49 protein-coding genes, 7 tRNA genes and 3 pseudogenes (1 of these 59 cut by a window edge) are annotated in these 56,646 nt (G+C 71.3%); 14 read left to right on the forward strand and 45 right to left on the reverse strand.

All coding sequences use genetic code 11. From position 1 onward, the window contains the following. Nucleotides 1-135: 135 nt before the first annotated feature. The 5 genes from rpsD to DIZ27_RS18140 all read right to left on the reverse strand — a co-directional run bounded on the left by rpsD (nt 136) and on the right by DIZ27_RS18140 (nt 5,446). On the reverse strand, nt 136-750 hold the full coding sequence (gene rpsD / locus DIZ27_RS18120) for a 30S ribosomal protein S4 (RefSeq protein WP_109379468.1): 615 nt from the start codon (nt 748-750) through the stop codon (nt 136-138). Nucleotides 751-1,087: 337 nt separating this feature from the next. Then, nucleotides 1,088-2,443, reverse strand: a complete 1,356-nt coding sequence (locus DIZ27_RS18125) for a replication-associated recombination protein A (RefSeq protein WP_109379469.1) — start codon at nt 2,441-2,443, stop codon at nt 1,088-1,090. A gap of 43 nt (nt 2,444-2,486) precedes the next feature. Then, nucleotides 2,487-3,146 carry a vitamin K epoxide reductase family protein gene (locus DIZ27_RS18130; protein ID WP_181383570.1) on the reverse strand — a complete coding sequence of 220 codons (660 nt, stop codon included), beginning with the start codon at nt 3,144-3,146 and terminating at the stop codon, nt 2,487-2,489. Nucleotides 3,147-3,455: 309 nt separating this feature from the next. Further along, the gene (hisS, locus tag DIZ27_RS18135; protein WP_109379471.1) at nt 3,456-4,718 is read right to left on the reverse strand and encodes a histidine--tRNA ligase; all 1,263 of its coding nucleotides are present in this window, start codon (nt 4,716-4,718) and stop codon (nt 3,456-3,458) included. An 11-nt stretch (nt 4,719-4,729) separates the two neighbouring features. After that, complete coding sequence (locus DIZ27_RS18140; protein WP_109379472.1) at nt 4,730-5,446, reverse strand: MBL fold metallo-hydrolase; 717 nt, start codon at nt 5,444-5,446, stop codon at nt 4,730-4,732. Nucleotides 5,447-5,650: 204 nt separating this feature from the next. Here DIZ27_RS18140 and DIZ27_RS18145 point away from each other — a divergent pair, with 204 nt between their 5' ends. Further along, nucleotides 5,651-6,472 (forward strand): peptidylprolyl isomerase, encoded by an 822-nt coding sequence (locus tag DIZ27_RS18145; RefSeq protein WP_109379473.1) that lies wholly within the window; start codon nt 5,651-5,653, stop codon nt 6,470-6,472. Between the two features lie 137 nt (nt 6,473-6,609). After that, entirely contained in the window at nt 6,610-7,839 is a 1,230-nt protein-coding gene (locus DIZ27_RS18150; protein ID WP_109379474.1) for a DUF349 domain-containing protein, read from the forward strand. A gap of 105 nt (nt 7,840-7,944) precedes the next feature. Here DIZ27_RS18150 and DIZ27_RS18155 read toward each other — a convergent pair whose 3' ends face one another. The 15 genes from DIZ27_RS18155 to pgsA all read right to left on the reverse strand — a co-directional run bounded on the left by DIZ27_RS18155 (nt 7,945) and on the right by pgsA (nt 23,472). Next, nucleotides 7,945-10,509: a bifunctional (p)ppGpp synthetase/guanosine-3',5'-bis(diphosphate) 3'-pyrophosphohydrolase gene (locus DIZ27_RS18155; RefSeq protein ID WP_109379475.1), complete on the reverse strand. Its 2,565-nt coding sequence runs from the start codon at nt 10,507-10,509 to the stop codon at nt 7,945-7,947. A gap of 195 nt (nt 10,510-10,704) precedes the next feature. Continuing rightward, complete coding sequence (locus DIZ27_RS18160) at nt 10,705-11,253, reverse strand: adenine phosphoribosyltransferase (protein WP_109379476.1); 549 nt, start codon at nt 11,251-11,253, stop codon at nt 10,705-10,707. Next, nucleotides 11,250-12,368: a protein translocase subunit SecF gene (gene secF, locus DIZ27_RS18165; protein ID WP_109379477.1), complete on the reverse strand. Its 1,119-nt coding sequence runs from the start codon at nt 12,366-12,368 to the stop codon at nt 11,250-11,252. Before secF ends, DIZ27_RS18160 begins: the two co-directional genes overlap by 4 nt. Before the next feature lie 3 nt (nt 12,369-12,371). Then, nucleotides 12,372-14,162 carry a protein translocase subunit SecD gene (secD, locus tag DIZ27_RS18170; RefSeq protein ID WP_109379478.1) on the reverse strand — a complete coding sequence of 597 codons (1,791 nt, stop codon included), beginning with the start codon at nt 14,160-14,162 and terminating at the stop codon, nt 12,372-12,374. A 128-nt stretch (nt 14,163-14,290) separates the two neighbouring features. Continuing rightward, nucleotides 14,291-14,800, reverse strand: coding sequence for a preprotein translocase subunit YajC (gene yajC / locus DIZ27_RS18175; RefSeq protein ID WP_109379479.1), 510 nt, complete (start codon nt 14,798-14,800; stop codon nt 14,291-14,293). Nucleotides 14,801-14,965: 165 nt separating this feature from the next. Further along, entirely contained in the window at nt 14,966-16,036 is a 1,071-nt protein-coding gene (ruvB, locus tag DIZ27_RS18180; protein ID WP_109379480.1) for a Holliday junction branch migration DNA helicase RuvB, read from the reverse strand. A 104-nt stretch (nt 16,037-16,140) separates the two neighbouring features. Continuing rightward, complete coding sequence (gene ruvA / locus DIZ27_RS18185) at nt 16,141-16,749, reverse strand: Holliday junction branch migration protein RuvA (protein WP_109379481.1); 609 nt, start codon at nt 16,747-16,749, stop codon at nt 16,141-16,143. Continuing rightward, nucleotides 16,746-17,303, reverse strand: coding sequence for a crossover junction endodeoxyribonuclease RuvC (gene ruvC / locus DIZ27_RS18190; RefSeq protein WP_109379482.1), 558 nt, complete (start codon nt 17,301-17,303; stop codon nt 16,746-16,748). The genes ruvA and ruvC overlap by 4 nt, the downstream gene beginning before the upstream one ends. Before the next feature lie 203 nt (nt 17,304-17,506). Beyond that, a complete protein-coding gene (locus DIZ27_RS18195; RefSeq protein ID WP_109379483.1) occupies nt 17,507-18,259 on the reverse strand; it encodes a YebC/PmpR family DNA-binding transcriptional regulator in 753 nt (250 codons plus the stop codon). A 78-nt stretch (nt 18,260-18,337) separates the two neighbouring features. Beyond that, complete coding sequence (gene pdxT, locus DIZ27_RS18200; RefSeq protein WP_109379484.1) at nt 18,338-18,943, reverse strand: pyridoxal 5'-phosphate synthase glutaminase subunit PdxT; 606 nt, start codon at nt 18,941-18,943, stop codon at nt 18,338-18,340. 2 nt (nt 18,944-18,945) lie between these two features. Then, nucleotides 18,946-19,857 (reverse strand): pyridoxal 5'-phosphate synthase lyase subunit PdxS, encoded by a 912-nt coding sequence (gene pdxS / locus DIZ27_RS18205; RefSeq protein ID WP_109379485.1) that lies wholly within the window; start codon nt 19,855-19,857, stop codon nt 18,946-18,948. A 189-nt stretch (nt 19,858-20,046) separates the two neighbouring features. Beyond that, a complete protein-coding gene (locus tag DIZ27_RS18210; RefSeq protein WP_109379486.1) occupies nt 20,047-20,589 on the reverse strand; it encodes a hypothetical protein in 543 nt (180 codons plus the stop codon). 83 nt (nt 20,590-20,672) lie between these two features. Further along, a complete protein-coding gene (locus DIZ27_RS18215) occupies nt 20,673-21,836 on the reverse strand; it encodes a glycosyltransferase family 4 protein (protein ID WP_109379487.1) in 1,164 nt (387 codons plus the stop codon). Further along, complete coding sequence (locus DIZ27_RS18220) at nt 21,833-22,744, reverse strand: phosphatidylinositol mannoside acyltransferase (protein WP_109379488.1); 912 nt, start codon at nt 22,742-22,744, stop codon at nt 21,833-21,835. The genes DIZ27_RS18215 and DIZ27_RS18220 overlap by 4 nt, the downstream gene beginning before the upstream one ends. Continuing rightward, entirely contained in the window at nt 22,741-23,472 is a 732-nt protein-coding gene (gene pgsA, locus DIZ27_RS18225) for a phosphatidylinositol phosphate synthase (protein ID WP_258308429.1), read from the reverse strand. Before pgsA ends, DIZ27_RS18220 begins: the two co-directional genes overlap by 4 nt. Before the next feature lie 311 nt (nt 23,473-23,783). Between pgsA and DIZ27_RS18230 the strand changes: the two genes are divergently transcribed. Both DIZ27_RS18230 and DIZ27_RS18235 read left to right on the forward strand, forming a co-directional pair. Then, nucleotides 23,784-25,979 carry an elongation factor G-like protein EF-G2 gene (locus DIZ27_RS18230; RefSeq protein ID WP_109379489.1) on the forward strand — a complete coding sequence of 732 codons (2,196 nt, stop codon included), beginning with the start codon at nt 23,784-23,786 and terminating at the stop codon, nt 25,977-25,979. 256 nt (nt 25,980-26,235) lie between these two features. Beyond that, the gene (locus tag DIZ27_RS18235) at nt 26,236-27,891 is read left to right on the forward strand and encodes a hypothetical protein (RefSeq protein WP_109379490.1); all 1,656 of its coding nucleotides are present in this window, start codon (nt 26,236-26,238) and stop codon (nt 27,889-27,891) included. 58 nt (nt 27,892-27,949) lie between these two features. On the opposite strand, the gene DIZ27_RS18240 is transcribed toward DIZ27_RS18235, so the two are convergent. Both DIZ27_RS18240 and thrS read right to left on the reverse strand, forming a co-directional pair. Then, a complete protein-coding gene (locus tag DIZ27_RS18240; protein WP_109379491.1) occupies nt 27,950-28,498 on the reverse strand; it encodes an HIT domain-containing protein in 549 nt (182 codons plus the stop codon). A gap of 89 nt (nt 28,499-28,587) precedes the next feature. Next, nucleotides 28,588-30,564, reverse strand: a complete 1,977-nt coding sequence (gene thrS / locus DIZ27_RS18245; RefSeq protein WP_109379492.1) for a threonine--tRNA ligase — start codon at nt 30,562-30,564, stop codon at nt 28,588-28,590. A 349-nt stretch (nt 30,565-30,913) separates the two neighbouring features. Between thrS and DIZ27_RS18250 the strand changes: the two genes are divergently transcribed. Beyond that, the gene (locus DIZ27_RS18250) at nt 30,914-31,639 is read left to right on the forward strand and encodes an exonuclease domain-containing protein (RefSeq protein ID WP_109379565.1); all 726 of its coding nucleotides are present in this window, start codon (nt 30,914-30,916) and stop codon (nt 31,637-31,639) included. Nucleotides 31,640-31,717: 78 nt separating this feature from the next. Here the strand turns inward: DIZ27_RS18250 and DIZ27_RS18255 are convergent. The 9 genes and pseudogenes from DIZ27_RS18255 to DIZ27_RS18295 form a co-directional block, all read right to left on the reverse strand. Beyond that, nucleotides 31,718-31,789, reverse strand: a tRNA-Val gene (locus DIZ27_RS18255). A 39-nt stretch (nt 31,790-31,828) separates the two neighbouring features. Next, nucleotides 31,829-32,290: an SRPBCC family protein gene (locus DIZ27_RS18260; protein WP_109379493.1), complete on the reverse strand. Its 462-nt coding sequence runs from the start codon at nt 32,288-32,290 to the stop codon at nt 31,829-31,831. A 41-nt stretch (nt 32,291-32,331) separates the two neighbouring features. Further along, nucleotides 32,332-32,777: pseudogene (locus tag DIZ27_RS18265) on the reverse strand (Tat pathway signal sequence domain protein); the annotation flags it as partial. A gap of 22 nt (nt 32,778-32,799) precedes the next feature. Next, nucleotides 32,800-32,943: pseudogene (locus DIZ27_RS47140) on the reverse strand (ABC transporter permease); the annotation flags it as partial. Nucleotides 32,944-32,960: 17 nt separating this feature from the next. Further along, nucleotides 32,961-34,250, reverse strand: a complete 1,290-nt coding sequence (locus DIZ27_RS18275; RefSeq protein ID WP_109379494.1) for an RNA-guided endonuclease TnpB family protein — start codon at nt 34,248-34,250, stop codon at nt 32,961-32,963. Nucleotides 34,251-34,491: 241 nt separating this feature from the next. Further along, nucleotides 34,492-35,253: pseudogene (locus DIZ27_RS18280) on the reverse strand (carbohydrate ABC transporter permease); the annotation flags it as partial. After that, entirely contained in the window at nt 35,253-36,596 is a 1,344-nt protein-coding gene (locus DIZ27_RS18285) for an ABC transporter substrate-binding protein (RefSeq protein ID WP_375231980.1), read from the reverse strand. The pseudogene DIZ27_RS18280 and the gene DIZ27_RS18285, both read right to left, overlap by 1 nt. A gap of 365 nt (nt 36,597-36,961) precedes the next feature. Continuing rightward, nucleotides 36,962-37,033, reverse strand: a tRNA-Val gene (locus DIZ27_RS18290). Nucleotides 37,034-37,111: 78 nt separating this feature from the next. Next, nucleotides 37,112-37,573: a TIGR02611 family protein gene (locus DIZ27_RS18295; RefSeq protein ID WP_109379495.1), complete on the reverse strand. Its 462-nt coding sequence runs from the start codon at nt 37,571-37,573 to the stop codon at nt 37,112-37,114. Between the two features lie 191 nt (nt 37,574-37,764). Between DIZ27_RS18295 and DIZ27_RS18300 the strand changes: the two genes are divergently transcribed. Continuing rightward, complete coding sequence (locus DIZ27_RS18300) at nt 37,765-38,178, forward strand: SsgA family sporulation/cell division regulator (protein WP_004002642.1); 414 nt, start codon at nt 37,765-37,767, stop codon at nt 38,176-38,178. 286 nt (nt 38,179-38,464) lie between these two features. Beyond that, nucleotides 38,465-39,025 carry a CGNR zinc finger domain-containing protein gene (locus DIZ27_RS18305; RefSeq protein WP_109379496.1) on the forward strand — a complete coding sequence of 187 codons (561 nt, stop codon included), beginning with the start codon at nt 38,465-38,467 and terminating at the stop codon, nt 39,023-39,025. A gap of 147 nt (nt 39,026-39,172) precedes the next feature. Here the strand turns inward: DIZ27_RS18305 and DIZ27_RS45755 are convergent, their stop codons facing one another. Further along, a complete protein-coding gene (locus tag DIZ27_RS45755) occupies nt 39,173-39,325 on the reverse strand; it encodes a hypothetical protein (protein WP_181383571.1) in 153 nt (50 codons plus the stop codon). Nucleotides 39,326-39,517: 192 nt separating this feature from the next. After that, nucleotides 39,518-39,967, reverse strand: a complete 450-nt coding sequence (locus tag DIZ27_RS18310; RefSeq protein ID WP_109379497.1) for a hypothetical protein — start codon at nt 39,965-39,967, stop codon at nt 39,518-39,520. 239 nt (nt 39,968-40,206) lie between these two features. Here DIZ27_RS18310 and DIZ27_RS18315 point away from each other — a divergent pair, with 239 nt between their 5' ends. Continuing rightward, on the forward strand, nt 40,207-40,725 hold the full coding sequence (locus DIZ27_RS18315) for a DsbA family protein (protein WP_109379498.1): 519 nt from the start codon (nt 40,207-40,209) through the stop codon (nt 40,723-40,725). Between the two features lie 60 nt (nt 40,726-40,785). Here the strand turns inward: DIZ27_RS18315 and DIZ27_RS18320 are convergent, their stop codons facing one another. Genes DIZ27_RS18320 through DIZ27_RS18330 form a run of 3 tightly spaced genes read right to left on the reverse strand, consistent with a single transcriptional unit; the run spans nt 40,786 to nt 43,539 of the window. Next, complete coding sequence (locus tag DIZ27_RS18320) at nt 40,786-41,616, reverse strand: GNAT family N-acetyltransferase (protein ID WP_109379499.1); 831 nt, start codon at nt 41,614-41,616, stop codon at nt 40,786-40,788. A 52-nt stretch (nt 41,617-41,668) separates the two neighbouring features. Beyond that, the gene (locus tag DIZ27_RS18325) at nt 41,669-42,490 is read right to left on the reverse strand and encodes an aminotransferase class IV (RefSeq protein WP_109379500.1); all 822 of its coding nucleotides are present in this window, start codon (nt 42,488-42,490) and stop codon (nt 41,669-41,671) included. Nucleotides 42,491-42,492: 2 nt separating this feature from the next. After that, entirely contained in the window at nt 42,493-43,539 is a 1,047-nt protein-coding gene (locus DIZ27_RS18330; RefSeq protein ID WP_109379501.1) for a chorismate-binding protein, read from the reverse strand. Between the two features lie 155 nt (nt 43,540-43,694). Between DIZ27_RS18330 and DIZ27_RS18335 the strand changes: the two genes are divergently transcribed. The 5 genes from DIZ27_RS18335 to DIZ27_RS18355 all read left to right on the forward strand — a co-directional run bounded on the left by DIZ27_RS18335 (nt 43,695) and on the right by DIZ27_RS18355 (nt 44,159). After that, nucleotides 43,695-43,767, forward strand: a tRNA-Gly gene (locus DIZ27_RS18335). Between the two features lie 36 nt (nt 43,768-43,803). After that, a tRNA-Cys gene (locus tag DIZ27_RS18340) sits at nt 43,804-43,877 on the forward strand. A gap of 1 nt (nt 43,878) precedes the next feature. Further along, nucleotides 43,879-43,950: transfer RNA gene (locus tag DIZ27_RS18345), tRNA-Val, on the forward strand. Between the two features lie 19 nt (nt 43,951-43,969). Further along, nucleotides 43,970-44,041: transfer RNA gene (locus tag DIZ27_RS18350), tRNA-Val, on the forward strand. 43 nt (nt 44,042-44,084) lie between these two features. After that, nucleotides 44,085-44,159, forward strand: a tRNA-Val gene (locus tag DIZ27_RS18355). A 55-nt stretch (nt 44,160-44,214) separates the two neighbouring features. Here the strand turns inward: DIZ27_RS18355 and DIZ27_RS18360 are convergent. From DIZ27_RS18360 to DIZ27_RS18375, 4 genes are all read right to left on the reverse strand, one after another. Next, nucleotides 44,215-44,496 (reverse strand): zf-TFIIB domain-containing protein, encoded by a 282-nt coding sequence (locus tag DIZ27_RS18360; protein ID WP_109379502.1) that lies wholly within the window; start codon nt 44,494-44,496, stop codon nt 44,215-44,217. Between the two features lie 79 nt (nt 44,497-44,575). Beyond that, nucleotides 44,576-45,508, reverse strand: a complete 933-nt coding sequence (locus DIZ27_RS18365; RefSeq protein ID WP_181383572.1) for an aminoglycoside phosphotransferase family protein — start codon at nt 45,506-45,508, stop codon at nt 44,576-44,578. A 259-nt stretch (nt 45,509-45,767) separates the two neighbouring features. Continuing rightward, a complete protein-coding gene (locus tag DIZ27_RS18370) occupies nt 45,768-45,977 on the reverse strand; it encodes a hypothetical protein (protein ID WP_109379504.1) in 210 nt (69 codons plus the stop codon). Between the two features lie 271 nt (nt 45,978-46,248). Then, nucleotides 46,249-46,479 (reverse strand): hypothetical protein, encoded by a 231-nt coding sequence (locus DIZ27_RS18375; RefSeq protein ID WP_109379505.1) that lies wholly within the window; start codon nt 46,477-46,479, stop codon nt 46,249-46,251. 196 nt (nt 46,480-46,675) lie between these two features. On the opposite strand from DIZ27_RS18375, the gene DIZ27_RS18380 reads away from it, so the two are divergent. After that, the gene (locus DIZ27_RS18380) at nt 46,676-48,064 is read left to right on the forward strand and encodes a serine/threonine protein kinase (protein ID WP_109379506.1); all 1,389 of its coding nucleotides are present in this window, start codon (nt 46,676-46,678) and stop codon (nt 48,062-48,064) included. A gap of 142 nt (nt 48,065-48,206) precedes the next feature. Here the strand turns inward: DIZ27_RS18380 and DIZ27_RS18385 are convergent, their stop codons facing one another. The 5 genes from DIZ27_RS18385 to DIZ27_RS18405 form a co-directional block, all read right to left on the reverse strand. Further along, nucleotides 48,207-49,025 carry an RNA methyltransferase gene (locus tag DIZ27_RS18385; protein WP_109379507.1) on the reverse strand — a complete coding sequence of 273 codons (819 nt, stop codon included), beginning with the start codon at nt 49,023-49,025 and terminating at the stop codon, nt 48,207-48,209. 89 nt (nt 49,026-49,114) lie between these two features. Continuing rightward, nucleotides 49,115-50,374 (reverse strand): uroporphyrinogen-III C-methyltransferase, encoded by a 1,260-nt coding sequence (cobA, locus tag DIZ27_RS18390; protein WP_109379508.1) that lies wholly within the window; start codon nt 50,372-50,374, stop codon nt 49,115-49,117. A gap of 141 nt (nt 50,375-50,515) precedes the next feature. Then, nucleotides 50,516-54,322, reverse strand: coding sequence for a nicotinate-nucleotide--dimethylbenzimidazole phosphoribosyltransferase (cobT, locus tag DIZ27_RS18395; RefSeq protein ID WP_109379509.1), 3,807 nt, complete (start codon nt 54,320-54,322; stop codon nt 50,516-50,518). 381 nt (nt 54,323-54,703) lie between these two features. Continuing rightward, nucleotides 54,704-55,915, reverse strand: coding sequence for a precorrin-6y C5,15-methyltransferase (decarboxylating) subunit CbiE (gene cbiE, locus DIZ27_RS18400; protein WP_109379510.1), 1,212 nt, complete (start codon nt 55,913-55,915; stop codon nt 54,704-54,706). A 155-nt stretch (nt 55,916-56,070) separates the two neighbouring features. Then, nucleotides 56,071-56,646 carry the 3' portion of a GNAT family N-acetyltransferase gene (locus DIZ27_RS18405; protein WP_109379511.1) on the reverse strand. The gene runs 66 nt beyond the window's last position, so the window shows 576 of its 642 coding nt (coding positions 67-642); its start codon lies off the right edge, out of view; its stop codon occupies nt 56,071-56,073.

The raw sequence follows: 56,646 nt of genomic DNA on the forward strand, positions 1-56,646 counted from the left end.
GGCGGGACTCCGCACCGGATTACCGTCCGGCGGGGTCGGCACGTCGCGGCCGGGGCGCCCATGCAGCAGCCCGCCGCCCCGCCCACCCTGAGGGGCGGGGAGACGGCGGGCTGAGGTACCGCCTGCCTGCTGGGGTCAGCGGGCGTAGAACTCGACGACGAGCTGCTCGTCGCAGATCACCGGGATCTCCTTGCGGTTCGGCTCACGGTCCAGGCGGAACGCCAGGGCCTTGAGGTTCACCTGAAGGTAGCGCGGGGTCTCGCCGTCGGGGGCGAAGCCACCCTCGCGGGCGATCGTGAAGAGCGTCTTGTCCTTGCTGCGCTCACGGACCTGCACGACGTCGTCCGGGCGCAGGAGGAAGGAGGGCTTGTCGACCTTCTTGCCGTTGACCTGGATGTGGCCGTGGGTGACCATCTGACGGGCCTGGTAGATCGTGCGGGCGATGCCCGAACGCAGGACCAGGGCGTCGAGACGGCGCTCGAGCTCGATGACGAGGGCGTCACCGGTCTTGATCGTCGTCTTGGCGGCACGCTCGTACGCGCGGACGAGCTGGCGCTCGCTGATGTCGTACTGGGCGCGCAGGCGCTGCTTCTCCAGCAGACGGACCTTGTAGTCCGAGTTCTGCTTGCGGCCGCGGCCGTGCTCACCCGGGGGGTAGGGGCGGGCCTCGAAGTACTTGACGGCCTTCGGGGTCAGCGCGATACCCAGGGCACGCGACTTCTTGACCTTGGGACGGGACTGGTTCGCCATGAACCAAACACCTCGTGTTCTCTGTGCGAATACGGCTTCACCAGGGTTAAGGGAGGTCGCATCCGCAGCCGGGGAAACCCCGCGGGTCCGTGTCGGACCTGCCGGGCAGCCGCTCCCCTGATCTGGGCACATACGTGCAGCACGCGAGTGGCCCACCGACCGCTCCCGGGATTCCGGGTGGTGGTGGGCTGCCCGCGACACCGTTCGACGGTGCGCGACGCTCCTGGAGATCCCTGCCCGGGGGCAGACCCTCCTGCCGGATGTCCCGCTCTGGTGGCGCCGGTTTCCCTTGCGGGGCCGGACACGGGACTCAGCTCCGGAGAATTCTACAGGGTGCTCACGGCTGCTTCCTACCGAGGTGCTTCCTGGTCCACTCCACCGCGTCGGCGTACCGTGCCTCGGCTCCGTGCCGGGTGGGCTCGTAGTACGCGCGGTCCTTCAGGGCGTCCGGGGCGTACTGCTGCCGCGCGATGCCCTCGGGCAGGTCGTGCGGGTACACGTACCCCTGCGCGTGGCCCAGTTTGGCCGCGCCCTTGTAGTGCCCGTCGCGCAGATGCGGCGGCACGGGCCCGGCCAGCCCCTTGCGCACGTCGTCCAGGGCGGCGCCGATCGCGGTGGTGGCCGCGTTGGACTTGGGGGCCAGGGCGAGGGCGATGGTGGCGTGGCTCAGAGTGAGGGCCGCCTCGGGGAAGCCGATCATGGCGACGGCCTGGGCGGCGGCGACCGCGATCGGCAGCGCGTTCGGGTCGGCGAGGCCGATGTCCTCGCTGGCGGAGATCATCAGGCGGCGGGCGATGAAGCGGGGGTCCTCGCCGGCCTCGATCATCCGGGCCAGGTAGTGCAGGGCGGCGTCGACGTCGGAGCCGCGGATGGACTTGATCAGGGCGCTGGCGACGTCGTAGTGCTGGTCGCCGGAGCGGTCGTACTTCACGGCGGCCCGGTCGACCGTCTCCTCCAGGGTGGCCAGGGAGATCGCCGCCTCGCCCTTGTCCAGCGCGGCCCCCGCGGCGGCCTCCAGGGCGGTCAGGGCGCGGCGGGCGTCCCCGCCGGCGATGCGCACCAGATGGTCCCCGGTGTCCTCGGGGAGGGTGACGGCGCCCTTCAGGCCCCGTTCGTCGCCGAGCGCGCGGTGCATCAGGCCGCGGACGTCGTCGTCGGTGAGGGGTTCGAGGGTGAGCAGGAGGGAGCGGGAGAGCAGGGGGGAGATGACCGAGAAGTAGGGGTTCTCGGTGGTCGCGGCGATCAGCGTGACCCAGCGGTTCTCGACCGCGGGGAGCAGGGAGTCCTGCTGGGCCTTGCTGAAACGGTGGATCTCGTCGAGGAAGAGGACGGTCTCCGTGCCGTACCCGCCGGAGGCGCGGCGGGCGCCGTCGATGACCGCGCGGACCTCCTTGACGCCCGCGGTGATCGCCGACAGCTCGACGAAACGCTTGTTGGTGGCCTTGGAGACGACGTAGGCCAGGGTCGTCTTGCCGGTGCCGGGAGGCCCCCACAGGAACACCGAGGACGGGCCCGCGGGGCCCGAGGCACCCTCGCCGACCAGCCGGCGCAGGGGGGAGCCCGGCTTCAGCAGATGCTGCTGGCCCACCACCTCGTCGAGCGTGCGCGGGCGCATCCGCACGGCGAGGGGGCTGCCGGTCGGGTCCTTCTGCTGGCGTTCTTCTGCTGCGGCGGTGAACAGGTCGGGCTCCACGTCGGCAACCCTAAAGGACCGCACCGACAACGCGGCGGGCCCGTCAGCTGGTCCAGAAATGCCACCAGCGGGTCAGGATCAGCATGCCGATGACGCCGATGTGCAGCACCGGCATGACCCAGGTGAACTCGCCGAAGAAGCTCTTCAGCCAGCCGGGGGCGGGCAGGAAGCCCTTGCGGACGTTGAACGACGTCACGTACCAGAACATGATGATCGTGGCGACCCAGGCCAGGCAGCACCACAGGCACAGGGCGTTGATCCGGTACAGGGACTGGAACATCAGCCAGGCGCAGAAGCCGGTGCCGAACAGGGTGCCCGCGTTGAGAGTGAGCCAGTACCAGCGGGGGAAGCGGGCCCCGGCGAGCAGGCTCATGCCGACGCAGACGACGATGCCGTAGGTGACCAGGCCCAGCATCGGGTTGGGGAACCCGAAGACGGACGCCTGGTCGCTCTCCATCACGCTGCCGCAGGAGACCACCGGGTTGAGACTGCATCCGGGGACGAACGTCTCGCCCTTGACCTTGGCCTCGAGCAGCTTGAACTTGTCCAGCGTGATGACCCACGCGGCGAGTACGCCGGCCGCGCCGGTGATGACCAGGAGCAGGGCGAACGCACGGCCGGCGCCTTCGCGGGGCGGCCCGGCGGCGGGTCCCGGCGAAGGCTCGGGCACGGTGGACACGTCCTTCACAGTCGTCTTGCTCATCACGCCGATTCCGTCGCTGGGGAGGGTGGACCTGCTTCGGGCAGGGCCATTGTGCCGCACGCACCTGTGCACCCACCGCCCACTGGCCACAAGAACGTACGAGTCACCCCCGTGAGGGCTCGGTTTCGGCCGCCGTCTGTGCCATGACCGCACACACGCCCCAGCCGGGTCCCCCGTTCGGACGAATCGGCGTCCCCCGGGTTCCCGGAGTCCCCGGGGTTCCCGGCATCGACGACGGAGGCGCCGGGTGCCGCAGGGGCACACCGGCGCCTCCGTGGCGCGTGGTCCGCGCGTGGCCGCGTACGGGGATCAGCCGAGCCGTGCCTCCAGCTCGGCCACGATCTCGTTCACGCCGACCGCGGTCTGCTCGCCGGACCCCATGTCCTTGAGCTGGACGACGCCCTCGGCGAGGTCGCGCTCGCCGAGCACCAGGGCGTAGCGCGCGCCCGAGCGGTTGGCCGCCTTCATCGCCGCCTTCAGGCCCTTGCCGCCGTAGGCGAAGTCGGCGGCGACGCCGTTCTTGCGCAGTTCGGTGACCTTGGCGAACAGCACCCGGCGGGCCTCGTCGCCGAGCGGGACGGCGAACACGCTGGTGGTGGCGGGGAGCTCGAGTTCGACGCCCTCCGCCTCCAGGGCCAGCACGGTGCGGTCGACACCGAGCGCCCAGCCGACGGACGGCAGCGCGGGGCCGCCGATCATCTCGGAGAGACCGTCGTAGCGGCCCCCGCCGCCCACCGCGGACTGGGAGCCCAGACCGTCGTGGACGAACTCGAAGGTGGTGCGCGTGTAGTAGTCCAGGCCGCGCACCAGCCTCGGGTCGTCCTCGAACGAGACGCCCGCGGCCGTGATCAGCTCGCGGACCTCCTCGTGGTACGTCTTGCAGGTGTCGCACAGGTAGTCGCGCAGCAGGGGGGCGCCGGTCAGCTGCTTCTGGACCGACTCGCGCTTGTCGTCCAGGACGCGCAGCGGGTTGATCTCCGCGCGGCGCAGGGTGTCCTCGTCCAGGTCCAGGCCGCGCAGGAAGTCCTGCAGTGCGGACCGGTAGACGGGGCGGCACTCCTTGTCCCCCAGGGAGTTCAGCAGGATGCGGAAGCCGCTGAGCCCCAGGGAGCGGTACGCCTGGTCCGCCAGGATGATCAGTTCGGCGTCCAGCGCCGGGTCCTCGGCGCCGATCGCCTCCGCGCCCACCTGGGAGAAGTGGCGGTACCGGCCCTTCTGGGGGCGCTCGTAGCGGTAGTACGAGCCGGAGTACCAGAGCTTGACCGGGAGGTTGCCGGCCTTGTGCAGGTTGGCCTCCAGGGCCGCGCGCAGCACGGAGGCCGTGCCTTCGGGCCGCAGGGCGAGGCGGTCGCCGCCCTTGGTCTCGAAGGCGTACATCTCCTTGGTGACGATGTCGGTGGACTCGCCGACACCGCGCGCGAACAGCTCGACGTTCTCGAAGCCGGGTGTCTCGATGTAGCCGTAACCGGAGTCGCGCAGCGGGGCGGCGATGGCCTCGCGGACGGCGAGGTACTTGGCGCTGTCCGGAGGGATCAGGTCGTAGGTGCCCTTGGGGGCCTTGAAGGTGCTCACGGAAGGTCTTGTCACATTCCTCGTCGGGGAGCGTCGGCGGCGCCGCGTCCTTGGCGGTCTGCCGCCACCTGCCGCAGATACGGGTTGGTGGCGCGCTCCTGGCCGATGGTCGTCTGGGGTCCGTGTCCGGACAGCACCACGGTCGAGTCGTCGAGCGGCAGGCACACACGCGCCAGCGAGTCGAGCAGGTCGGCCATGTCACCGCCGGGCAGGTCGGTGCGTCCGATGGAGCCGGCGAACAGCAGGTCGCCCGAGAAGAAGACCGGCGGGATGTCCGCCGCCTCGGGCAGGCCGAAGGTCACCGACCCCTTGGTATGCCCCGGCGCGTGCGCGACCGTCAGCTCCAGTCCGGCCAGTTCGAGTTTCACGCCGTCGGCCAGCTCCTTGACGTCGTCCGGCTCCCCCACGGTCAGCTCGCCCATCAGCGGCATCCCGATGGAGCGGCCCAGGGCCTTCTCGGGGTCGCTCATCATGTACCGGTCGTCGGGGTGGATCCAGGCCGGTACGTCGTGCGCCCCGCACACGGGGACGACGGAGGCCACGTGGTCGATGTGGCCGTGGGTGAGGACGACGGCGACGGGCTTCAGCCGATGCTTGCGGACCGCCTCCTCCACTCCCGGGGCGGCCTGATGGCCGGGGTCGATGATCACGCACTCCTCACCGGCGGCGGGGGCGACGAGATAACAGTTCGTCCCCCAGGCCCCGGCGGGGAACCCGGCAATGAGCACGATCGTCCTTCGTTGTGTCGAGGGTCGTGTCGACGGTTGTGTCGATACGGGAGGCTTGCGACGGGGCTCGCGCCCGTCGTCAGAGCCTACCGGCGCTGCCGATTCCACAGCGAACCCATATACGGTACGGGGCACACGCAGACGGTCGGTCCGCCGCAGGCACGCGTACCGGTCGGCACACGAGACGCATGAGGAGTAAACCCGGTGGTCAGCCAGGAACAGCGGCGGCGTCAGCTCGCGCGGGAGAAGTTCTTGCGGCAGCAGCAGCGGCGCACCCAGGCACGACGCAAGGCGCGGACCCGCAACTCGGTGATCGCTTCCGCGCTCGGCGTGGTCCTGATCGGCAGCCTCGCGCTGTACACGGCCGGGGCGTTCGAATCGGATGGGGACAAGGCCAACGCGAGCGCGGAGGTCACGCCGAGCGCCGAGGCGACCGGCAAGGCGCCCGACCCGTGCGAGAAGCCGGCCGGGGGCGAGGTCGCGTCGAAGACCTGGAAGAAGGAGCCGGCGATCTCCATCGACGAGTCGGCGAAGTACACGATGACGCTCGAGACGACCTGCGGCACGATCGACATGGCGCTCAAGGCGTCGGCGGCCCCGCACACCGTCAACTCGTTCAACTTCCTCGCCGACAAGGGCTACTTCGACCACAGCAAGTGCCACCGGCTCACCACCAACGGCATCTACGTGCTGCAGTGCGGTGATCCGACGGGCACCGGCACCGGCGGTCCCGGCTACACGATCCCGGACGAGAACCTGAAGGACGAAAGCCTGAAGGACAACACGTACCCGGCGGGCACCGTCGCGATGGCGAACACCGGGCAGAAGGACAGCGGCGGCAGCCAGTTCTTCCTGGTGTACGAGGACAGCCCGCTCCCGCCGAGCTACACGCCGTTCGGCACCGTCTCGGAGGCCGGCATGAAGGTCCTGAAGAAGATCGCCGCCGCCGGTGACGGCACCGGAGCGGGTGACGGCCCGCCCAACGCGACGGTCGTGATCGACAAGGCGACCGTCACCGAATCCTGACCGCCCAGCTGCGGAATTTCGGTCGCGCGGGATGCGGACAGGTGTCCCGTCGGTCGCCTATGTTGGCCGTGACGAAAACTGTGGACGATGCCCGGGGGTAGCAAAGCCCTCTGCAGGCATCATGTGGAGGAGGCGCTGTGAGCAGCGACCCGTGGGGCCGCGTCGACGAGACGGGCACCGTGTACGTGCGTACGGCCGACGGAGAGCAGGTCGTCGGTTCCTGGCAGGCGGGCTCCCCCGAGGAGGCACTGGCCTACTTCGAACGCAAGTACGAGGGCCTGGTTGTCGAGATCGGCCTCCTCGAGAAGCGCGTGAAGACCACCGACCTGTCCTCGAAGGACGCCATGACGGCGGTCGAGCACCTGCGGGAGCAGGTCGACGCCCATCACGCGGTCGGTGATCTGGCCGCCCTGCGCGTGCGTCTGGACAAGCTCGTGGAGCTGGTGGACAAGCGGCGCGAGGAGCGCAGGGCGCAGCGGGCGAAACAGTCCGACGAGGCCCGTCAGGCCAAGGAGGCGCTGGTCGCCGAGGCGGAGGAGCTGGCGGGCTCGGACCAGTGGCGGGCGGCCGGTGAGCGGCTGCGGGCGCTGGTGGACACCTGGAAGGGGCTGCCCCGGCTGGACCGCAAGTCCGACGACGAGCTGTGGCACCGCTTCTCGCACGCCCGGTCGGCGTTCTCCAAGCGGCGCAAGCAGCACTTCGCGCACTTGGACGCGCAGCGCGAGGAGGCCCGCAAGACCAAGGAGCGTCTGGTCACCGAGGCGGAGGCGCTGTCGGACTCGACGGACTGGGGCGCGACGGCGGCACGCTACCGGGACCTGATGGCGGAGTGGAAGGCCGCGGGCCGCGCCCAGCGCGAGCACGAGGAGGACCTGTGGAACCGCTTCCGCGGCGCCCAGGACGTCTTCTTCGCCGCCCGCGGCTCGGTCTTCGCCGAGCGTGACGCGGAGCAGGCGGAGAACCTCAAGCTCAAGGAGGAGCTGGCCGAGGAGGCCGAGAAACTCCTGCCGATCACGGATCTGAAGGCCGCCCGTGCCGCGTTCCGCGCGCTCAACGAGCGCTGGGAGGCCATCGGCCATGTGCCGCGGGACGCCCGGCCGAAGGTCGAGGGCCGGATGCAGACCGTGGAGCGGGCCATGCAGGAGGTCGAGGAGGCCGAGTGGCGCCGGACCAACCCGGAGGCGCGCGCGCGTGCCGAGGGCCTGACCGGTCAGCTCCAGGCCGCCGTGGACAAGCTGAGGGGCCAGATCGAGCAGGCGCGGACGCAGGGCAACGAGGCCAGGGCCCAGAAGCTCGAGCGGGAGCTGGAGGGCCGCCAGGCGCTGCTGGACCAGGCGCTGAAGGGGCTGCAGGAGTTCGGCGGCTGACGACGGTCGCCGCGCGCTGAGTGGGGCTCCCGTACCGGGTGTACGGGAGCCCCTCTTCCGTGTGCTTCGTGCTCCGTGGCCTGCGTGCCGTGCACGGCGGCGGGGCTACCGGTTGCGGGCCGAGGTCACCCGGTACACGTCGTAGACGCCCTCCACGCCCCGTACCGCCTTCAGGACGTGCCCGAGGTGCTTCGGGTCGCCCATCTCGAAGGTGAAGCGGGAGGTGGCGACACGGTCGCGGGAGGTCTGGACGGCCGCGGAGAGGATGTTGACGTGCTGGTCGGACAGCACGCGCGTGACGTCCGACAGCAGCCTGGAGCGGTCCAGCGCCTCGACCTGGATGGCGACCAGGAAGACCGAGGACTGGGTGGGCGCCCACTCCACCTCGAGGATGCGCTCGGGCTCCCGGGACAGCGAGTCGACGTTCACGCAGTCGCTGCGGTGGACCGAGACACCGCTGCCGCGGGTCACGAAACCGATGATCGGGTCACCGGGGACCGGCGTACAACAGCGGGCCAGCTTGACCCAGACGTCGTCGACGCCCTTGACGACGACTCCGGGATCGGCGCTGGTGCGGCGCTTGCGACCGCGGCCGCGGGCCGGCGGCACCGACTCGTCGATCTCCTCGGTGGCCGCCTCCTCCCCGCCGAGGGCCTGCACCAGCTTCTGGACGATGTTCTGCGCGGCGACATGGCCCTCGCCGATCGCCGCGTAGAGCGCGGAGATGTCCGAGTAACGCATCTCGTGCGCCAGCGTGACCAGCGAGTCGCCGGTGAGGATGCGCTGGATCGGCAGGTTCTGCTTGCGCATCGCACGGACGATGGAGTCCTTGCCCTGCTCGATGGCCTCGTCGCGGCGCTCCTTGGAGAACCAGGCGCGGATCTTGTTGCGGGCGCGCGGCGACTTCACGAAGCCGAGCCAGTCCCGGGAGGGGCCCGCGCCGGCCGCCTTGGAGGTGAAGACCTCCACCAGGTCACCGTTGTCCAGGGTCGACTCGAGCGGTACGAGACGGCCGTTGACCCGCGCCCCGATGGTGCGGTGGCCGACCTCGGTGTGGACCGCGTACGCGAAGTCCACCGGGGTGGCACCGGCGGGGAGCGCTATGACGTCGCCCTTGGGCGTGAAGACGAAGACCTCGTTGCGGGACAGGTCGAAGCGCAGCGACTCCAGGAACTCCCCGGGGTCCTCGGTCTCCTTCTGCCAGTCGAGGAGCTGCCGCAGCCACGCCATGTCGTTGACGGCGGCGGAGTCCTTGCCGGCCTTGCCCGCTGCCTTGGGCACGTCCGTGCGGACCTTGGAGGCGCCGGCGACGGCCTCCTGCTTGTACTTCCAGTGCGCGGCGATGCCGTACTCGGCTCGGCGGTGCATGTCGAAGGTGCGGATCTGGAGCTCGACGGGCTTGCCGCCGGGGCCGATGACCGTCGTGTGCAGCGACTGGTACATGTTGAACTTGGGCATCGCGATGTAGTCCTTGAACCGGCCGGGGACCGGGTTCCATCGCGCGTGCACCGTGCCGAGGGCCGCGTAGCAGTCGCGGACGGTGTCCACGAGGACGCGGATGCCCACCAGGTCGTAGATCTCCGCGAAGTCCCGGCCGCGGACGATCATCTTCTGGTAGACGCTGTAGTAGTGCTTGGGGCGGCCGGTGACGGTGGCCTTGATGCGTGCGGCCCGCAGGTCCTGCTGCACCTCGTCGGTGACGACGGCGAGGTACTCGTCGCGCTTGGGGGCGCGCTCGGCGACCAGGCGGACGATCTCGTCGTACATCTTGGGGTAGAGGATCGCGAAGGCGAGGTCCTCCAGCTCCCACTTGATGGTGTTCATGCCCAGCCGGTGGGCGAGCGGCGCGTAGATCTCCAGGGTCTCGCGCGCCTTCTTCTCCTGCTTCTCGCGCTTGAGGTAGCGCATGGTGCGCATGTTGTGCAGGCGGTCGGCGAGCTTGATGACCAGGACGCGGGGATCCTTGGCCATGGCGACGACCATCTTGCGCACGGTCTCGGCCTGCGCGGCCTCGCCGAACTTGACCTTGTCCAGCTTGGTGACGCCGTCGACCAGCAGGGCGACGGTGTCGTCGAAGTCGCGGCGGAGCTGCTCCAGGCCGTACTCGGTGTCCTCCACCGTGTCGTGCAGCAGGCCGGCCATCAGGGTGGCCGGGTCCATGCCCAGTTCGGCGAGGATCGTGGTCACGGCGAGCGGATGCGTGATGTACGGGTCGCCGCTCTTGCGCTTCTGGCCGCGGTGCCAGCGCTCGGCGACCTGGTAGGCGCTCTCGATCTGGCGGAGCGTGGCGTTCTCGATCTTGGGGTCGTTGCTGCGGACTATCCGCAGCAACGGTTCCAGCACCGGGTTGTACGGGTTGGCGCGCTGCACACCGAGTCGGGCCAGCCGGGCGCGGACGCGGTTGGAGGAGCCGGAGCGGGCGGGCTGTCCGGTGTTCGGGCGGACCATGGGGGCGGAGCGCTCGGGCGGTCCCCCCGCTCGAGCGGAGTCGAGAGGGGGGGCGGGCTTGGGACGCGGCTGCTCGGGCTTGTCCGCGGCAAAGGCCTGGGCGTGCTGGACCGGCCCGCGCGTGTCGTTCTTCGCGTAGGGCGTGCTGGGCGCGGGCTTGGCCGCCGCAGCCGAGTCGGACTTGGGCTTGTCTGCGGTCAGGTGCTGGGCCTCGTCTGGCAAGAGGACTCCTCGTGCGCTTTCCGGGTCCCCCGGCAGGCTCCGGAGCCCCCATGGTAGCCATCCCCGGCCGATGGCTCTCCTGCGGACCGGTGTGAGGACCGTCTACCCGTGAAACGCACGGGGCGGGCACCGGATTCCTCCGGTGCCCGCCCCGTGCGGTGTCCGCCGCGCTCCACGCGCGTCCCGCGTCGCCGCTCAGAGCGTGAGAAGCGCCTCCAACGGGGCACCGGCCAGGGCCGGCTCCACCCGGGCCCGGCCGCCGAGGAAACCGAGTTCCATCAGCACGGCGAGGCCCACGACCTCGGCGCCGGCCCTGCGGATGAGCCGCACCGACGCCTCGGCGGTACCGCCGGTGGCGAGCACGTCGTCGATCACCAGGACGCGGTCGGCGGCGGTCAGGTCCTCGGCGTGCACCTCGATCTCGGCGGAGCCGTACTCCAGGTCGTACGCCTGACTGAGGGTGGCTCCGGGGAGCTTGCCCGCCTTGCGCACGGGGATGAACCCGAGGCCGGCCTGGACGGCGACCGGGGCGCCGAGGATGAAGCCCCGGGCCTCCAGGCCGACGACCTTGGTGGCGCCGGTGGCTTCGGCGATCCCGACGAGGGCGTCGCTGAGCACGGCGAACGCCTTGGGGTCGGCCAGGAGCGGGGTGATGTCCTTGAACATCACACCCGGCTCCGGGTGGTCCTCGACGTCCCGGATACGGCTCAGCAGCAGTGCGGAGGCGTCGGTTGTTTCGGTCATCTGCGTTTTCCTGGGGGTCGGCCGCGACCGCGGTTGCGGGACGCGGGTTGATGGCGTGGTCCCACGACGGCGGGAACGGCGTCCGCCGGCCCGTCGTCGTGGCTGTCGTCGGGCACCCGGTTCTCGGCCGGCTCGCCCGTGTCCGTGCCCTGGGCCCGCTTGGCCAGGACACGCTTCTTCAGGGTCCGCATCGACGGCTCGCGCTCCTTGAGGTCGGCGACGAGCGGCGTGGCGATGAAGATCGAGGAGTACGCACCGGCGGCGAGACCGACGAACAGCGACAGCGAGATGTCGTTCAGCATGCCGGCGCCGAGGACTCCGCCGCCGATGAACAGCAGGGCGCCCACCGGCAGCAGCGCGACCACCGTGGTGTTGACGGAGCGGACCAGCGTGCCGTTGATGGAGCGGTTGGCGATCTCGCTGTAGGTCCAGCGGGTCTGCTTGGTGATGTCGTGGGTCTGTTCCTTGAGGCTGTCGAACACCACGACCGTGTCGTAGAGAGAGTAGCCGAGGATGGTCAGCAGCCCGATCACCGTACCCGGGGTGACCTCGAAGCCCACGAGGGCGTAGATGCCGACGGTGATGGTGATGTCGTGGATCAGCGCGATGAACGCGGCGACGGCCATGCGCCACTCGAAGGCGATGGCCAGATAGATCACGACCAGGAACAGGAAGATGCCGAGGCCCAGCCAGGCCTTGTTGGCGATCTGCTCGCCCCAGCTGGGACCGACCAGGTCCGCGTTGATCTGCTCGGGACTGACCTTCAGGTCCTGGGAGAGCTCCGTCTTGATCTTGCCCGAGACACCGGTGTCGATGGCCGTGATCTGGATGCGCAGACTGCCGTCACCGAGCTTCTGGACGATGGCGTCGTGGCCGGAGGCCTCTTCCGCGTAGGTCTCGGCCTGGGCGACCGAGGCGCTCATGTTCTTCGGGGTGGTGAAGACCGCCCCGCCCTGGAACTCGATGCCCATGTGGAGGCCGCGCACCGCCAGGCCGACGATGGCCAGGACGGTGATCAGGATGGAGATGCCGTACCAGATCTTGCGGCTCTTGATGAAGTCGTAGCCGACCTCACCGTGGTGCAGTCGGGCGCCGAGACCACCGAGCTTCGACATCTCTCACGCCTCCTTCGGGTGGGAGGGGGCGGAGTGGTGGCGGGTGCGGCGCAGCGGCGGCTTCGCTCCCAGGGCCTTCGGATCGAGACCGGACCACTTGTGACCGCTCGCGAAGAACTTCCGGCGGGCCATCAGCGTCAGCAGCGGCTTGGTGAACAGGAACACCACCACGACGTCGAGCACCGTGGTCAGGCCGAGCGTGAACGCGAAGCCCTGGACCTTGCCGACGGTGACGACGAAGAGCACCGCGGCGGCGAGGAACGAGACGAAGTCGGAGACCAGGATGGTGCGCCGGGCGCGCGGCCAGGCCCGCTCCACGGCGGGGCGCAGGGTGCGGCCCTCACGGATCTCGTCCCGCACGCGTTCGAAGTAGACGATGAATGAGTCCGCCGTGATACCGATCGCGACGATGGCGCCGCAGACGGCCGGCAGGTTCAGCGCGAAGCCGATGGTCGGGCCGAGCAGGGCCATGATCACATAGGTGAGGGACGCGGACACCAGCAGCGAGGCGACGGCGATGAAGGACAGACCGCGGTAGTAGACCAGCAGGTACAGGACGACCAGGGCGAGGCCGATCGCGCCGGCGATGAGACCGGCGTGCAGCTGGTCACCGCCGAGCGCTGCGGTGACGGTGGTGACGCTGTCCTCGCGGAACGTCAGCGGCAGCGCGCCGTAGGACAGCATGTTGGCGAGTTCCTCGGCCGACTTCTGCGTGAAGTTGCCGGAGATCTCCGCGTTGCCGCCGGTGAGGGCCTGGTTGACATAGGGGTCGGAGACGACCTCGCCGTCCAGGACGATGGCGAACTGGTTCTGCGGGGGCGCGTTCTGGGCCAGCTTGCCGGTGATGTCGGCGAACTTGCTGCTGCCCTTGTCCGTGAAGTCCATGGTGACGGTCCAGCCGGCACCGGAGTGCGTGTTGAGGACGGCCTTGGCCTGGTCGACGTCCGTGCCGTCGACGGCGGCGGGGCCGAGGATGTACTTCTGCCACTGGCCCTGGGAGTTCTGGCCGCAGGCCACGGTCGAGTCGGTGGACTTGGCGCCGTCTCCGGCGGTGGCGCGGACGCTCGCCTTGGTGCAGTCGAGCGCGGCGTACTGGGCCTGGAGCCTGCTGTCCGTACCGCCCGTGGCGGACGGGGAGGGGGTGGCCCTGCCCTCGGCCGGGCCGCTGGGGGCCGCCGACGGCTTGGCGTCGGCCTTCAGGGCGTCGGTGACCGCGCGTCCCTGGGTGGTGGGGTTCGCCGACGGGCTGGCGGAGGCGGACGGAGACCTCTCGTCGGTGGTCTTGTCCGTGGCCTTCTCGCTCGCCTTGTCGATGGCCTTGTCCGCTCCGGTGCCCTGGCTCGGGGCGTCACCGGTGGTGCGGGGCGTGGGGGCGGTCCCGCCGGTGGCGAGTTCGGTCGCGAGGACCGGACGGAAGTAGAGCTTGGCGGTGGTGCCGACCTGTTTCCGGGCCTGCTCGGAGTTGGTGCCCTTGGGAATGTTGACGATGATGTTACGGTCGCCCTGCGTCTGGACCTCTGCCTCGGAGACACCGAGGCCGTTGACGCGACGTTCCATGATGGAGACCGCGGTTGCCATGTTGGCCGGGTTGATCGCGGATTCCTGGCCGGCCTCGGGGACCGCCGCCAGCGTGATGCTGGTGCCGCCGGCCAGATCGATGCCCAGACGCGGGGTTCTGTGCCCGGAGGCGAACATGCCTCCGGTGAGCGCCACGATGGCGATCAGGATCAGGGTGAGCGAGCGCCACGGCTTGCTTGTGACGCTCGCCTTGTTTCCCTTTTTGAGTGCAGCCACCTTCGTACTCCCTCTCGGGCCGCCTCGGGCCCGGTCAATGGGCGGGCGGCCATGACTGGTCTGGGGATTCCGTGCGAACGGGGCGGGTCCCAAGGTGCGCGGGCGTGCCCGCGCACCCCGGGGCTCGACTACTTCGCCTCGGAACCGCCCTCGGACTTCTTCGGCTGCTCGTCCGTCTTCGCCTTGGCGGCGGCGTCGGCCGGCTCGTCGGCCGTGTCAGCCGTTTCCTTCTCGTCCTTCTTACCGAAATCGACCGGCGCGTCGTCGGAGGCGGCAGCGCCGGGGGAGTCGTCGGTCTCGGTGAGGGAGGAGGCGTCGTCGGGGACGACGTCGGCGTCGGACTTCAGGTCGTGCTCGATACCGTGGACGATGTGGTTGTACTCGTCGTCGCTCAGGACGGCACCGATGGCGTTCTTCGCGAACAGCAGTTCCACGCCGGGGCCGGCGTCGAGGAGGACCGTGTCCTCACTGACCTCCTTGACCGTGGCGTACATGCCCCCGATCGTGCGGACACCGGAACCCGGCTGCATCTGGTTCCGCATATCGATGGCCTGCTGCTGCTTCTTCTTGGCCGACCGGGTCATCAGGAACATGGCCCCGATGAGCACAATGAACGGGAGGAGGGTCAGGAGACTCACGGGTCGGACTTCCTTCACATGACCGCGATGGTGAACGGCCTGTTGGTTGGGGGTATGTGATGCCGCCTACAAGCGGTGGCACCGGCGGAGTCTAGGCGAGTCCGCGCGCAGGGAACAACGCTCAGCGTGGCACCGGGGTTCCTGGCCCGGCCGGTGCCGGCCCCCTCATGCCCCGAACAAGTCCCCTTGTCCGTTTCCGGTTCCGCGGGAGCCGGGCGGGGTGAGGCCGAGATGCGCCCATGCCGCCGGGGTCGCGATCCGGCCGCGCGGGGTACGGGCGAGCAGGCCCTCCCGGACGAGAAAGGGCTCGGCGACCTCTTCCACCGTCTCACGTTCCTCGCCCACCGCGACGGCGAGCGTGGACAGGCCGACCGGGCCGCCGCCGAACAGCCTGAGCAGCGCGCCGAGCACCGCGCGGTCGAGCCGGTCCAGGCCGCGGCCGTCGACCTCGTAGACCGCCAGGGCCGCCGTGGCGATCTCCCGGGTGATCCTCCCGTCGGCCCTGACCTGGGCGTAGTCGCGGACCCGGCGCAGCAGGCGGTTGGCGATGCGGGGCGTGCCGCGCGAGCGGCCGGCGATCTCGGCGGCGCCGTCGGCCTCTATCCCGACCTCCAAAAGGCCCGCCGAGCGGTGCACGACCCGCTCCAGCTCGGTGGGCTCGTAGAACTCCATGTGCGCGGTGAAGCCGAAGCGGTCGCGCAGCGGGGGCGGCAGCAGGCCCGCCCGGGTGGTGGCGCCGACCAGGGTGAACGGGGGCAGCTCGAGGGGGATGGCGGTCGCGCCGGGGCCCTTGCCGACGATGACGTCGACGCGGAAGTCCTCCATCGCCATGTACAGCATCTCCTCGGCGGGCCGGGACATCCGGTGGATCTCGTCGAGGAACAGCACCTCGCCCTCCTGGAGGGAGGACAGGACCGCCGCCAGGTCGCCGGCGTGCTGGATGGCGGGCCCGGAGGTGATCCGGATGGGGGCCTCCATCTCCGCCGCGATGATCATCGAGAGGGTGGTCTTGCCCAGGCCGGGGGCCCCGGACAGCAGCACGTGGTCGGCGGTGGCGCCCCGCGCGCGGGCGGCGCGCAGCACCAGGTCGAGCTGCTCGCGGACCTTCTCCTGGCCGATGAACTCGTCCAGGTCCTTGGGCCGCAGGGCGGCCTCGACGGCCTGGTCCTCCCCGTCGGCGACAGATCCCACCAGCCGCTCCGCGGCGGCGGGGTCGGTCGTGTCGTCCCAGTTCACTGAAGTCTCCTAGCCGGGGTGGGGCGGGCGTGCGGGTGTTCCGGTCAGGGCCGGCGGCCCGGGTGCCGCATCTGGCGGTGGTGGTCCGTGGGCCGTGGGCCGGACTACCGGGCGCGGTTCAGGGTCTGCAGAGCCGCCTTCAGCAGCGGGCCCACCTGGGGGGTGCCCTCGGCCGCCTCGGCCTGCGGAGTGACGGCGGCGACCGCCTCGTCGGCCTCGCGCGTCGCGTACCCGAGGCCGATCAGGGCGGCGTGCAGCTGGTCGCGCCAGCCCGTGGTGCCGGGACCGGCCGCGGCCGCCGCCGCGCCCACCGGTGCGCCGAGGCGGTCCTTCAGTTCCAGGAACAGCTTCTGGGCGCCCTTCTTGCCGATGCCGGGCACGGCGGTGAGCGCCTTCTCGTCGGTGGTCGCGACGGCCCGCCGCAGCGCGTCCGGGGTGTGCACGGCGAGCATGGCCTGGGCCAGGCGCGGCCCGACGCCGCTGGCGGTCTGCAGCAGCTCGAAGACCTGCCGCTCGTCGTCGTCCGCGAAGCCGTAGAGGGTGAGCGAGTCCTCGCGCACGACCAGGGACGTCGCGAGCCTGGCGTGCGCGCCGACGCGCAGCGCGGACAGCGTGTTGGGCGTGCACTGGACGGCCATGCCGACGCCGCCGACCTCGACGACCGCGGCGTCGGGGGCGAGCGCGGCGACCGGGCCGCTGACGAAGGCGATCATGCGGAGCGCCCCTTCGGTGAGTTCGGTGCTGTGGGTGTGCGCGAGGCGTGCAGGGCGACCGCCTGACGCAGCCGGTTCTGGGCCGGGGCCCGCCAGATGTGGCAGATGGCGAGAGCCAGGGCGTCGGCCGCGTCGGCGGGCTTCGGGGGCGCGTCGAGCCGCAGCAGGCGGGTGACCATCGCGCCGACCTGGGCCTTGTCCGCGCGGCCGGAGCCGGTCACGGCGGCCTTGACCTCGCTGGGCGTGTGCAGGGCGACGGGGATGCCTCGGCGCGAGGCGCACAGCAGGGCGACGGCGCTCGCCTGGGCGGTCCCCATCACCGTCCGGACGTTGTGCTGGCTGAAGACCCGTTCGACGGCGACGAACTCCGGCCGGTGTTCGTCCAGCCACTGTTCCAGGCCCTGCTCGATGGCGACGAGGCGGTCTCCGAGATCGGCGTCGGCGGGCGTGCGTACGACACCGACGCCGAGCATGGTGAGCGGTCGCCCGGCGACCCCCTCGACCACCCCGACACCGCACCGCGTCAACCCCGGGTCGACCCCCAGCACTCGCACGCCGGCCTCCCCTCTCCGCGGCTCATCCGCCGCCGCTCTCGCGGACCTGGCTGATCGCCGCCGGGGTTCCTCGATCGAGGGTCACGGCCCGCGTACGGTGATCTTTGACGTACGTCAGGCTATCGGCTGCCACTGACAGGAGCTGCGGGCCGGTGGGGGCGTGCCCCCACCGGCCCGCTGGAGTCGTCGCGCACGCAGCCGCGTCACACGTCGACCTTCTCCATGATCTCGTCGCTCACGTCGAAGTTGGCGAAGACGTTCTGCACGTCGTCGCTGTCCTCCAGCGCGTCGATCAGCTTGAAGATCTTCTTGGCGCCCTCCTCGTCCAGCTCGACCTGCATGGTCGGGACGAAGTTGGCCTCGGCGGAGTCGTAGTCGATCCCCGCGTCCTGCAGTGCGGTACGGACCTCGACGAGGTCGGTGGCCTCGCTGAGCACCTCGAAGGACTCACCGAGGTCGTTGACCTCCTCGGCGCCCGCCTCCAGGACGGCGGCGAGGACGTCGTCCTCGGCCAGCTCACCCTTGGGGACGATCACGACGCCCTTGCGGTTGAACAGGTACGACACCGAGCCGGGGTCGGCCATCGAGCCGCCGTTGCGGGTCATCGCGACCCGCACGTCCGAGGCGGCGCGGTTGCGGTTGTCGGTGAGGCACTCGATGAGCACCGCGACACCGTTCGGGCCGTAGCCCTCGTACATGATTGTCTCGTAGTCGGCGCCACCGGCCTCGAGACCGCCACCGCGCTTGATGGCGGAGTCGATGTTCTTGTTCGGCACCGACTGCTTCTTGGCCTTCTGAACGGCGTCGTAGAGCGTGGGGTTGCCGTCCAGATCGACACCGCCCATACGCGCGGCGACCTCGATGTTCTTGATCAGCTTCGCGAAGAGTTTGCCGCGCTTGGCATCGAGGACGGCCTTCTTGTGCTTCGTCGTGGCCCATTTGGAGTGGCCGGCCATCTGACTCTCTCCTTCGCGTAACCCATCCCTGCAACAAACTCCCCCAGGGCTCGAAAGCCCGGGAGGTACCCAGGAATCCTACAAGGCGTCGGCCGCCCGGCACTCGCGTGTCATGGTGACGAACAGGCCGTGCACACGGTGATCCCCGGTCAGTTCCGGGTGGAACGACGTGGCCAGGGCGTTGCCCTGGCGGACCGCGACGATGTGGCCGTCGTGCTCGGCGACCACCTCGGCTCCGGCTCCGACGGACTCGACCCAGGGGGCGCGGATGAAGACACCGTGCACGGGGCCGCCCACCACTCCCTTGACGTCGACCGCGGCCTCGAAGGACTCGTTCTGCCGCCCGAAGGCGTTGCGGCGCACGATCATGTCGATCCCGCCCACGGTCTCCTGGCCCGAGCGCGGGTCGAGGATCTTGTCGGCGAGCAGGATCATCCCGGCGCAGGTTCCGTAGACGGGCATGCCTGCGCGCACGCGTGCGCGCAGGGGCTCCATCAGGCCGAACAGGACGGCCAGTTTGGAGATGGTGGTGGACTCACCACCGGGCAGGACCAGACCGTCGACCTCGGCGAGTTCGCCGGGCAGGCGCACCGGCCTGGCCACGGCACCGGCTGCGGCCAGGGCGACGAGGTGCTCCCGTACGTCGCCCTGGAGGGCCAGGACGCCTGTCACGACGTCGCTCATGGCTACCAGCCGCGGTTGGCGTAGCGCTCGGCCTCGGGAAGGGTGTCGCAGTTGATGCCGACCATGGCCTCACCGAGGTTGCGGGACGCCTCCGCGATCACCTTCGGGTCGTCGTAGAAGGTGGTGGCCTTGACAATGGCGGCGGCACGCTTGGCCGGGTCGCCGGACTTGAAGATGCCGGAGCCGACGAAGACGCCCTCGGCGCCGAGCTGGCGCATCAGCGCGGCGTCGGCGGGAGTGGCGACACCGCCGGCGGAGAACAGCACGACCGGCAGCTTGCCCAGCTCGGCGACCTCCTTGACCAGCTCGTACGGAGCGCGCAACTCCTTGGCGGCGGCGTACAGCTCGTGGTTGTCGAAGCCGCGGAGCCGGGCGATCTCGTTCTTGATCTGGCGCAGGTGACGGACGGCCTCGACGACGTTGCCGGTGCCGGCCTCGCCCTTGGAGCGGATCATCGCGGCACCCTCGGCGATGCGGCGCAGGGCCTCGCCGAGATTGGTGGCACCGCAGACGAAGGGGGTGGTGAACGACCACTTGTCGGAGTGGTTGACCTCGTCGGCCGGAGTGAGGACCTCGGACTCGTCGATGTAGTCGACGCCGAGGGACTGCAGGACCTGGGCCTCGACGAAGTGGCCGATGCGGGACTTGGCCATGACCGGGATGGAGACGGCCCCGATGATGCCGTCGATCATGTCCGGGTCGGACATGCGTGCCACACCGCCGTCCTTGCGGATGTCGGCGGGCACGCGCTCCAGGGCCATGACGGCGACGGCGCCCGCGTCCTCGGCGATCTTCGCCTGCTCCGGTGTGACGACGTCCATGATCACGCCGCCCTTGAGCTGCTCGGCCATGCCGCGCTTCACGCGGGCGGTGCCGGTCTCGGGAGCCTGGTTTTCGGAGAGCGTGCTGGACACGAATGACCTCACTGTTGCGAAGAAGGGGTTCCTACAACACTGAGGAAACGTGAATGGACCAGTCCACAGCAAGAGCCAATGATGAGGTGGTGGATCCTTCCGGGCGGTTCCTTCCAGGTGGCTCTCCGGTACGGCCCTCGGCGTGACCGGCTCCGGGCGGGCTCCTGGTCCTCCCGGGCGGGGCCCGCGCTACGCGGCCCGCTCCATCAGGGAGGCCGGGGGTTCGTCGTCCATTTCGAAGGCCATCGGGAACGGCGCGTGCCCCGCCAGCCGGAACCAGCGCACCTTGCGGTGCCGGCGCAGAGCCCGTGCGGCCCGTACGGCGTCGTTGTGGAAACGCCGTGCCATGGGCACCCTGCGAACCGCCTCGGCGAGTTCCAGGGCCGCTTCCTCTCCCCCGGGCGCGTCCCTGACCGCGTCCACCTGCTGCGCCTCGGCGAAGACGGCACGCAGCGCCTGGCTCAGTTCGCTCTCGGCGACCTCCCGTTGCTCCTCCACCGTCTGCCGCGCGGCGTGCGCGGCCTCGTAGAGCACGATCGAGGCGGCCGGGTCGAGCACCCCCGACGTGGCCAGTTCCTGCGCCACTGAGGCGCGACGCAGCAACTGCGCGTCCAGCGCGGCACGGGCGGCGTCGATCCGGGCGTGCAGCCGGTCCAGCCGCCCCGCCGTCCAGCTCAGATAGAGGCCGATCGCGGCGAGGACGACAAGGATCCAGATGAGGGTTGCGGTCACGGGCGGCAAGGCTACCGGGAGCCGCATCCGGGCCCGGACGGGCCGGAGCCCGACCGACGGGTCGGGTCAGGCCCTTCCCGGCCTCAGTCCCGCGTCAGACCGAAGCGTGTCCACCGCTTCGTCGTCCGGTCGTCCGCCGCCACCGCGGCCGCGCCGGCGGTCACCGTCTCGTAGACGGACATGATGTCCGCGCCGACGGTCGACCAGTCGAAGCGGCGGACGTGGGCGCTGCCCCGTTCCCGCAGCTTCGTGCGGCGCTCCGGGTCCTCCAGGAGGCGTATCGCGGCGTCGGCCAGCGCGTCGGCGTCCTCGTTGGGGAACAGTTCGCCCGCCGCCCCCCGGTCGAGGACCTGGGCGAAGGCGTCCAGGTCGGAGGCGAGCACCGGCGCCCCCGCGGACATCGCCTCGACCAGGATGATGCCGAAGCTCTCGCCGCCGGTGTTGGGCGCCACGTACAGGTCGACGCTGCGCAGGAGCCGGGCCTTGTCCTCGTCGCTGACCATGCCGAGGAACTCGACCCGGGAACGGAGTCCGTCGGGCAGGCTCGCGACCGCCTCCTCCTCGTCGCCGCGTCCCGCGACCAGCAGCCGCGCCCGCGGGCGGGCTGCGAGGACCTTCGGCAGGGCCCGCATCAGCACCGGGAGGCCCTTGCGGGGCTCGTCGATACGGCCGATGAAGCCGATCGTCTCCCCCTGCCACCGCGGATCGGCCTCGGCGCGGGCGAAGAATTCGACGTCCACACCGTTCGGGATCACCACGGCGTCCCCGCCGAGGTGTTCGACGAGCGTGCGGCGGGCGTACTCGCTCACCGCGATCCGCGCGCTGATCTTCTCCAGGGCCGCCTGCAGGATGGAGTAGGCGGCGATCATGGCCCTGGAGCGCGGGTTGGACGTGTGGAAGGTGGCCACGATGGGTCCCTCGGCGGCCCAGCAGGTCAGCAGGCCGAGCGAGGGCGAGGTCGGCTCATGGATGTGGATCACGTCGAAGGCGCCCTCGTGCAGCCAGCGCCGCACCCGGGCCGCCGACAGGAAACCGAAGTTGAGCCGGGCCACCGAGCCGTTGTACGGCACCGGCACCGCTCGGCCGGCCGAGACGACGTACGGCGGCAGCGGGGTGTCGTCGTCGGCCGGGGCGAGGACGGACACCTCGTGGCCGAGCCGGATGAAGTACTCGGCCAGGTCACGGATGTGGAACTGGACGCCACCCGGTACGTCCCAGGAGTACGGGCAGACGATGCCGATTCTCACGCGGTCGCCTCCCGCGCGGGGTCGAGGTCCTTGAGCCACAAGCGCTGCAGCATGTGCCAGTCCTCCGGATGCTCGGCGATCCCCGTGGCGAAGGCGTCGGCCAGCGCCTGTGTCATCACGGACGTCTTCTCGGCGCGGGTGCCCGACTCGGGAATTCCGACCGGTGGATGGACCCGCCCCCGCATCACGGGCGAGTCGTCGTACCAGAGCGTCGCCGGCAGCAGCAGTGCGCCGGTCTGCTGGGCGAGCAGGGCTGGGCCGGCCGGCATCCGCGCGGTCTCGCCGAAGAAGTCGACCTCCACGCCGGAGGCCGACAGATCACGGTCGGCGACCAGGCAGACCAGTCCCCCGTCGCGCAGCCGCCGGGCCAGCGTGCCGAACGCGCTGCCGCCGCTGTGCGGGAGCACCTCCATGCCGAGGCCCTCACGGTAGGCGACGAACCGGTCGTACAGCGTCTCCGGCTTCAGGCGCTCGGCCACGGTGGTGAAGGGGATGCCGAGCCCGGTGGTGACCCAGGCGCCCGCGAGATCCCAGTTGGCGAGGTGCGGCAGTGCCAGGACGACGCCCTTGCCGGCCGCCATGCCGTCGGTCAGACGGTGGATGTCCTTGACGTCCACGCAGCCCGCTATACGCTCCCGGCTCCAGGCCGGCAGCCGGAAGGACTCCATCCAGTACCGCAGGTACGAGCGCATGCCCGCGCGGGACAGTTCGGCGAGCCGCTCGGGGCCCGCGCCCGGCACCACGCGCGCGTAGTTACTCTCCAGCCGCAGCACGCCCTTGCCCCGCCGCTTCCAGGCCAGGTCGGCGATGCTCCGGCCGAGCCGTACGGCGACGGGTTCGGGGAGTTTCCTGACGGTGGCCCAGCCGGCGCCGTACAGGGCGTCGGTCAGCCGCTCCTGGACGCTCACTTCGCGGTCTCGCTCCCCCGGGTCTGCTGGTCCTCGGCGGTCTCCCGCGCCCCGGACTCCCGCACCCCTGCCTCCCCCGCCCCGGTCCCCCGTTCCGCGGCCTCGGCCTCGGCGGACTCCCGGCGTACGGTGACGACCCGCTGGATCAGCGTGATCAGGCTGCCGACGGCGACGATCCACAGGGCGATCGGCAGCAGGTACTGGATGCCGGGCACGCCGAACGCGTGCAGGCCCGCCAGACCCGCCGCGACCAGCGAGATCACCAGCCGCTCGGCCCGCTCGATCAACCCGTTCACGGCGACCGGCAGCCCGATCGACTCACCGCGCGCCTTGGTGTACGACACCACCTGGCCGCTGGCCAGGCAGAAGATCGAGACGGCGCACAGCACGAGGTCGTCGCCCCCGCCCGCGTACCAGAGGGCGAAGCCGGCGAAGACGGCCCCGTCGGCGACCCGGTCGAGGGTGGAGTCGAGGAAGGCCCCCCAGCGGCTGGAGCGGCCCAGCTGGCGGGCCATGTTGCCGTCGACGAGGTCGGAGAACACGAACAGCGTGATGACGACCGTGCCCCAGAAGAACTCGCCCATGGGGTAGAAGACCAGCGCGCCCGCGACCACACCCGCGGTGCCGATGAGCGTGACCGTGTCCGGGCTGACCCCCCGCCGGATGAGAAACGCGGCGAACGGCGTGAGGACACGCGTGAAGAATGCACGCGCGTACTTGTTCAGCATGGCCTTCCCGACGGTCGGTGTGGCCGCGTGGCCCTGCTGGCCACCGGCTGGCCCATCGTAGTCACGCGCGCGTACCGCCGTCGGCCGGGCACCCGAACGTCCGGTGCGCAGGCCGGCGGCGCACGTGGTGGCCGGCCGGGGGACGGGATCACGTCCCTCGTATGGACGCACCGTGACGGGAGTGCAAAGCTCGAAGGACCGCGGGCGTCGCCGGAGCCGTCACCGCTCGGGGTGCCCCCGGGCGAGTACCCGGGGGAGGATTCCGCGTGTCCGCGCCCACAGTGACCTCACCGTGCACGGGAGGCAGGACCATGGGCGACAAGGCGCACACACACCCCGGAGCCGCCGGAAGGGCACAGGCGGCCGACCACCCCACGTCCGTACGGAATGTGGTGCTGGTCGGCCACTCCGGGTCGGGCAAGACGACCTTGGTGGAGGCTCTCGCGCTGACCGCGGGAGCGGTGAACCGGGCGGGCCGGGTGGAGGACGGCGGCACCGTCTCCGACTACGACGACATCGAGCACCGGCAGCAACGCTCGGTACAGCTCTCCCTGGTGCCCGTCGAATGGGACGGCATCAAGATCAACCTGCTGGACACCCCCGGATACGCCGATTTCGTCGGTGAACTCAGGGCCGGTCTGCGAGCGGCGGACGCGGCCCTCTTCGTCGTCTCGGCCTCCGACGGCGTGGACGGCTCGACCCGGATGGTGTGGGACGAGTGCGCGGCCGTCGGCATGCCCCGGGCCATCGTCGTCACGCACCTGGAAGCGGCGCGCGCGGACTTCCAGGAGATGACGCGCGTCTGCGCGGAGGCGTTCGGCGGGGACGACCCCGACGCCGTGCTGCCGCTGTACCTGCCCCTGCACGGCCCTGCGGGGCCCGACGGGCACGCGCCCGTGACGGGGCTGATCGGCCTGCTGACGCAGAAACTGTTCGACTACTCCTCCGGGGAACGCGAGGAGTCCGAGCCCGACCCGGACCGGCTGCCGCTGATCGAGGAGGCACGCAACCGGCTGATCGAGGGGATCATCGCGGAGAGTGAGGACGAGACCCTCATGGACCGCTACCTCGGCGGCGAGCAGTGCGACGTCGAGACGCTGATCGAGGACCTGGAACGCGCCGTCGCGCGAGGTGCTTTCTTCCCCGTCCTGGCCGCCGCTCCCGCGGCCGAGGGCGCCCGCCAGGGCCTCGGCACCGTCGAACTGCTGGGGCTGATCACCGGCGGCTTCCCGACCCCGCTGGAGCACGTCACACCGCAGGTGACCACGGTCGACGGCACACCGCGCGAGCTGAAGCCGTGCGATCCCGACGCCCCGCTGGTCGCGGAGGTCGTCAAGACGTCGTCCGACCCGTACGTCGGCCGACTCTCGCTGATCCGCCTCTTCTCCGGCACCCTGCGCGCCGACCAGACGGTGCACGTCTCCGGGCACGGGCTGGCCGACCGGGGCCACGAGGACCACGATGTCGACGAGCGGATCGGCGCACTGTCCACGCCGTTCGGCAAACAGCAGCGGCCGGTGTCGCACGTCATCGCGGGCGATCTGGCGTGCGTGGCGAAACTGGGCCGTGCCGAGACCGGGGACACCCTGTCCGCCAAGGACGACCCGCTGCTCATGGAACCCTGGGAGATGCCCGACCCGCTGCTGCCGCTGGCCATCGAGGCGCACAGCAAACCCGACGAGGACAAACTCTCGCAGGGACTGTCCCGCCTCGTGGCGGAGGACCCGACGATGCGCCTGGAGCAGAACCAGGACACCCACCAGGTGGTCCTGTGGTGTCTGGGCGAAGCACACGCGGACGTGGCCCTGGAGCGGCTGCGCAGCCGGTACGGCGTTCAGGTGGACGTCGTGGCCCACCGGGTGCCGTTGCGGGAGACGTTCGGCGACCGGGCGGCCGGACGCGGGCGGCACGTCAAACAGTCCGGTGGCCACGGGCAGTTCGCCATCTGCGAGATCGAGGTGGAGCCGCTGCCGGGCGGCTCGGGCGTCGAGTTCGTGGACAAGGTGGTCGGCGGCTCGGTGCCGCGGCAGTTCATCCCGTCCGTCGAGAAGGGCGTACGGGCCCAGGCCGCCAAGGGCGTCGCGGCCGGCCACCCGCTGATCGACGTACGGGTGACGCTGCTGGACGGCAAGGCGCACTCGGTGGACTCCTCCGACGCGGCGTTCCAGACGGCGGGCGCGCTGGCGCTGCGGGAGGCGGCCGCGGACGCCCGGATCCATCTCCTGGAGCCGGTGGCCGAGGTGAGCGTCCTGGTCGGCGACGACTACGTGGGAACGGTGATGAGCGATCTGTCCGGCCGGCGCGGCCGGGTGCTCGGCACCGAGCAGTCGGCGGGTGGCCGCACCCTCATCAGAGCCGAGGTGCCGGAGATCGAGATCGGCCGGTACAGCGTCGATCTGCGGTCGCTCTCGCACGGCACCGCGCGCTTCAGCCGCCGGTACGTGCGGCACGAGCCGATGCCGCCGCAGGTCGCGGAGCGGGTGCGGGAGGAGGCCCGCAGCGCCTGACGACGCCGGGCGCCCGCGGGGAAGCCCCGCGGGCGCCCGCGTACGCCTTCGCCCGCGCGAGCCCCGGGCGCACGGAGTCCCGGGGGCCCTCCGGACGCGCCCTCGGAGCGCCGGCCGCCGCCCCGGCAGGCGGCTTTCGGCCGTCCACCGACGGACACCGGTGGCTGCGGATACTCTGAAGTCCAGATCAACAGGTGTGCGTGGCAAGGAAGTCGGGAAGGCCGCAAGACGACAGTCGCGGCGATCGGGGGCGGGAATGACCGTTGAGGGCGGTTACGCGGATTTCTTCGGTCCGCAGGTGCCACGCACCGGCGACGAGGGGCAGACCCCGACGTTCGCGCTGGCCTCGGCGGCCTACCGGGACAACGAGGCCGAGGAGATCCTCAAGGCCAACAACGAGTGGCACAAGTCGTCCGTCGACAAGCCCAGGATCGCGCTGTTCCGGCCGAACCTGGGCGAGGCGTTCTCCCGGGCGATCATCGACCGGATGCTGGGCTCCGGGCGGGCACCACTCGTCCAGTCCTTCGGCGCCCACCCCCAGGTGGTGGTGGAGCACAGCCTCGCGGCGCACCGCATCCGGCGGGATCGGGACAACTGGCTGAGTGCCGTGATGGTGCTGTGCGGCCTGCTGTTCCTGCCCGGTCTGCTGGTGTGGCTGCTGGTCTTCCAGATCCGCACCACCATCGCCAAACGCGAGGACAAGCGGGCCGGCGCGCTCGCCACCACGCTCCTGGTCGCGGTGGGCGTCCTCGCGGTGATCTTCCTGCTCCGGATGCCCTTCGACGGGTTCTGGGGCTGGTACGCGCGCGCGTCGGTCGTCGCCCCGGTGGTGGGCTGGTTCTGGGCCAAGCGGATCTGCGAGCGCACGGCGCGGGACCTCAGGGAGCGCTGGAGCAGTCTGCTCTCCGGCGGCAGCGTGGGTGCCAAGGTGCCCGAAGCGGTGCCGAGCAGCCCCGGTGAGACGGCCGCCGAGCAGTTGCGTCAGTCGCTGGCCCGGCTCAGTGCCGAACAGCAGTCCAACTCCGTGTTCTACGCCGGGCCCAAGGGGATACTGGGCATGGGCACGCGCTGGGGCAGCTGGCAGCTCGCCGAGGAGCTCATACCGATCGACCCGGACCGGGAGATCAACCCGTTCCGCAGCTGGGACGTGATCAAGGCCATCCACGACCGGCTGCGCATGCTGGAGCGCGGTCCGCTGCACACCGGCGGCTTTCCCAAGCCGTCGGTACGGCACTGGATCGTCACCCCGATCGGGGAGAACGCGGACGGGGTGTCCCGGCCCGAGGGCACCGACGTCGAGGCGTACCAGGTCAAGCAGCACGCCATACAGGAGATCTGCAACAACCAGCAGTTCGGCGCGGGCGACCGGCACTACCTGGGCGTGCAGTGGACGCTGTGGGACGGCCAGCTGGTCCTCACCATGCTGATCACGGTGACGGTGCTGCACGAGACGCTGCGCATCGAGGTCACCGGGCACGCCCTGGGACCGGTGCACTCCCTGTTCACGACCAAGCCGGCGGCCAAGGAGAAGACGGTCCAGAAGTCGGTCAGGTTCTGGGAGACCCGGACGGTGAAGCTCCCCCTGGTCGACACGGACGAGGTGGTGCGCCTGGCCGCCCGGGCGCCGCTGACCTGGTATCCGCCGCTGCTGTACTGGCTGGGCGGCAAGCTCTCGCTGCCCGAGCCCTTCGGCCTGCGGCACGCCTGGGCCGACAAGCCGTGGCGGCACCGTTTCATGGCCGACGACGCGCTGCGCGCCGCCACACCGGTCCTGCGGGCGGTGCACTCGGCGGCGATCAAGGTGCTGAAGGAGAACGGCGTGGACACGGAGAAGTTCGGTGCCCGCTCGGCGGGCCTGAGCGGAGCCATCCAGGAAGCGGTGCCCAAGAAGGCCGACGTGTACGACGCGTAGGTCTCCGGCGGTGCGGCCGGAGACGTACGCGTCCGCCGGTACGGGCGTCAGCCGCGGATCACTCCGTCGGCCAGGCTTCCGCGAGCATCTTGCGGGTGTCGCCCAGCAGTTGCGGCAGCACCTTCGTGTGGCCGATCACGGGAAGGAAATTGGTGTCGCCGCCCCAGCGGGGCACGATGTGCTGGTGCAGGTGGGCGGCGATGCCCGCGCCGGCCACGGTGCCCTGGTTCATCCCGATGTTGAAGCCGTGGGCGCCGGAGGCACTGCGCAGGGCACTCATCGCCTGCTTGGTGAGCTCGGCGAGCTCCGCCGTCTCCCCCGCCGTGAGGTCCGTGTAGTCGGCGACGTGGCGGTACGGCACCGTCATCAGGTGGCCGCCCGTGTAGGGGTACAGGTTGAGCACGGCGTAGACCAGCTCGCCGCGCTTGATGATCAGCCCGTCCTCGTCGGACTTGGCCGGGATGGAGCAGAAGGGACAGCCGTCGTCGGCACCCGGGCCGCTCGGCTTGTTCTCGCCCTGGATGTAGGCCATCCGGTGGGGCGTCCACAGACGCTGGAACGCGTCCTGCGTGCCCACTCCCAACTGCTGCTCCGGCTCACTCGTCATGCGTGCAGCATATGGCGTAGCTGTGGGGGAAGGGCAAAGGCCCCCGGGGGATGCCCCGGGGGCCGATCCCCGCGTCGGCGGGGACCACGTCACACCTGAACGCGACGCTCCACCACGTCAACGAGCTTCGCCAGCGCTTCGTCACGCGGAATGCCGTTCTCCTGCGAACCGTCGCGGTAGCGGAACGACACCGTGCCCGCGTTCATGTCGTCGTCACCGACGATGATCATGAACGGCACCTTGAGCTTCTGCTGCGTGCGGATCTTCTTCTGCATGCGGTCCGAGGAGGAGTCCACCTCGACCCGCAGGCCCTGCTTCTTCGCGTCGGCGGCGAACTTCTCCAGGTACTCCACGTGGGCGTCGCCCACCGGGATGCCCACCGCCTGCACCGGCGCCAGCCACGCCGGGAAGGCGCCCGCGTAGTGCTCGAGGAGCACCGCGAAGAACCGCTCGATGGAGCCGAACAGCGCGCGGTGGATCATGACCGGGCGGGTCTTGGAGCCGTCCGCGGCGGTGTACTCCAGGTCGAAGCGCTCCGGCAGGTTGAAGTCGAGCTGGATCGTCGACATCTGCCAGGTGCGGCCGATGGCGTCGCGGGCCTGCACGGAGATCTTCGGTCCGTAGAAAGCGGCGCCGCCCGGGTCCGGGACCAGCGGCAGGCCCTGCTTCTCGGCGACCTGGCGGAGGGTCTCGGTGGCCTCCTCCCACGCCTCGTCCGTGCCGACGAACTTCGTCTCGTCCTTGGTGGACAGCTCCAGGTAGAAGTCGGTCAGGCCGTAGTCGCGCAGCAGGTTCAGGACGAAGGTGAGGGTCTTGTCGAGCTCCTCTGACATCTGCTCGCGGGTGCAGTAGATGTGCGCGTCGTCCTGGGTGAAGCCGCGGGCGCGGGTCAGACCGTGCACGACGCCCGACTTCTCGTAGCGGTAGACCGTGCCGAACTCAAAGAGCCTCAGGGGCAGTTCACGGTACGACCGGCCGCGCGCGTCGAAGATCAGGTTGTGCATCGGGCAGTTCATGGGCTTGAGGTAGTAGTCCACGCCCTCGTCGAGCTGCATGGGCGGGTACATGCCGTCGGCGTACCAGTCCAGGTGGCCCGAGGTCTCGAAGAGCTTCCCCTTCGTCGCGTGCGGGGTGTAGACGAACTCGTAGCCCTCCTCCTCGTGCCTGCGCCGCGAGTAGTCCTCCATGACCCGGCGGATGATGCCGCCCTTGGGGTGGAAGACGGCGAGGCCGGAGCCGATCTGCTCGGGGATGGAGAACAGGTCGAGCTCGCTGCCGAGCTTGCGGTGGTCGCGCTTCTCGGCCTCGGCGAGGAACTCCAGGTGCGCCTTCAGCTCGTCCTTGGTCGGCCAGGCGGTGCCGTAGATCCGCTGGAGCTGCTTGTTCTTCTCGCTGCCGCGCCAGTACGCCGAGGCGTTGCGCATGAGCTTGAACGCCGGGATGTTCCGGGTGGTCGGCAGGTGGGGACCGCGGCAAAGATCTTTCCAGCACAGCTCGCCGGTCTTGGCGTCCAGGTTGTCGTAGATCGTCAGCTCGCCGGCGCCGACCTCGACGTCCGCGCCGTCGTCGTGCGACGCGGAACCCTTGAGACCGATCAGCTCCAGCTTGTACGGCTCGTCGGCGAGCTCCTCGCGGGCCTCGTCGTCGGTGACCACACGGCGGGAGAAACGCTGGCCGCGCTTCTGGATCTCCTGCATGCGCTTCTCGATGGCCTTGAGGTCATCGGGGTGGAAGGGCTTGTCGACGTCGAAGTCGTAGTAGAAGCCGTCCCGGACCGGCGGGCCGATGCCCAGCTTGGCCTCGGGGAACAGTTCCTGCACGGCCTGCGCCATGACGTGCGCGGTGGAGTGGCGCAGGATGTTCAGGCCGTCCTCGGAGGAGATCTCGACACCCTCGACGGTCTCGCCGTCCTTGATCTCGTAGGCGAGGTCCTTGAGCTCACCGGCCACCCGCGCCGCGATGATCGAGCGCTCGCCTGCGAAGAGCTCGGCGGCCGTGGTGCCCGTCGTCACCACGCGCTCGTCCCGCTCGGAATCGCGTTGGATGATCACACGGACGTCTGACACCGGTCTCTCCTGACTGAAGGCTTTGGCTGCGGCGCCATACCTGAGCGCACGCACGGGTGCGATCGTACCGACCCGAACCGGTCGGGTGCGAAATCATTCCTCGCGGCCGGCCCGCTCGGCCTCGCCGGCCCGTACCGGGTGCGGTACGGGCCCTCACTGAGCGTGGTCGGCGCGTATCCGGCCCGGCCCTCGCGAGCACCCGTGGCCGCACGGAGCCGGGCGGCGACGGGCAGCGACGGGCAGCGACGGAGCCGCCGGTGCCCGCGTACGGCGCGCACCGACCGGGTATCACCGGAACGGGCAGCGGACTGGGCGTCAACTGCCGATGGTGCGCGAGGGGTTGGTGGGTATGAGGTGCTGGTACGAGGGGCCGCTGGCCGCCTTCGACACGGAGACGACGGGGGTGGACGCCGAAACCGACCGGATCGTGTCGGCCGCCGTCGTCGTCCAGGACTCACCGGGCACCCGGCCGCGGGTCAGCCGCTGGCTGGTCAACCCGGGGGTGCCGGTGCCGGCCGCGGCGGCGGAGGCGCACGGGCTGACGGACGAGCATCTGCAGCGCAACGGCCGCTGGCCGGCACCGGTGATGTACGAGGTGGCGGAGGCGTTGGCCGAGCAGGCGGGAGTGGGCCGGCCGCTGGTGGTGATGAACGCTCCGTTCGACCTCACCCTGCTGGACCGGGAGTTGCGCCGTCATCGGGCCGCGCCGCTGAGCCGCTGGTTCGAGCGGACGCCGCTGCTGGTGCTGGACCCTCAGGTCCTCGACAGGCATCTGGACCGCTACCGCAAGGGTGGCCGCACGCTCACCGACCTGTGTGCGCTCTACGGCGTCCCGGCGCAGGACGCGCCCGGCGCGGAGGCGGGTGCGGCGGCGGCGCTGGAGGTCACCCGTGCGGTGGGCCGACGCTTCGCGTCCCGGCTGGAGCGCCTGTCCCCCGGCGAGCTCCACATGTTGCAGGCGGTGTGGCACGCGGGCCAGGCTCGGGGCCTGACGTCCTGGTTCGCCCGTAGCGGCTCGGAGGAGGCCGTGGACCCGGCCTGGCCGCTGCGCCCGGGCCTGCCGACGGCTGCGTGAGGCACCGGCCAGGAGCGCGTGGACACGGGTCGGGGCACACAAAAAGCCGGTCCGCCTGTGACGGACCGGCTTTCCCGGTGGGCGATACTGGGTTCGAACCAGTGACCTCTTCGGTGTGAACGAAGCGCTCTCCCACTGAGCTAATCGCCCGGGAACGGAGTGAACAATACAGGTCCGGGCGCGCTTGGTTCAAACCGCTTGCAGGTGGGCGGCCAGACCGCGCCGCCCGGCCCGCATCATGAGTGCGTGGTTCGCGCGGAAGACGGGCCGTCCCGGCCGGGCGAGGCGGCGCAGCAGGGGTCTGCGGACGTCGACCTCCTGGGCGTAGCGGGCGAGGGTGCCGCCGGAGCCCTGGGGGGTGACGGTCCAGCGCGCCCAGCCGTCGATGTCCCCGGACAGGGCGACTTCCAGGATTCCGGCTGCGGGGTCGCGCCTCGTCTCCCGCACGGTCGTCACCAGGGAGAAGGGCAGCACGGAGCGGATCCGGAGGATCCCCGCGCCCCCGCCGGCGGTGTCGGCGAGCCGGGTGACCTCTTTCACCTGCGGCCACCAGCGGGGATAGTCCTCGACGCGTTCCAGGGCGCGGTACACGGCGGGCGCGGGCGCCGGCAGGGTCCACAGACTGCGGAAGCGGTAATGGTTCCGGTCCATGGACGGAGTGTGCCCGCCCGCGCCCGCGTCGTGCGGTTCCCTATGGTGTGCATCATGCGAAAGGAATCGGCGCCCACGTAGAAGTAGAGACGAATAGAGAAGGGGAGCCAACTGCGTTGCCCCTTGCGGTGCTTACCGTCGAAGCGCTCGGCCCTGACGGTGGACTGGTCGCCTCCTCGAACTCGGACTCGGGCTGACGCAGCAGGACGATGCGTCCGTTCCTGGCGATCTCGGTCGAGCAGCGGGTGACAGACTTGCTGATCGTGGCGCCGAACTTGCCGATCCTCGCGGTGATGACTCCGGTCGATATGCCGATGGCGCTGCCGTGTTTGCCGATGGTGGCCTTCTTCGCCGGTGCTGCGGGGCTGCCGACGGTGAGGGTGAGTGTGCCGGAGCCCGAACTCACGGCGTGTGCGGTCCACTTAAGGGAGCCGTCAGGCCAGCGGGCGAGCCGACGCCCGAGGTGCCAGGCCAGTGAGCCGGGCAGTCTGCGCCGGAAGGTTGTCGTCCGCGGGGGCCGGGCCCATCCGGCTGTTCTCGAAGCCCTGGACGTACAGATAACAGGTATAAACCATCGTGCCGTCCGCAGGACCGCAGGCTTTGCCTCCGGCGCCACCGCCGACGATGTAGGCCGAGCTGAAGATCTGGAAGGATTGACATCCTCCCCCTCCTAAAGGAGGGGGATTCCGACCCGGGTGGGTCGAGGTTCACGGGCGCTCGAGCGGCCGGTGGCCGCTGTCACCCCTCCGGCACCGGCTGTACGCCGGGGGCGGGGGATCCCGCCCTGTCCTGCCGCGACGTTGACCGCCGCGTTCTCATCCGCGTTGCAGCCGAACCCGCAGGAGACGCAGACGAACTCGGCTTGGCTCTTGCGCGAGTCCTTCTCGATCCAGCCGCAGGCACTGCACCGCAACGAGGTGTACGGGGCGGGCACGTCCTCGACCCGGCCCGGGGCCTTCTCCCCGGTCCGGCGACGGAGCAGGCCCCAGCCCTGGGCGAGGATCGCCCGGTTCAGCCCGGCCTTCTGCCGCACCCGGGTACCGGGCTGTTCGACCGTGCCCCTAGCGGAGGCGGTCATGTTCTTGACGTTCAGCTTCTCGAACCGGATCAGGTGGTAGGTGCGGGCGAGCAGGGTGGAGGTCTTCTCGCACCAGTCCTTGCGCCGGGCCGCCTCCCGGGCCTTGATCCTGGCCACCTTCGCGTACTCGTCCCGCTTGCGGTCACTGCCCTTCGGGGCGCGGGCCGCACGGCGCTGGTGCTTGCGGACCCGGGCCCGCTCCCGGGTGGTGAGCCGCGGGCAGTTCAGCTTCCGCCCGTCGGACAAGGCGGCGGTGATCGTCACGCCCCGGTCGATGCCGATGACCTCCCCCGTGCCGGGCGCCTCGACCGGTTCGGGGATCACGGCGAAGGCGATGTGCCACTGGTAGTTGCGGAAGGTGACCCGGAACGTCTTCGCCTGCGGCAGCCCGGCGCGGGTGAGGCGGAAGCGGACCCAGCCGCAGCCGGGCACCTTCACCCGCGCCCAGCGCCGGTTCAGCCTCCGCACCACCACCGAGCGGCCCATGACCTGCCTGCCGGTCCTGGCGTTCAGCTGCGGGGTGCCGTCCGGATGGAACTCCGGGACCCGGTCGGTGCCGATCACCCGGAAGCCCTCATGCACGAACTTCTTCCGCCAGGTCGGCTCGCCGAACCCGTAAGCGAACCGGGCGGCCTTGGCCCCGGCGAAGTCCCGCAACGCCTGCTGCTGCACCTCCGCGTTCCCGGCACGCAGCCACGCGTTGTCCCGCCGGGCCTCGGTGAGCTGACGGCACTGCTCCGCGAACCCGGGCGCGGACCTGCGCCCCGGTTTCCAGTGCGCGTGCTGCTCGACGGCCAGGTTCCACACGTACCGGGCGTGCGCGCAGTGCAGCAGCATCCGCTGCTCCTGCGCGGCCGTCGGGTACATCCGGAAACGTGACATGCCGCCGAACCTAGCCCCGCCACCCGCCCCGCTCTGCGCATCCGGTCAGGCTCACCCGAACGAGCGACCGGCCCTCATCGCCCACAGCCGCGCATGCCGCACCTGCTTGTGGTCGAACTCGCCGCTTCCACCCGGACGCCGCGTCGCCCTGCAGGCGATGCGGCCGTCCTCTGCCCCGCTTCACGGGAACGGGCATTCACCCCGGCCCTGAAGGGACCGGGCACCCTGCCCGACAAGAAAGGTGGATGGTCTCCAGCAGGACGTTGAAGAAGAGCACCGGGGAGATCATCGGCAGGGTGATGCTCCAGAACCGCCGCAGCCTGCCCGCCCCGTCGACGTCGGCCGCCTCGTACAGCTCGCGCGGCACCTGCTTCAGGCCGGCCAGGAAGATGACCATGGGGGCGCCGAACTGCCAGACGGTGAGCGCCACCAGGCTGTAGATGATCAGGTCCGGGTCGCCGGTCCAGCCGCCGGCGTCGATGCCGAAGAGCTTCTGCGCGCGGTCGACGATCGCGTCGTCGGAGAAGATCGCCTTCCACACGATGGCGACGGAGACGCTCGCCCCGATCAGCGACGGCGCGTAGAAGGCGGCCCGGTAGAAGGCCTGCCCGCGCCGCTTCCGGGCCAGCAGCAACGCCACCCCGAGCGCGGCGATCAGCTTGATCGGCGTGCCGACGGCCACGTACCAGAGCGTGATCCGCACCGAGTGGCGCCAGCGCGGGTCGGCGAACATCTCGGAGAAGTTGTCCAGGCCGATCCACCGGGGGGCGTCGAACAGGTTGTAGTCGGTGAACGCGAAGTACAGGGAGGCGATCATCGGGCCTGCCGTCAGCAGCAGGAACCCGGCGATCCAGGGGGACATGAAGAGGTAGCCGGCCAGGTTCTCCCGGCGGCCCCACCGCTTCAGGGCGGCGGGGCGCGGGGACTTCACCGGACCGTGCCGCGGCTCGGGGTCCCGGGTCGGGGCCTCCGCCGCAGGGGCGTGTGTCACCGCGGTTCCCATCAGCCGGCGAGAGCCGTCTTCGACTCGGTGAAGAACTGCTTGACGGCGTCCGCCACGGAGCGCTTGCCCAGGCCCAGTTCCTCCGCGATGCGCAGGAACGCGGCCTCGCAGATGTCGGCGCCGTTCGGGTGCGGGGTGATGGGCTCCAGGACGCCCGCGTCGACGAGGGACTCCTCGTAGGCGGCGATCGCCTTGTTGACCGGGTCGGTCGGCTGGTAAGCGTCGTACTGCGCCTGCGTCGCGGGCACACCGCGGTCGTATCCCATGATCTTGGCAACCTCGGGATCATGCACCATGAAGTCGATGAACCGGGCGACCTCCTCGGGGTGCCGGGTGCGCTTGGACGCGCTCAGCATCAGGGAGCCGAGGTACTGGCCGGTCCTCTTGCCGTCCGTGGTCGGAATGGGCGCGAGACCGTACTCGCTCTTGCCCTCGGAGGTGTAGCGGACGGTGAAGTTGTCCCAGGTGAACTCGCTTCCGGCGAGTTCGGCGGAGAGCGCCGCCTTGGGCTTGATCTGGGAGACCTTCCTCGGGTCGGCGAACAGGCCGGACCTGACGCCCTTCTCGGCCTTGGTCCACCACCGGGTGAGATCCGCCTCGGTGAATCCCAGACCGTCCTCGGTGAAGAACGCCTTGCCGTTCTGCCGCAGATACAGGTCGTAGAGGTACATGACCCCGTACATGCCGCTGTCCCCGGCCCGCCCGGTTCTGTCACGGACCTTCGCCATCGCCCCGTCGAAGTCGTCCCAGGTCCAGCCCTGCTCGGGTGTGACACCGGCGCGGGTGAAGACGGGCTTGTCGATGACCAGGGCCATCGAGTTCGAACCCACGGGCACGCCGAGGAGCTTGCCGTCGATCTCACCGAACTTCTCCAGGCCCGCCCGGAATCCGTCCATGGAGAGGTTGCCGGCCTCGACCTGCCCGCTGAGGTCGAGCAGAATGTTCTTCGCGTCGTATTTACGCAGGAATCCGACGGCATTCTGGAAAACGTCCGGCGGATTCCCCCCGGAGGCCTGCGTGTTGAACTTCTTCCAGAAGTCGGTGTACGGCTGGAAGTCGGTCTTGATCTTCGGGTACTTCTCCTCGAACAGCGCGATGGTCTTGTTGATGCGCTCGGCCCGGTCCTCGGCACCCCACCACGAGTAACGGAGCGTCACCGTCCCGCCTCCCGAGCCGCTGCCGCCACCGCAGGCGGTGGCGGTGGCACCCAGGCCCGCGACGGCCAGCGAGGCGCCCGCAGCCCTGAGGACCGCCCGCCTCCCGACCCGCCCCTCAGCCCACCCCTCCGCGTTCTCGCCGTTCTTGCCGTTCTCGCTTTTTTCGCCGTTCTCGCCCTGCCGCATACGAGCCTCCCCGCGACGTCGCATCCACCTCATGAATCGTTTCAAGTAAGCGCTTGCTGGCACAAGGTACGGAGGGCCCACGGGCGCGTCAATGATTCGGACAGGAATTGCCGGGCGCGGCGATCGAGCGCGGCCGGCGACGACCTCCACTCCCCCACGAGGGCGGGGGGCGGAAGGACCCAGGTCTGCGCGGGCGTGACCGACGGACCGAACACCGAAGGGCTCGCCGGAACACGGACCCGGGAAGGTCACGGTTGAATGAAGGGCGCCACAGACGACACGGACGGGACGGTCGCGCCGTCCCCGTGCGCAAACGCGGTACGGCCCGGCTCACCGTCGGTGAGCCGGGCCGTACCGCTATCCGGTGGGCGATACTGGGTTCGAACCAGTGACCTCTTCGGTGTGAACGAAGCGCTCTCCCACTGAGCTAATCGCCCGGACGCAGGAAGAACATTACCCCATGTCAGCCAGTGCCCGTGACGGGCGGGGGGCCGGTCGCCGCACCCCGCCCCGGCTCACTGGTTCTCGATCTTCCAGGGCATCACAAGGCCGAACTTCCACAGGTAGGCCCCGGTCAACGCGGCCGCGATCACCAAGCCGATCGAGGTCAGGATGATGTTCCGGCGCCGCACCCGTGGATCGAGGGCGCGCTGCGCCGCCTCGGTGACCTTGCGCTTGGTCCACCGGAGCACCAACTGGGCCCAGACGAACTCCGTCGCCCAGATCGCCATGCCGGCGAAGATCACCACCCACCCCGGCCCGGGCAGCACCAGCATGGCGGCCCCGGCCGCCACCACCGCGAGTCCCACGATGAAGACGCCGACCTGCCAGCTCAGGTGCAGGGCGCGCCGCGCCTGGACGAACGCCGGCGCCCGCGAGCCCAGCGCGCGCTCGTCCTTCACCTGGTCCGCCCCGTCCGTCCCCGCCCGATCCGCCGTCATGGCCGCCTCGCCGGGTGAGTCACTCCCCGTGTTCATACCGCCAAACACTACCGGAGACGATCCTGTCACCGGAACGGGCGCACCGGGCGAACGGCCTCTCGGCCGGTTGAGTTACGTATACCGATGCAAAACACCCAGAGGGGTTTACAACGGCACCGTAGGTGGCATGTCGATTTCGCCGACGTGCGAATCCCCGAGCGCACACTGAGCGAAAGGCCCTGGCGCTTATGAACACCACGGTCAGCTGCGAGCTGCACCTGCGCCTCGTTGTGTCGAGCGAGTCCTCCCTGCCTGTCCCCGCAGGCCTGCGGTACGACACGGCCGACCCCTACGCCGTGCACGCCACTTTTCACACCGGAGCCGAGGAAACCGTCGAGTGGGTGTTCGCCCGCGACCTCCTCGCCGAGGGGCTTCACCGTCCCACGGGCACCGGCGACGTCCGCGTCTGGCCATCGCGCAGTCATGGTCAGGGCGTCGTCTGCATCGCCCTGAGCTCCCCGGAGGGAGAGGCCCTGCTCGAGGCCCCGGCACGGGCTCTGGAGTCCTTCCTGAAGCGCACGGACGCCGCCGTGCCTCCCGGCACGGAACACCGGCACTTCGATCTCGATCAGGAGCTCTCACACATCCTGGCGGAAAGCTAGGGAGGGCTCACCGAACCGCCCGGCGCCGTCGACTCGGGGAGACGGCGCGGGCCCTGACAGCCGTGCGACGGCACACACCGGCGCCGACGCCGCGGGGCACCGCGGGCGGCGCCGTTGTGTTGCGCCCACGTCCCGGCCGGGCGGGTGATCGGGAGCCCTGGCCGGCCTTCCCGCGTCGCGTTTCGACGCCATGCGCGGGCCGGACAGCGGTCGGGGGCCGCAGGAGCCACTACCATCGGCCAGCATCGGCGGGCGCCCGCCCGACCCTCAGGCCAGGGAGCGAATCGTGCTGATCACCCACGACACCCGGTGCGCGCTGGACACCGTGGTGGATCTGGTGAACACCGCACCGGAGGACGACTCGGCACCGGACGGACTGCCGGACGTCGCGGCGCTCGAGAGCTTCGTGCACTCGCACCAGGTCAGTGAGGTCGGGGTACTCACGGAGTTCGACCTGTCGGCGGTGCGCAGGCTCCGCGGACGGTTCGCGGCGGTCTTCGCCGCTCCCGACGCCCACACCGCCGCCAAACTGATCAACGAACTGGTCGCGGCCGCGGGCACCACGCCCCGGCTCACGAACCACGACGGCTACGACTGGCATGTGCACTACTTCGCTCCCGGCGCCTCGATCACCGACCACCTGGCCGCGGACTGCGGAATGGCGCTGGCCTTCTTCGTGGTCGCCGGTGAGCGGGAGCGGCTGCGGCGCTGCGAGGCCCCGGACTGCCGGCACGCCTTCGTCGACCTTTCCCGCAACCGTTCGCGCCGCTACTGCGACAGCCGCACCTGCGGCAACCGCCTGCACGTCGCCGCATACCGCGCGCGGCGCAAGGAGGCGGCGGGCTGACCGCCGGGCTCCCCGGGCCGGGCGTACGGCAGACCCGGGACACGGCCGGGCCTGATGGACCCGGCAGGCCCGGCGTAGGTACGGGAAGGAAACCGATGCCGTGCCGACGCGGTCCCGACGGGTGGCGCCGGGTACCGCGGGTACGGCTCACAGCCACAGCAGGTCGTGCAGGGCAGCCGTGAGCAGCAGACACCCGATCACCGCAAGGAAGATCATCAGCGGTGGCTGGGAAAGGGCGAAGAGGCATCCGCGCGGCTCTTCCTGCGGCGGCGCGGCCTCGCTCTGTGTCGTGTCCAGCATCTCGCGGCGATCATGACGCATCGGAAGCGCCCGACGCGATCACCACTCAGGTAGTGAACGCGAGTTCACCGATTCCGTGATCTACCGCCCGAATCGCGATCGTTTACGGGTGTTCCGGGACTGACTGTGACGTTTCAGCCGTTTCCCCGGGCCCGGCCCCGCGTCACACCCGTCACCTGCGGAGCGGCACCTTCATATGCCGTGCTTCTTGAGGATCGCCTCGATGTCGCTGAAGTCGTCGTCGCCCCCGGCCGCGGGCCGGGACGCCGGGCGGGAGCCCTGGCCCAGTGAGGGCGCCGAGGCCTTCGGGGCCACCGCCCCGGGCTGAGCGGCCGCCTCGGCCGAGCGACGCTCCTTGCGTCCCTTCCGCTCCTCGCGTGTGCCGCCGCGACGGCGCTCCACCGCTCGCGTGGTCATGAACAGCACCCAGGCCAGGCCCAGCAGCCCGAAGCCGGCCCAGGCCGTGGGGCTGAAGGCGGTGTCGGCCAGCCACTTGACGACGCCGGTCATCACCAGGCCGATGGGAACGAGAGAGTAGGCGGCGATGCGGGTCGCGGCGAGGAAGCGCTTGCGCCACGCCGTGACCAGCGCGATGCCCATGCCTGCCGCGGAGACGGCGGCACAGACGGTCTCGGCAATCATCCGGTCCTCCAGGCAGAGTCGGTTCGGTGGCGACGGGCACGTGGCGACAGGCACTCCGTGCCCTTCCATCCTGCACCTTCCGGACCCCGTCGGGCCATGCTCCGATCGCAGATCAGGGACATCTCCGGGTCGGCTCCTCCCCAGGTGCCGGTGCGCCGTACTCCCTCGTCGGACCCGGTACGGACGATCGTCCGAGATCCGATTGGGTGCTGTGGGGCGGGGCTGGGAGACTGTCGGCCATGAGTGACTCCTCCCCCGACCGTGCCGCCGCCCCCGTTCTCGACGTGTGGTGCGAGCTGCAGTGCCCGGACTGCCGCGGCGCCCTCGACGATCTCCGCGCCCTGCGTGCCCGTTACGGCGACCGTCTGGAAGTGCGGCTGCGGCATTTCCCGCTGGAGAAGCACAAGCACGCCTTCGCCGCCGCGCAGGCCGTCGAGGAGGCGGTCGAGCAGGGGCAGGGCTGGGCGTATGCCGAGGCCGTGCTGGGACGGGTCGAGGAGCTGGCCCGTGAGGGAGAGCCCTTCCTGGTCCGGGTCGCCCGGGAACTCGAACTGGACGCCGAGGAGTTCGACACCGCGCTGATCGACGGCCGGCACATCCTGATCGTGGACGCGGACCAGGCCGAGGGCAAGGCGATCGGGGTGACCGGCACTCCGACCTATGTCATCGGTGGCGAGCGCCTCGACGGCGGCAAGAGCCAGGAGGGTCTGCGCGAACGCATCGAGGAGATCACGGACCGGCTGCTGGCCGAGCAGTAGGGGCGGATCGGGGCCGCCCGGCCCCCACGAACCGGCTCCGCCTCCCGCGTGGGCCGCCCGTCACAGCAGGTGCTTGTACATCGCGTACCGCGTCGTCCGGTAGCCGAGTGACGTATAGAGCCGCTCCGCCGGGGTGTTGCCCGTGAAGACGTTGAGCCCGACGGCCGGTTTCCCGGCGGCGACCGCCTGGGCCTCGGCGAGCAGCATGAGGGAACGTCCGTGCCCCTGGCCGCGGTGCGCGGCGGCGGTCTCGACGTCGAACACGTACGCACGCTCCCCCCGCACCGCGAGCCACAGTGTGCCCACGGGCGTGCCCCGGTGTTCGAGGACGCTGAGGAGCATGCCCTCGGTCCTGGGTCCGTCGGGCAGCAGGGCGGCATGGTTCTCGGCCGCCATGGCCCGCGCCCTGGCCTCCGGAACGCCGCGCTCGATCCGGTTCCGCGCGTGGTCCGCCTCGCTCTTGGCGGACCACGGGCCGTACTCGGCGTCGGTCATCGGCCGTGCGCGGCTGCCCTCCGGCAGGGCGGGCGGGGCGTCGCCCAGCGCCTTCTCCATGGCGTAGTTGCGTACGACGTAGCCGAGCGCCGTGGCAAGGCGGAAGGCGGCGTCAGTGCCGGAGTCAGCGGGGACGCTCGCCTCGATGCGGCGGCAGCCCCAGCTCCGCGCGATCTCCTCGGCGGCGAGCGCGGCCACCGTGCCCCGGCCGCGTCCGCGGTCCGGCTCCTCTATCCGCAGGCTCATGATGCGGGCCACGGCGTCACCCAGGGCAGGCTCGATGCCAAGTCGTACGCGTCCGACGGGACGGCTGTTCACGCACACCTGGTAGCGGCGGGAACGCGTGCCGTCAGGATTCTGCTGGAGCGGCTCGGTCGGCCGCAGGGTCGTGGTCATCACCGGGGTTCTACCCACTGCGGCCCGTCGGGTCAGCCGAATTTCCGCGCGCTCACGGATCGAGGTCGGCCGTGGCGTGCTCGTCGAAGATCCGCATGGCCTTGGCGGTCACCGGGCCCGGCGCGCCCGGCAGTTCACGGTCGTCGACACGGTGCACGGCCTGCACGTCCCGCAGGGTGGAGGTGAGGAAGATCTCGTCGGCCCGCTGGAGGACGTCCATCGGCAGATCAGTCTCTGCCGCGCCGGTCCACTCGACGGCCAGCGCCCGGGTGATGCCCGCGAGGCAGCCGGAGGCGACCGGCGGGGTGTGGATCTCGCCGTCCAGGACGACGAAGACGTTCGAGCCCGTGCCCTCGCAGAGCCGGCCGACCGTGTTGCCGAACAGCGCCTCGGAGGCACCCTGTTCACGGGCACGGGCGAGGGCGACCACGTTCTCGGCGTAGGAGGTGGTCTTCAGGCCGGTGAGCGCGCCGCGTTCGTTGCGGGTCCAGGGGACGGTGATCACGGCGGTGGAGTCGGGACGGCGGGTGGTGTCGCCCAGGGCGACGAGGAGCGTCGGGCCGTGTTCGCCGCGGTCGGAGCCGAGGGGGCCGTGGCCGCCGGTGTAGGTGATGCGCAGCCGGCCGAGCGGCATCGGGTTGGCCTCGAGGACGGCCGCGCAGGCGTGGCGGACCTCGTCGGCGTCGGGTTCGGTCAGGCCGAGGCCGCGGGCCGAGCGGGCCAGCCGGTCCAGATGCCGGGTCAGCGCGAACGGCCTGCCGTTCACGGCCTTCACCGTCTCGAAGATGCCGTCGCCCACGGTCAGTCCGTGGTCGAAGACGGAAACGCGGGCGGACTCGGTGTCCTGCAGCCCGCCGTCGAGCCAGATCTTCACCTCTAGGTCCCTTCACTCACCTCGTGCCCGCCCGACGCTACCGCGAGCAGCCGGGACGCCTTCAGTTCGGTCTCCCGCCACTCCCTCTCCGGGTCCGAGCCCCAGGTGATGCCGGCGCCGGTGCCGAACCGGAGCACGGCGGTGCCGTCCGCCCGCCGGTCGATCCAGAAGGTGCGGATGCCCACCGCCAGCCCGGCGGTGCCCCGGTCGGCGTCGACCCAGCCGATGCCGCCGCAGTACGGACCGCGGGGCGCCCGTTCCAGGGCGCCGATGATCCGCAGGGCGCTCGACTTGGGCGCGCCGGTGACGGAGCCGGGCGGGAAAGCGGCGGCGAACAGGTCGGGCCAGCCGGCCCCGGGCCGCAGTTCGCCCCGCACCGTGGACACGAGGTGCACCAGCCCCGGATGCTTCTCGACGACGCACAGGTCGGGCACCGTGACGCTGCCGGTGGCGCAGACCTGTCCGAGGTCGTTGCGGACGAGGTCCACGATCATCACGTTCTCGGCGTGGTCCTTGTCCAGGAGGTCGGCCTCGGTGCGCCCGGTGCCCTTGATCGGCCCGGACTCGACGGTCCGCCCCGCGCGGCTCAGGAAGAGCTCGGGTGACGCGGTGGCGATCTCCACACCGTGTCCGGGCAGGCGGATCGTTCCCGCGTACGGGGCCGGGTTGCCGCGTGCCAGCAGGGCGGTGAGGGCGTCCACGTCGGCGTCGGCCGGGACGGGGGCGGAAAGCACCCGGCAGAGGTTGGCCTGGTACACCTCGCCGGCGGCTATGTGCTCGCGGATGCGCCGGACGCCGGCCACGTACGCCTTGTAGTCGAGGGAGGACGTCCAGTCGCCGACGGCGGGCCCCCGCCAGCCGCCGGGCACCGGCGCGGGCACCGGCTGCTCGCGGACGTCCCGGAAGCGTGCGCAGGTCAGACGGCCCTCGAAGTCCGCGCAGACGGCCCAGAAGCCACGGGAATCCAGTGCCGCGGGATCGTCGGTGACGTCGAGGAGTCCGGTGGCCACGCGGCTGCCGAAACGGGCGAGGGGTGGGAGATCGAGCACGTCGTCGAGTCTATGGCGGGGGACGCCGAGGTGACCTGGCCGTGTCCGCGGGCGGGCGCAGCGCAGCACGCTGCACAAACGGGTTTTTGTACTGGCCCCGGAATCCGCTAGAGTTCACCACGTCGCCGGGACGCGGAAACGGACCGGATCGACAGGCGGACGTAGCTCAGTTGGTAGAGCGCAACCTTGCCAAGGTTGAGGTCGCGAGTTCGAACCTCGTCGTCCGCTCGAAGGAACGGGGGCCTCCCGGGCCCCCACACTCCTGGTGGAGTGGCCGAGAGGCGAGGCAACGGCCTGCAAAGCCGTCTACACGGGTTCAAATCCCGTCTCCACCTCCATGGACGATTAGCTCAGCGGGAGAGCGCTTCCCTGACACGGAAGAGGTCACTGGTTCAATCCCAGTATCGTCCACTGGATCTTCGGATCCTCCGCGCGATTAGCTCAGCGGGAGAGCGCTTCCCTGACACGGAAGAGGTCACTGGTTCAATCCCAGTATCGCGCACGCACCGTCCGTGATCCGCTCCTCGGAGCGATCGTGGTCCCGAGGACGATTAGCTCAGCGGGAGAGCGCTTCCCTGACACGGAAGAGGTCACTGGTTCAATCCCAGTATCGTCCACCACCCCGGAACCCCCGGCCGTTCAGCGGCCGGGGGTTCCGTCGTCCTCGGGGTGCGATCAGGACGAGAACAGCATGCGGCCGAAGCCCTTGTTCCGGTGGTGGCCGTAGTGGTGACCGCCGTGCGGGGCGCCCCAAGCGGGCTGCGGCGCCGCCGGGTACGCCTGCGGGGCGGGCGGCACGGGCGGCGGCGCGGGCTGGGACCACTGGGACTCCAGCCGGGTCAGCGACTCGAGTTCGCCGTAGTCGAGAAAGATGCCTCGGCAGCCGCTGCACTGCTCGATCTGAACACCGTTGCGGTTGTAGGTGTGCATCGGCGCACGACACTTCGGACACTGCATGTTCGGTCAACTCCTCGCCGGTCGGCCCTGCTTCGTGTTTCGCCAGGACAGACTCTGTCCGGCTGCGGTCGGTTGCAGCCTACTTCGTCGACTTGTGCGTCAACTGGCCCGGGATCGCGGCCATTCGCCGGCAGGCGTCGACCACGGCACGGTCCAGCTCGTCCAGGTCCCGCCCCTCCGCCACGGCCTTGGTGACCGTTCGCGCGGCGGTCTGCACGGTGAGGGCGCGGGCCGGGACGTCCAGGACGGCCCAGGGGTCGTCCCCCGGGCCGAACGCGGTTCCGCCCGCGGCCCGGTAGGCGTCGAGGAACCGTAGCCATTCCTCCCCCGGCAGCAGCCCGCAGGCGAACCAGGCCGCGGGGCGTGCGAGGTCCCAGGCCGGGGCGCCCACGCCGAGATCGTCGATGTCTATCAGCCGCCAGGGCCCCTCGGGCAGGCGCACCAGCTGGCCCAGGTGGAGATCGCCGTGGCACAGGGCGGCCGGCTGCGGCATGGGGGCCTCGGCGCGCGCCCAGGCGGGCAGGGCCGCCCAGGCCCACAGCACGGGAGCCACAGCCGGGTGATCGCCGACGGCGCGGAGCCCGGCAACGGCACGGGCCGCCTTGAGGGGGCCGCGCATGTCCGGCGCCGACTCGGGCACGGGTGCGCGGTGCAGCAGGGCGAGCAGGGTACCGACGGCCTCCCAGGGGGCGGCGTCGGGATCGTCCGGGTCGACCGGGCTGCCGTACGGCCAGAAGGTCACGAGGCGTCCGTGCAGGTCGACCGGTGCCGGTCCGAGCGAGGGCAGGAACACGTCCGGGAGCCCGGCGGAAATGGTGAGGCGCCGGGCCAGCTCACCGGCGTCGGCGTCCGGGGCATGGGCCTTCGCGACGGTGTCCGCGTGCCGGACGACGGTGCCGTCCGCGCGGTCGGCCAGGGTGCCGGTCGCCCCGCAGGGGCAGGTGGGGGTGCGGGTGTGGGCGATGCCTTCGGCCCGGGCGGTGAGTTCGGGAAGGAGGGTGGTGGCTGTCACGGGACTCCCTGGGTGCGGCCTGGGGAGAGGGTATGCGGGGGTGTGGCCGACGTTGGCGCCGGTCGTGCGAGGGGGGAAGCAGAGACACGGCTCACCGCAGTGACGAGGCAGCTGTACGCGCCGGCTCAGGCGCAAGAAAGTGCCGGCGCAGCTCCCCAGCTGCGCCGGCATTTGTGCCGTCCGCCGCACCCCCGTCCCCACGGGGTTTCATGGGTGGATGTCCCCGCCCGGACCGCTCTTCCGGGCCTGGGGTCGCCGCTCAGCGCCCCAGCATCTCGCCCACGGACGACGCTTGTGTGGCCACCGTCTCCCACCCGTCGAAGACGAGGAGGAGCAGGACCGCCAGGGGGAGGGCCATGAGCGTCGCCACCACGGGGTGGCGACGGCCCTCGCGGCGCGGGCGGAACGCGGCGGTGCCCGCCTGCTGTACCCGCGTGCGGACGAGTGTCCGCGGTGCCGTGTGGGCCATGGCCCCTCTCCTGACCGTTTCTGTTGTCATGCTGCTTCAGGTGTCTTTGTGCGCCTTGGCAGCGGCGGGCGTCCGACCTCGGGGGACGAGTACCGCACCCGCCGCTCGATCTCAAATCTAGGGGCCCGGCGCCGCCCGGACGTCATGCCCTCGTACCGATTACCGGGCCTCCCGGAGGATGAGCCATGCCCTGCGGCGTACTCCCCTGGGTGGAGACGGACTCCTCCGTATCAGGGACATCCCCGAGGGGACGCCCCGCCCGTCCCCTCGCCTACTCGGAATCGTCCGCCCTCGGTACCGGCTGCTCGACCAGCGCGAGCACGCGGTTCGCCATGAAACGGGCGGTCCGCACCACCGAGCCCGTACGCGTGACTTCACTCACTTCCACCACGCCCCGGCGCACCGCTGTCTCCACCCTGCGGCCCGCCCTGCTCGCCACCACCTCGTACGTCCGCGTCGTGTCCCCCGCGTCCACGACTATCTCCACACGATCACCCTTCACTTGATCAATCCCCCTTCGGTGTCAAGTGGTTGGGATCATGCTCGGGCGCGGGCCCGGCCTGCTCGCGCCTTCCCCGACCACTCTTCAAGTTTCCCACCCACCACTGACAATCCGTCGTCACGAGAGGGCGCGGCCTCTGCGCACGGGAGCCCGGGGAAACGTAAGCTGAGGCACGTCACAGGACCGGGCAGCGGGGATGAACATGGCGATGATGCGCCTGAGGCGCGAGGACCCGCGCGTCGTCGGCTCTTTCAGACTTCACCGGCGACTCGGTGCGGGCGGGATGGGCGTCGTCTACCTGGGCTCCGACAAGAAGGGGCAGCGGGTGGCGCTGAAGGTCATCCGTCCCGATCTGGCGGAGGACCAGGAGTTCCGTTCGCGGTTCGCCCGCGAGGTCTCCGCCGCGCGCCGAATCCGCGGCGGGTGCACGGCCCGCCTGGTGGCCGCCGACCTGGACGCGGACCGGCCGTGGTTCGCCACGCAGTACGTCCCCGGCCCGTCGCTGCACGACCGGGTCGCCGACGAGGGGCCGCTCGGCGCGGCCGAGGTCGCCGCGGTCGGCGCGGCCCTGTCGGAGGGGCTGGTCGCCGTGCACGAGGCCGGGGTGGTGCACCGGGACCTGAAGCCGTCCAACATCCTGCTGTCCCCGAAGGGACCGCGGATCATCGACTTCGGCATCGCCTGGGCCACCGGCGCCTCGACGCTCACCCACGTCGGTACGGCGGTCGGCTCCCCCGGCTTCCTCGCCCCGGAACAGGTGCGCGGTGCGGCCGTCACCCCGGCCACGGACGTGTTCTCGCTGGGCGCCACGCTCGCGTACGCGTCGATGGGCGACTCGCCCTTCGGGCACGGCAGTTCCGAGGTGATGCTGTACCGCGTCGTGCACGAGGAGGCTCATCTGCACGATGTCCCGGACGCGTTGGCGCCGCTCGTCCGCGCCTGTCTGGCGAAGGACCCCGAGGAGCGGCCCAGCACCCTCCAGTTGTCGCTGCGGCTCAAGGAGATCGCCGCACGGGAGGGCCAGGGATTCGCCGACGTACGTCCGCCCGCACCCCGCGGCGCGGAGCCGGAGCGGATGACCGGGCGGCAGTCCGGGACCCATCCGGACCGCGTGCAGCGCCGGGCCCCGGGTCAGCAGGGCACGCCCGGGGGCCGGGCCACTCCCCCGCCGTCCGGGGCGTCCGCCGGACGCGGTGCCGCTCCGGCCGGGAGCGGACCGTCGCCGCGGCGCGGCGACCGGCGGGTGCCCGCGGCGCGCGGGAGCGGCCCGTCACGCGGTGGCGCCTCGCGCGGTGGTACGCCGTCCCGGTCCGGCCCGCGGTCCACGTCGGGGTCGCAGAACCCGACCCGGTCGGGCACCGGCTCCCGTCGTCCCGGACCCCGGACGGCGGGTGGCGGGCTGCGGCCGGCCAATCCGCGGCTGCTCCGGCAGCGGCTGTTCGTGTTCGTCGTGGTGACGCTGGTCGTCGCGGTCGGCATCGCCCTGGTGCAGGGCTGCCAGGGCCCGGCCCACGGACTCGGCGACGACGGCAACAGCGGCGGCAACGGCGTGCGGACCCAGCAGGGGCAGGGGTGGAGCGGCTAGGAACCGACGGTGCGGGGCGAGCTCGTGCCCGAGCGGTGTGTGTCGAGGACGGGCCGGGACGGCTGACCCGGCAGGGGTCCGGACCCGCGCCCGCCGAGCCCTCCGTCTTCGGATCAGTCTCCGGCTCGTGCTTCGGTACCCCTCACGGGGCAGGTCTGCCCGTCGCCACCGCGTAGAAGGCGACCGCGGCCGCGGCGCCCACGTTGAGGGAGTCGACGCCGTGGGACATCGGGATGCGGACCCGTTCGTCGGCCGCGACCAGGGCCTGGGCGGACAGCCCGTCGCCCTCCGCGCCCAGCATGAGGGCGACCCGGTCCATCCGGTGCGGGGCGGCCTCGTCGAGGCTTCGGGCCTTCTCGTCGGGTGTCAGGGCCAGGAGTGTGAAGCCCTCCTCGCGGACCGTTTCCAGGCTCTTGGGCCAGTTGTCCAGCCGGGCGTACGGCACGGAGAAGACCGCGCCCATGGAGACCTTGACACTGCGGCGGTAGAGCGGGTCGGCGCAGTCCGGGGAGAGCAGGACGGCGTCCATGCCGAGGGCCGCCGCCGAGCGGAAGATGGCCCCGATGTTGGTGTGGTCGTTGACCGACTCCATGATCACCACCCGGCGGGTGGTGCGGAGGAGTTCGGCCGCCGTGGGCAGTGGCTTGCGCTGCATGGAGGCGAGCGCGCCGCGGTGCACGTGGTAGCCGGTGACCCGTTCGGCGAGTTCTGGGCTCACGGCGTAGACCGGCGCGGGGAGTTCGTCGATGACGTCGCGCATGACGTCGACCCACTTGGCCGAGAGCAGCATGGAGCGCATCTCGTAGCCCGCGTCCTTGGCGCGTCTGATGACCTTCTCGCCCTCGGCGATGAACAGGCCCTCGGCGGGTTCGCGTGTGCGGCGCAACTCCACGTCGGTCAGGCCCGTGTAGTCGTGCAGGCGCGGGTCGTCGGGGTCCTCAAGGGTGATGAGATCGGCCACAGGGGTGATACTGCCTTGTCCTGGATGGGGTGCCAACGGCCGGGACCGGCCGTGTTACCGAGGGTTACTTCCGGATGGGTCGCCCGGGGTCACCGCGAGGCCCGCGAAGGCTTCGGAGCCTGCGCGGACGGGGGGCCGACGTTCACGACCTCCCCGATGACGATCACCGCCGGCGGTTTGACCTCCTCGGCGCGGACGGTCTCGGCGACCGTGGCGAGGGTGGCGTCGACGCGGCGCTGCGCGGCCGTGGTGCCCTCCTGGACCAGGGCGACCGGGGTGTCCGGGGACCTGCCGTGCGCCACGAGGGTCTCGGCGATCCGGCCGATCTTGTCGACACCCATGAGGACCACCAGGGTGCCGGTCAGCTTCGCCAGGGACGGCCAGTCGGCCAGGGAACGCTCGTCGTCGGGCGCGACATGGCCGCTGACCACGGTGAACTCATGGGCCACACCGCGGTGGGTGACCGGAATCCCGGCAGCGCCCGGCACCGAGATGGAGCTGGAGATGCCGGGGACGACCGTGCACGGGATGCCCGCCTCGGCGAGCGCCTGAAGCTCCTCCATGCCGCGGCCGAAGACATACGGGTCGCCGCCCTTGAGCCGGACCACCGACTTGCCCTGCCTGGCGTGTTCGATCAGCGCGTTGTTGATGGCCTCCTGCGCCATGAACCGGCCGTACGGGATCTTCGCCGCGTCGATCACCTCGACGTGCGGCGGGAGTTCGGCCAGCAGGTCACGCGGGCCGAGCCGGTCGGCGATGACGACGTCCGCCTCGGCGAGCAGCCGGCGGCCGCGCACGGTGATCAGGTCCGGGTCGCCGGGACCACCGCCGACCAGGGCGACGCCCGGGGTGCGGGTGCGGTGGTGCGGGGCGACGAGGGTGCCGTCGCGCAGGCCCTCGACCACGGCGTCACGGATGGCGGCGGTGCGGCGGGGGTCGCGGCCCTTGGCGTCCGTGGTGAGGACGGCGACGGTGACGCCCTCGCTGTGCCCGGTGGCCGGGGTCCAGGCGGTGGCCCGGTCCGCGTCGTCGGAACGGACGCACCAGACGCGGTGGCGTTCCGCCTCGGCGGAGGCCCGGGTGTTGGCCTCGTCGTCGCCGGTGGCGATCAGGGCGTACCAGGCGTCCGCGAGGTCGCCCTCGGTGTACCGGCGCCGCTGCCAGGTGATCTCGCCGGCGTCCGCCATCGCCTCCACCGACGGCGTCGCCTCGGGGGAGATCAGAAGGATGTCGCCGCCGGCCGCGATGAGGGCGGGCAGGCGACGCTGGGCGACCTGGCCACCGCCGAGCACGACCACTCGACGGCCGGTGAGGCGGAGGCCCACGGGGTAGGCGGGGTGTTCGGCCATGAGGTGCGGCTCCTCGTACAGGCGGCGTGCGCGGGCGCTACGGCACTGGAGCGGCCCTGACGTGCGGTGTGCGGATGGGGACTTCAGCGTACGGCGGGGGCGGGGGCGGCGGTCGTCGCCCCCGCCCCCGCCGGGTGCCTGCTACTTCTCGGTGACGCCCGCCGAGTCGAACGTCGCCACCTCGTGCATGGCGCGCGCCGTGCTCTGCACCATCGGCAGTGCGAGCAGCGCGCCCGTGCCCTCGCCGAGGCGCAGGTCGAGGTCGACCAGCGGGCGCAGACCCAGCTTGTTGAGGGCGGCCACATGGCCGGGCTCGGCGCTGCGGTGTCCGGCGATGCAGGCGGCCAGCACCTCGGGTGCGATGGCACGGGCCACCAGGGCCGCGGCCCCGGCGCTGACGCCGTCCAGGATCACCGGCGTACGCAGCGACGCGCCGCCGAGGAGCAGGCCGACCATGGCCGCGTGCTCGAAGCCGCCGACGGCGGCGAGGACGCCGAGGGGGTCGGCCGGATCCGGCTGGTGCAGTTCGAGAGCGCGGCGCACGACCTCGGTCTTGCGGACCAGGGTCTCGTCGTTGATGCCGGTGCCCCGGCCGGTGACCTCCGCCGGGTCCGCGCCGGTGAAGACCGAGATCAGGGCGGCGGACGCGGTGGTGTTGGCGATGCCCATCTCACCGGTGAGCAGGGCCTTGTTGCCGGCCGCGACCAGGTCGCGGGCGGTCTCGATACCCACCTCGATGGCCTGCTTGGCCTCCTCGCGGGTCATCGCGGGGCCGGCGGTCATGTCGGAGGTTCCGGCCCGGACCTTGCGCGGCAGCAGCCCGGGGGTGGCCGGAAGGTCGGAGGCCACGCCCACGTCCACGACGCAGACCTCGGCGCCCACCTGGGTGGCGAAGGCGTTGCAGACCGCTCCCCCGCCGAGGAAGTTGGCCACCATCTGGGCGGTGACCTCCTGCGGCCACGGGGTGACGCCCTGGGCGTGCACGCCGTGGTCACCCGCGAAGACCGCGACGGCCGCGGGCTCCGGGACGGGCGGCGGGCACTGGCGGGACAGCCCGGCCAGCTGCGCGGAGATGATCTCCAGCATGCCGAGCGCGCCGGCCGGCTTGGTCATGCGCTTCTGCCGCTCCCACGCCTCGCCGAGCGCCTTGGCGTCCAGCGGACGGATCTGCGCAACGGTCTCCGCGAGCAGGTCGTGCGGGTCCTCGCCGGGCAGCGCACGCCTGCCGTAGGTCTCCTCGTGCACGACCCAGGACAGCGGGCGGCGCTTGGACCAGCCCGCCTGCATCAGCTCGGGCTCGTCCGGGAACTCGTCGACGTAGCCCACGCAGAGGTAGGCGACGACCTCGAGGTGCTCGGGCAGGCCCAGCGCGCGGACCATCTCGCGCTCGTCGAAGAAGCTGACCCAGCCGACCCCGAGTCCCTCGGCGCGCGCGGCGAGCCACAGGTTCTCGACGGCCAGCGCGGAGGAGTACGGCGCCATCTGGGGCTGGGTGTGCCGGCCCAGGGTGTGCCGGCCGCCGCGGGTCGGGTCGGCGGTGACGACGATGTTCACCGGGGTGTCGAGGATGGCCTCGATCTTCAGTTCCTTGAACTGCTTCGCCCGGCCCTTGGGCAGGGACTTGGCGTAGGCGTCGCGCTGACGCGTGGCCAGTTCGTGCATGCCGCGCCGGGTCTCGGCGGAACGGATGACGACGAAGTCCCAGGGCTGCGAGTGGCCCACGGAGGGCGCCGTGTGGGCGGCCTCCAGGACCCGGAGCAGGACCTCGTGCGGGATGGGGTCGTCGCGGAAGCCGTTGCGGATGTCCCGGCGCTCCCGCATGACCTTCAGTACGGCCTCGCGCTCGGCGGCGTCGTAGCCGGGGGCGGGAGGACCGGCGGGCGGTGCGGCGTCGGGCACTCCGGCGCCCTGGGTGTCCAGGTCGTCCGGGTCCTGGGCGGGTTCGCTCTGCGCGGGTTCGTTCTGGGCCGGCTCGTTCTGCACCGGCTCGTTCTGGGCCGGCGTGGTGGGCACCGCGCCGGTGTCGGCGGCGTCGGCCGGGCGGGGTGCGGGCACCGGGGTGGCGGCTTCCGGCGCGGGCTGTTCCTCGGTGGGGAGGATCAGGGGCTGCGGCGGCGTCGGCGCGAGGTGCGGGGTGGCCGGAACGCTCGCCTCAACGGAGACGAGCTCTTCCGGCGTCTGCTCCGGCTGGGCCTCCGGGAGAACAGTGCCGTCGGGGGCCGACCCGAGTCCGGCGGGAGGGGCCGCGTCCGGGGTGGGGGCCTCGGCACCCGAGGGGGCCGGGGACCCGGGAAGCGGCGCCCACGCCTCCTGGACGGGCGGGGCGGAGGGGGCGGTCGGAGCCTGGGGCTGGGTCTGGGCCTGCTGCGGTCCCTGGGCCGGGGACACGACCGGGTGGTGCTCGCTGTTCGGGCTCTCGGTGGCCGGCTCGGCCTCCGCCCGTCGGAGAAGCGGTTCGGCTGCCGCGACGGGAGCGGACTCCGCGTCAGGAGCGGGTGCGGCGGTCTCGGGGGCCTCGACCGTCTCCGCCGGGCCGGGAGCGGGCGCGGGAACCGGCTGCTCCGTTTCCGTTGCGGAGATGTGCCCGGGTGCCGGAACGCCGTCAGCGGCAACCAGAGGTACGGAGGCTGACGCCTCATCGTCCCCGACAGCGGTCACGGCAGGGGCGGCCACGTGCGGGGCGGCCGGATCGGCGACCGGGCCGTGGGGATCGTGGGCCCCGGCGTCCGCCTCGTCGGTCGCCGCGGGGACGGCGGCGTCGCCGGTCGTCGTCCCCGCCTCGGGGGCGGCGGCATCCGCTGCGCCCGCGGCGGGTCGGTCGGCGTCGGGGGTGACGCTCTCCGGCGTCCGAGCGGTCACGGACTCCTGGTCCGAAGCTCCCGGCACCACGGCGACGACGGGGGTGGACGCCTCCTGCCCCGCGACCTCGGCCCCGGTGCCCACAGCGTCGGCCGCCTCGGCGGCCTGTCCGTCGACAACCGGTGCCGGAACGGTCCCGGCGCCCTGGCCGGCCTCCGGAGCGACGGGAGGTACGGCGTCCGCGGCAGGGCCCGTGCCGGACCCGTTCGCATCGGCCGCCGTCGGCGCGGGCGCACTTCCAGCGCCCTCGGCACGCTCGGGGTCCTGCGCCCCCTGTCCGGAACCGGTGTCCGTGCCGGAGGTCCCCGCCTCGCCCTGCGATGCCTCCGCGACCGCTGCCACCACCGGTGCAGGTGTCTCCGGCGCCACAGAGGTCTCCGTTGCCGCAGGTGCCGCCGGGGTCTGCGCCGTCGCCGCCGGCACAACGTCCTGCGGCTCGACCTGCGCCCCGGCGGTGGCGCCCGCCTCCGTGGAGACGCGGGCGACGAGCGCCTGGGCGGCGCCCACCGGCCGCGGCGACGGAACAACCGTTTCCGCTTGGGCCGTCGTGCCCGCGCCCACCGGCGCCGGGGCGCCCCAGGGCTCCGCCGTCTGCGGGGCCGCCTCCCGGGGGCGCGGCACGTCGAGGTACTCGGGGCCGACGGTCGGCGGGCCGACCTGGCGCACCGGCACGTCGGCCGGGCCTCGGTCGGCGAGCGAGCGGACCGGGCCAGTGGTGGCACTGGGGATGGGCGGGCCGAGGTGCAGCGGACGGCGCGGCGCCGCCGGTTCGCGCGTGAACGCCCGGCCGGGTGCCTGCGCCCGCTCCGGTTCGGGGAGGCGGACACCGCCGAGGTCGACCGAGCCGGTGTCCCGGCCGGCCGTCTCGTGCGGTCCCGGCTCGTGCACGGTCTCGACGACCGGCTCGGGCACGGGTGGGGCGACCTCGTTGCCCCAGGCGCCCTGGGCACCGGGCAGCAGCAGCTCTTCGTCTTCGGCGGAACTCTCGGAGAGGTAGGTGTACGGGTCGGGCGCGGGGACGCCCGGCTGCTCCACCATGCCTGCGTTCTCCGGCAGTCCCTCGCCCGGGACCTGGCCGGTGTCGGTCATGCGTACCCCTCGCCCATCGGTTAGTGCTCCTACGACCAGCTCACCCGGAACGGCGCACCGACCGCCCCACACTGAAGAACGAGCGTGCGTCCCCAGCGGCACGAACGGCCTGCCGAGAAAAGGCGACAAAGCCATTCACTGGCATTGTCGCTGCCGTACTGCCGTCGCGTCAGCTTGATCGGCGACGGTTCCGCTGTGGACTGCGCCACTTTGCGCGTCCTTGGGTTCCGCCGTACCACACACACCTCGAAACGGGCGTGTTTTCGGGACATCGGCCGACGAATCGGCGAGCGTCCGAGTTGCGGTACAACGATCGGCCAGCCTACCGCGAGCGGTACGACAACCCGATCACGGGGACGGCATCGGAACCGGGCGGCGCGATCAGGGGGTGCGCGCGGGCAGTACACCGCTGAGCAGGAACGCGACGCTCCGCTCCGTCTCCGTCCAGGCCCGGGTGTCGAGTCCGACGGACTGCAGGAGGGCGCACTCGACGCCGTAGCCGTGTTCCGTCAGTTCCCGGCCGATGCGTTCGGCCGCGTCGCGGGTGGCGGCGTGCGTGACGATGCGCTGCGGGCGGCGGTCGGCGACCGCCGTGACCACGGCCGCTCCCCCGCCGCCGACCCGGACGACGTCCGGTTCCGGGAAGTCCTCCAGGACGTGCGGGGCGGTGCCGTGCACGATCTGGAGCTGGACGCCGTACCGGCGGGCGGTGGACTCGGTGCGGGCGCAGGCCAGCGGGTCGCTGTCGACGGCGATGACCGCGGCTCCGGCCCGTGCCGCCTCGGTGGCGAAGGCACCGCTGCCGCAGCCGATGTCCCACACGAGGTCGCCCAGCCGCGGTCCGAGCCGGGCGAGTTGGGAGACGCGCAGCGGCTCCCGCTCGCCCTCGCCGAGTTCACCGCCGTAGGCCTCGGCCGGCAGCGACCAGCCGCGCGGGCCGGCGGCGGGGTCGCGTCCGGCGATCCAGCCGCCGGACCCGCCGGCGGCGGCCGGGCCACCGATCACGATGACGACGTTGGGGTCGCGCCAGGTGTGGTCGGCGGCCTTGTCGGAGGTGACGACGCTGACCTGTTCGCGAGCGGTGCCGAGTTCCTCGCAGATGACGAAGGTGCGGTGGACGCCCTCCATGAGCAGGCCCAGTTCGGCGGGGCCTGCGCCGGGAGAGGTGAGAACCGCCACTTTGGTGTGGGCTCGGCATACGTTCACCGCGCGTCGCAGGGTTCGGGGGTGTGCGACGACCACCTGTGCATCGTCCCAGGGCATTCCGGCCCTGGAGAAGGCGGCGGCGACCGAGGAGACGGCGGGGACGACCTCGACCTCCAGGCCGAACTCGGGTGCGCGCAGGGTTCGTACGACGCCGAAGAAGCCGGGGTCGCCGTCGGCGAGGACCACCGCCGTGCCGCGGTGGCCGGCGACCCGGCGGGCGGCCAGGGCGGCACTGCCGAGCCGGACGCGCTCGGCGCCCGCGGGTACCTCGGGGAGTTCCAGATGGTGCGGGGCGCCTGCCACCAGGGTGGCGGCGCCCAGTGCGGCGCGGGCCGCTGCGGTCAGCGGCGAACCGTCCCAGCCGATCACCGTGACCCGGTCGGCCATCGTCGTCAGTCTCCTGGGTTGTGCGCGGGTCGTCTGGGGGGTGTGAGCGGGTCCGTCGTCGGCCGCTCAGCCCGCGGACGGGCGGGCTTGGTGAGAGTACCTGGTACGGCCATGCAGTGGGTGGACGGTACCGCCGGCCGCGGGTTCGCGGAGGGTCAGCTCCAGTCGGTGAGGGCGGTGAACTCGCCGGTGTCGGTCAGGGGCCCGGACGCGCCCTCGAGGTCCTCCGGCAGCAGGCTCCAGACGATGAAGTCGGTGCGCACGTCCGTCCAGCCGCCGTCCTCGGTGCGGACGTGGGCTATGCAGGCGTTGCGCAGGACGCCCTCACTGATGCAGCCGATCTTCTGGGCGACCTGTTGCGAGGCGGTGTTGTCGGCGGCGGTGCGCAGCTCGACGCGTTCCAGCTTCTGGTCGCCGAAGAGCCACTGGGCGGTGGCGAGCGCGGCCTCGGAGGCGTACCCCTCGCCCCGTGCCCAGGGGGCAACGATGTACGACAGCTCGGTGGACCGGATGTGCCAGTCGGTGCCGGTGAGCCGGATGACGCCGACCAGGCGCTGGGTGAGGAACTCGGTGACGGCGAGGTCGAGTCCGCGTCCGGCCATCCGTTCGGCGGGGGCCTCCTCGGTGATCCAGGTGCGGACGGCCGGTTCGGTGAAGGGCCGGGGAACGTCGGTCCAGGCGGCGACCTGTTCGTCGTTCATCATCTCGGCCAGGGCGGGGACGTCGTCCTC

It is taken from the genome of Streptomyces sp. NWU339, assembly GCF_003143855.1.
Lineage (GTDB): Bacteria > Actinomycetota > Actinomycetes > Streptomycetales > Streptomycetaceae > Streptomyces.

What these genes read in the sequence shown, in the direction of transcription:
- rpsD (WP_109379468.1), bottom strand. Translation starts at nt 750, where the DNA reads ATGGCGAACCAGTCCCGTCCCAAGGTCAAGAAGTCGCGTGCCCTGGGT.
- DIZ27_RS18130 (WP_181383570.1), bottom strand. Translation starts at nt 3,146, where the DNA reads ATGAGCAAGACGACTGTGAAGGACGTGTCCACCGTGCCCGAGCCTTCG.
- DIZ27_RS18160 (WP_109379476.1), bottom strand. Translation starts at nt 11,253, where the DNA reads ATGACCGAAACAACCGACGCCTCCGCACTGCTGCTGAGCCGTATCCGG.
- secF (WP_109379477.1), bottom strand. Translation starts at nt 12,368, where the DNA reads ATGTCGAAGCTCGGTGGTCTCGGCGCCCGACTGCACCACGGTGAGGTC.
- ruvA (WP_109379481.1), bottom strand. Translation starts at nt 16,749, where the DNA reads ATGATCGCCTTCGTCAGCGGCCCGGTCGCCGCGCTCGCCCCCGACGCC.
- DIZ27_RS18195 (WP_109379483.1), bottom strand. Translation starts at nt 18,259, where the DNA reads ATGGCCGGCCACTCCAAATGGGCCACGACGAAGCACAAGAAGGCCGTC.
- pdxT (WP_109379484.1), bottom strand. Translation starts at nt 18,943, where the DNA reads ATGAGCGACGTCGTGACAGGCGTCCTGGCCCTCCAGGGCGACGTACGG.
- pgsA (WP_258308429.1), bottom strand. Translation starts at nt 23,472, where the DNA reads ATGCTGAACAAGTACGCGCGTGCATTCTTCACGCGTGTCCTCACGCCG.
- DIZ27_RS18230 (WP_109379489.1), top strand. Translation starts at nt 23,784, where the DNA reads ATGGGCGACAAGGCGCACACACACCCCGGAGCCGCCGGAAGGGCACAG.
- DIZ27_RS18235 (WP_109379490.1), top strand. Translation starts at nt 26,236, where the DNA reads ATGACCGTTGAGGGCGGTTACGCGGATTTCTTCGGTCCGCAGGTGCCA.
- DIZ27_RS18240 (WP_109379491.1), bottom strand. Translation starts at nt 28,498, where the DNA reads ATGACGAGTGAGCCGGAGCAGCAGTTGGGAGTGGGCACGCAGGACGCG.
- DIZ27_RS18250 (WP_109379565.1), top strand. Translation starts at nt 30,914, where the DNA reads ATGAGGTGCTGGTACGAGGGGCCGCTGGCCGCCTTCGACACGGAGACG.
- DIZ27_RS18260 (WP_109379493.1), bottom strand. Translation starts at nt 32,290, where the DNA reads ATGGACCGGAACCATTACCGCTTCCGCAGTCTGTGGACCCTGCCGGCG.
- DIZ27_RS18275 (WP_109379494.1), bottom strand. Translation starts at nt 34,250, where the DNA reads ATGTCACGTTTCCGGATGTACCCGACGGCCGCGCAGGAGCAGCGGATG.
- DIZ27_RS18285 (WP_375231980.1), bottom strand. Translation starts at nt 36,596, where the DNA reads ATGCGGCAGGGCGAGAACGGCGAAAAAAGCGAGAACGGCAAGAACGGC.
- DIZ27_RS18295 (WP_109379495.1), bottom strand. Translation starts at nt 37,573, where the DNA reads ATGAACACGGGGAGTGACTCACCCGGCGAGGCGGCCATGACGGCGGAT.
- DIZ27_RS18300 (WP_004002642.1), top strand. Translation starts at nt 37,765, where the DNA reads ATGAACACCACGGTCAGCTGCGAGCTGCACCTGCGCCTCGTTGTGTCG.
- DIZ27_RS45755 (WP_181383571.1), bottom strand. Translation starts at nt 39,325, where the DNA reads ATGCTGGACACGACACAGAGCGAGGCCGCGCCGCCGCAGGAAGAGCCG.
- DIZ27_RS18310 (WP_109379497.1), bottom strand. Translation starts at nt 39,967, where the DNA reads ATGATTGCCGAGACCGTCTGTGCCGCCGTCTCCGCGGCAGGCATGGGC.
- DIZ27_RS18315 (WP_109379498.1), top strand. Translation starts at nt 40,207, where the DNA reads ATGAGTGACTCCTCCCCCGACCGTGCCGCCGCCCCCGTTCTCGACGTG.
- DIZ27_RS18320 (WP_109379499.1), bottom strand. Translation starts at nt 41,616, where the DNA reads ATGACCACGACCCTGCGGCCGACCGAGCCGCTCCAGCAGAATCCTGAC.
- DIZ27_RS18360 (WP_109379502.1), bottom strand. Translation starts at nt 44,496, where the DNA reads ATGCAGTGTCCGAAGTGTCGTGCGCCGATGCACACCTACAACCGCAAC.
- DIZ27_RS18370 (WP_109379504.1), bottom strand. Translation starts at nt 45,977, where the DNA reads ATGGCCCACACGGCACCGCGGACACTCGTCCGCACGCGGGTACAGCAG.
- DIZ27_RS18380 (WP_109379506.1), top strand. Translation starts at nt 46,676, where the DNA reads ATGAACATGGCGATGATGCGCCTGAGGCGCGAGGACCCGCGCGTCGTC.
- cobA (WP_109379508.1), bottom strand. Translation starts at nt 50,374, where the DNA reads ATGGCCGAACACCCCGCCTACCCCGTGGGCCTCCGCCTCACCGGCCGT.
- cobT (WP_109379509.1), bottom strand. Translation starts at nt 54,322, where the DNA reads ATGACCGACACCGGCCAGGTCCCGGGCGAGGGACTGCCGGAGAACGCA.
- cbiE (WP_109379510.1), bottom strand. Translation starts at nt 55,915, where the DNA reads ATGGCCGACCGGGTCACGGTGATCGGCTGGGACGGTTCGCCGCTGACC.